Source organism: Phaeobacter sp. CAU 1743 (assembly GCF_039839315.1).
GTDB classification, from domain to species: domain Bacteria; phylum Pseudomonadota; class Alphaproteobacteria; order Rhodobacterales; family Rhodobacteraceae; genus Phycobacter; species Phycobacter gallaeciensis_A.
This window is the reverse complement of the sequence record NZ_JBDOQR010000024.1, coordinates 1-56234: the sequence shown is the minus strand read 5'-3', so window position 1 is coordinate 56234 and position 56234 is coordinate 1. Positions and strand designations below refer to the sequence as shown.

General features: G+C 62.3%; 53 protein-coding genes, 1 tRNA gene and 1 pseudogene (1 of these 55 running past the window's edge). 26 read left to right on the top strand and 29 right to left on the bottom strand.

The features are described from left to right. The 7 genes from AAFO90_RS11350 to AAFO90_RS11320 form a co-directional block, all read left to right on the top strand. On the top strand, positions 1-462 hold the 3' portion of the coding sequence (locus AAFO90_RS11350; protein WP_347509486.1) for a YeeE/YedE thiosulfate transporter family protein. The gene continues 96 nt to the left of window position 1, outside the view; 462 of the gene's 558 nt are visible here — the last part of the coding sequence; its start codon lies off the left edge, out of view; it ends in the stop codon at positions 460-462. A 3-nt stretch (positions 463-465) separates the two neighbouring features. Next, on the top strand, positions 466-1056 hold the full coding sequence (locus AAFO90_RS11345; protein ID WP_347509485.1) for a DUF6691 family protein: 591 nt from the start codon (positions 466-468) through the stop codon (positions 1054-1056). A 146-nt stretch (positions 1057-1202) separates the two neighbouring features. Then, positions 1203-2186: an XdhC family protein gene (locus AAFO90_RS11340; RefSeq protein ID WP_347509484.1), complete on the top strand. Its 984-nt coding sequence runs from the start codon at positions 1203-1205 to the stop codon at positions 2184-2186. Then, positions 2183-3199 carry a molybdopterin-binding protein gene (locus AAFO90_RS11335; protein WP_347509483.1) on the top strand — a complete coding sequence of 339 codons (1017 nt, stop codon included), beginning with the start codon at positions 2183-2185 and terminating at the stop codon, positions 3197-3199. Before AAFO90_RS11340 ends, AAFO90_RS11335 begins: the two co-directional genes overlap by 4 nt. Before the next feature lie 168 nt (positions 3200-3367). Further along, positions 3368-3853, top strand: coding sequence for a (2Fe-2S)-binding protein (locus AAFO90_RS11330; RefSeq protein ID WP_065273186.1), 486 nt, complete (start codon positions 3368-3370; stop codon positions 3851-3853). Positions 3854-3966: 113 nt separating this feature from the next. Beyond that, positions 3967-6330, top strand: a complete 2364-nt coding sequence (locus AAFO90_RS11325) for a xanthine dehydrogenase family protein molybdopterin-binding subunit (RefSeq protein WP_347509482.1) — start codon at positions 3967-3969, stop codon at positions 6328-6330. 108 nt (positions 6331-6438) lie between these two features. Then, positions 6439-7233, top strand: coding sequence for a xanthine dehydrogenase family protein subunit M (locus AAFO90_RS11320; protein ID WP_065273188.1), 795 nt, complete (start codon positions 6439-6441; stop codon positions 7231-7233). A gap of 69 nt (positions 7234-7302) precedes the next feature. On the opposite strand, the gene AAFO90_RS11315 is transcribed toward AAFO90_RS11320, so the two are convergent. Both AAFO90_RS11315 and infC read right to left on the bottom strand, forming a co-directional pair. Then, positions 7303-7902, bottom strand: a complete 600-nt coding sequence (locus tag AAFO90_RS11315; protein WP_347509481.1) for a class I SAM-dependent methyltransferase — start codon at positions 7900-7902, stop codon at positions 7303-7305. A 133-nt stretch (positions 7903-8035) separates the two neighbouring features. Continuing rightward, positions 8036-8584, bottom strand: coding sequence for a translation initiation factor IF-3 (infC, locus tag AAFO90_RS11310; protein WP_082996119.1), 549 nt, complete (start codon positions 8582-8584; stop codon positions 8036-8038). 442 nt (positions 8585-9026) lie between these two features. On the opposite strand from infC, the gene AAFO90_RS11305 reads away from it, so the two are divergent. After that, on the top strand, positions 9027-9677 hold the full coding sequence (locus AAFO90_RS11305; RefSeq protein WP_347509480.1) for a hypothetical protein: 651 nt from the start codon (positions 9027-9029) through the stop codon (positions 9675-9677). 123 nt (positions 9678-9800) lie between these two features. On the opposite strand, the gene AAFO90_RS11300 is transcribed toward AAFO90_RS11305, so the two are convergent. The 6 genes from AAFO90_RS11300 to cobA form a co-directional block, all read right to left on the bottom strand. Beyond that, positions 9801-10664: a ferredoxin--NADP reductase gene (locus AAFO90_RS11300; RefSeq protein ID WP_065273192.1), complete on the bottom strand. Its 864-nt coding sequence runs from the start codon at positions 10662-10664 to the stop codon at positions 9801-9803. Between the two features lie 121 nt (positions 10665-10785). Beyond that, positions 10786-11187: a DUF934 domain-containing protein gene (locus AAFO90_RS11295; protein WP_065273193.1), complete on the bottom strand. Its 402-nt coding sequence runs from the start codon at positions 11185-11187 to the stop codon at positions 10786-10788. Continuing rightward, positions 11184-11945, bottom strand: a complete 762-nt coding sequence (locus AAFO90_RS11290; protein ID WP_347509479.1) for a phosphoadenylyl-sulfate reductase — start codon at positions 11943-11945, stop codon at positions 11184-11186. Before AAFO90_RS11290 ends, AAFO90_RS11295 begins: the two co-directional genes overlap by 4 nt. 4 nt (positions 11946-11949) lie before the next feature. Continuing rightward, positions 11950-13614: a nitrite/sulfite reductase gene (locus tag AAFO90_RS11285; protein ID WP_347509478.1), complete on the bottom strand. Its 1665-nt coding sequence runs from the start codon at positions 13612-13614 to the stop codon at positions 11950-11952. Beyond that, on the bottom strand, positions 13607-13915 hold the full coding sequence (locus AAFO90_RS11280) for a DUF2849 domain-containing protein (RefSeq protein WP_274831886.1): 309 nt from the start codon (positions 13913-13915) through the stop codon (positions 13607-13609). Before AAFO90_RS11280 ends, AAFO90_RS11285 begins: the two co-directional genes overlap by 8 nt. Beyond that, on the bottom strand, positions 13915-14703 hold the full coding sequence (gene cobA, locus AAFO90_RS11275) for a uroporphyrinogen-III C-methyltransferase (protein ID WP_274868227.1): 789 nt from the start codon (positions 14701-14703) through the stop codon (positions 13915-13917). The genes AAFO90_RS11280 and cobA overlap by 1 nt, the downstream gene beginning before the upstream one ends. 200 nt (positions 14704-14903) lie before the next feature. Here cobA and AAFO90_RS11270 point away from each other — a divergent pair, with 200 nt between their 5' ends. Continuing rightward, complete coding sequence (locus AAFO90_RS11270; protein WP_065273197.1) at positions 14904-15377, top strand: Lrp/AsnC family transcriptional regulator; 474 nt, start codon at positions 14904-14906, stop codon at positions 15375-15377. A gap of 37 nt (positions 15378-15414) precedes the next feature. Here AAFO90_RS11270 and AAFO90_RS11265 read toward each other — a convergent pair whose 3' ends face one another. After that, on the bottom strand, positions 15415-16596 hold the full coding sequence (locus AAFO90_RS11265) for a cytochrome P450 (protein WP_347509477.1): 1182 nt from the start codon (positions 16594-16596) through the stop codon (positions 15415-15417). A 73-nt stretch (positions 16597-16669) separates the two neighbouring features. On the opposite strand from AAFO90_RS11265, the gene AAFO90_RS11260 reads away from it, so the two are divergent. The 5 genes from AAFO90_RS11260 (at position 16670) to AAFO90_RS11240 (ending at position 23163) form a co-directional block, all read left to right on the top strand. Next, positions 16670-18436, top strand: a complete 1767-nt coding sequence (locus tag AAFO90_RS11260; protein ID WP_347509476.1) for an ATP-binding protein — start codon at positions 16670-16672, stop codon at positions 18434-18436. Continuing rightward, positions 18433-19674, top strand: coding sequence for a sigma-54 dependent transcriptional regulator (locus AAFO90_RS11255; protein WP_065273200.1), 1242 nt, complete (start codon positions 18433-18435; stop codon positions 19672-19674). Before AAFO90_RS11260 ends, AAFO90_RS11255 begins: the two co-directional genes overlap by 4 nt. A gap of 265 nt (positions 19675-19939) precedes the next feature. Then, a complete protein-coding gene (locus AAFO90_RS11250; protein WP_065273201.1) occupies positions 19940-20941 on the top strand; it encodes a DctP family TRAP transporter solute-binding subunit in 1002 nt (333 codons plus the stop codon). Between the two features lie 111 nt (positions 20942-21052). Beyond that, entirely contained in the window at positions 21053-21745 is a 693-nt protein-coding gene (locus AAFO90_RS11245; protein WP_065273801.1) for a TRAP transporter small permease, read from the top strand. Next, positions 21745-23163, top strand: coding sequence for a TRAP transporter large permease (locus tag AAFO90_RS11240; RefSeq protein ID WP_274833635.1), 1419 nt, complete (start codon positions 21745-21747; stop codon positions 23161-23163). The genes AAFO90_RS11245 and AAFO90_RS11240 overlap by 1 nt, the downstream gene beginning before the upstream one ends. Before the next feature lie 163 nt (positions 23164-23326). Here AAFO90_RS11240 and tpiA read toward each other — a convergent pair whose 3' ends face one another. From tpiA to rimK, 7 genes are all read right to left on the bottom strand, one after another. After that, on the bottom strand, positions 23327-24079 hold the full coding sequence (gene tpiA / locus AAFO90_RS11235) for a triose-phosphate isomerase (RefSeq protein WP_347509475.1): 753 nt from the start codon (positions 24077-24079) through the stop codon (positions 23327-23329). 161 nt (positions 24080-24240) lie between these two features. Continuing rightward, entirely contained in the window at positions 24241-24600 is a 360-nt protein-coding gene (locus AAFO90_RS11230) for an iron-sulfur cluster assembly accessory protein (RefSeq protein WP_065273204.1), read from the bottom strand. Between the two features lie 112 nt (positions 24601-24712). Next, the gene (locus AAFO90_RS11225; protein ID WP_347509474.1) at positions 24713-25951 is read right to left on the bottom strand and encodes a glycerophosphodiester phosphodiesterase family protein; all 1239 of its coding nucleotides are present in this window, start codon (positions 25949-25951) and stop codon (positions 24713-24715) included. A 103-nt stretch (positions 25952-26054) separates the two neighbouring features. Then, on the bottom strand, positions 26055-26417 hold the full coding sequence (locus tag AAFO90_RS11220; RefSeq protein WP_065273205.1) for an SUF system Fe-S cluster assembly protein: 363 nt from the start codon (positions 26415-26417) through the stop codon (positions 26055-26057). A 113-nt stretch (positions 26418-26530) separates the two neighbouring features. Next, the gene (locus tag AAFO90_RS11215) at positions 26531-26812 is read right to left on the bottom strand and encodes a hypothetical protein (protein ID WP_347509473.1); all 282 of its coding nucleotides are present in this window, start codon (positions 26810-26812) and stop codon (positions 26531-26533) included. After that, complete coding sequence (locus tag AAFO90_RS11210) at positions 26812-27702, bottom strand: SPFH domain-containing protein (RefSeq protein ID WP_065273207.1); 891 nt, start codon at positions 27700-27702, stop codon at positions 26812-26814. Before AAFO90_RS11210 ends, AAFO90_RS11215 begins: the two co-directional genes overlap by 1 nt. A gap of 82 nt (positions 27703-27784) precedes the next feature. After that, on the bottom strand, positions 27785-29197 hold the full coding sequence (gene rimK / locus AAFO90_RS11205) for a 30S ribosomal protein S6--L-glutamate ligase (protein ID WP_347509472.1): 1413 nt from the start codon (positions 29195-29197) through the stop codon (positions 27785-27787). A 69-nt stretch (positions 29198-29266) separates the two neighbouring features. Between rimK and tgt the strand changes: the two genes are divergently transcribed. The 3 genes from tgt to lon all read left to right on the top strand — a co-directional run bounded on the left by tgt (position 29267) and on the right by lon (position 33849). Further along, entirely contained in the window at positions 29267-30397 is a 1131-nt protein-coding gene (gene tgt, locus AAFO90_RS11200; protein ID WP_274836779.1) for a tRNA guanosine(34) transglycosylase Tgt, read from the top strand. A 146-nt stretch (positions 30398-30543) separates the two neighbouring features. Next, entirely contained in the window at positions 30544-31203 is a 660-nt protein-coding gene (locus AAFO90_RS11195; protein ID WP_347509471.1) for a hypothetical protein, read from the top strand. A gap of 234 nt (positions 31204-31437) precedes the next feature. After that, positions 31438-33849, top strand: coding sequence for an endopeptidase La (gene lon, locus AAFO90_RS11190; RefSeq protein WP_274828687.1), 2412 nt, complete (start codon positions 31438-31440; stop codon positions 33847-33849). A gap of 67 nt (positions 33850-33916) precedes the next feature. On the opposite strand, the gene AAFO90_RS11185 is transcribed toward lon, so the two are convergent. The 3 genes from AAFO90_RS11185 to AAFO90_RS11175 all read right to left on the bottom strand — a co-directional run bounded on the left by AAFO90_RS11185 (position 33917) and on the right by AAFO90_RS11175 (position 36049). Beyond that, positions 33917-34456: an N-acetyltransferase gene (locus AAFO90_RS11185; protein ID WP_347509470.1), complete on the bottom strand. Its 540-nt coding sequence runs from the start codon at positions 34454-34456 to the stop codon at positions 33917-33919. Between the two features lie 25 nt (positions 34457-34481). Further along, positions 34482-34739 (bottom strand): YjhX family toxin, encoded by a 258-nt coding sequence (locus tag AAFO90_RS11180; RefSeq protein ID WP_274828683.1) that lies wholly within the window; start codon positions 34737-34739, stop codon positions 34482-34484. A 257-nt stretch (positions 34740-34996) separates the two neighbouring features. Continuing rightward, on the bottom strand, positions 34997-36049 hold the full coding sequence (locus AAFO90_RS11175; protein WP_347509469.1) for a Glu/Leu/Phe/Val dehydrogenase dimerization domain-containing protein: 1053 nt from the start codon (positions 36047-36049) through the stop codon (positions 34997-34999). A 132-nt stretch (positions 36050-36181) separates the two neighbouring features. Between AAFO90_RS11175 and AAFO90_RS11170 the strand changes: the two genes are divergently transcribed. Next, positions 36182-36634 (top strand): Lrp/AsnC family transcriptional regulator, encoded by a 453-nt coding sequence (locus tag AAFO90_RS11170; RefSeq protein WP_347509468.1) that lies wholly within the window; start codon positions 36182-36184, stop codon positions 36632-36634. Between the two features lie 116 nt (positions 36635-36750). Further along, a tRNA-Val gene (locus tag AAFO90_RS11165) sits at positions 36751-36825 on the top strand. A 336-nt stretch (positions 36826-37161) separates the two neighbouring features. Here the strand turns inward: AAFO90_RS11165 and AAFO90_RS11160 are convergent. Further along, positions 37162-38279 (bottom strand): annotated as a pseudogene (locus AAFO90_RS11160) (DDE-type integrase/transposase/recombinase). Between AAFO90_RS11160 and AAFO90_RS11155 the strand changes: the two are divergent. Then, entirely contained in the window at positions 38278-38538 is a 261-nt protein-coding gene (locus AAFO90_RS11155) for a hypothetical protein (RefSeq protein WP_347509494.1), read from the top strand. The pseudogene AAFO90_RS11160 and the gene AAFO90_RS11155 overlap by 2 nt on opposite strands. A gap of 301 nt (positions 38539-38839) precedes the next feature. Here AAFO90_RS11155 and AAFO90_RS11150 read toward each other — a convergent pair whose 3' ends face one another. After that, complete coding sequence (locus AAFO90_RS11150; protein WP_347509467.1) at positions 38840-39409, bottom strand: thermonuclease family protein; 570 nt, start codon at positions 39407-39409, stop codon at positions 38840-38842. A gap of 301 nt (positions 39410-39710) precedes the next feature. On the opposite strand from AAFO90_RS11150, the gene AAFO90_RS11145 reads away from it, so the two are divergent. Next, the gene (locus tag AAFO90_RS11145; protein ID WP_347509466.1) at positions 39711-42107 is read left to right on the top strand and encodes a Hint domain-containing protein; all 2397 of its coding nucleotides are present in this window, start codon (positions 39711-39713) and stop codon (positions 42105-42107) included. Between the two features lie 118 nt (positions 42108-42225). On the opposite strand, the gene AAFO90_RS11140 is transcribed toward AAFO90_RS11145, so the two are convergent. Next, positions 42226-42495 carry a DUF6455 family protein gene (locus AAFO90_RS11140; protein WP_082996122.1) on the bottom strand — a complete coding sequence of 90 codons (270 nt, stop codon included), beginning with the start codon at positions 42493-42495 and terminating at the stop codon, positions 42226-42228. 791 nt (positions 42496-43286) lie between these two features. On the opposite strand from AAFO90_RS11140, the gene AAFO90_RS11135 reads away from it, so the two are divergent. The 4 genes from AAFO90_RS11135 (at position 43287) to AAFO90_RS11120 (ending at position 48190) form a co-directional block, all read left to right on the top strand. Then, the gene (locus AAFO90_RS11135) at positions 43287-46085 is read left to right on the top strand and encodes a glutamine-synthetase adenylyltransferase (protein WP_347509465.1); all 2799 of its coding nucleotides are present in this window, start codon (positions 43287-43289) and stop codon (positions 46083-46085) included. After that, complete coding sequence (locus tag AAFO90_RS11130) at positions 46078-46347, top strand: hypothetical protein (RefSeq protein ID WP_065273808.1); 270 nt, start codon at positions 46078-46080, stop codon at positions 46345-46347. The genes AAFO90_RS11135 and AAFO90_RS11130 overlap by 8 nt, the downstream gene beginning before the upstream one ends. A gap of 79 nt (positions 46348-46426) precedes the next feature. Beyond that, positions 46427-47641 carry a class I SAM-dependent rRNA methyltransferase gene (locus AAFO90_RS11125; protein ID WP_347509464.1) on the top strand — a complete coding sequence of 405 codons (1215 nt, stop codon included), beginning with the start codon at positions 46427-46429 and terminating at the stop codon, positions 47639-47641. Positions 47642-47647: 6 nt separating this feature from the next. Continuing rightward, positions 47648-48190 (top strand): PIN domain-containing protein, encoded by a 543-nt coding sequence (locus tag AAFO90_RS11120; protein ID WP_347509463.1) that lies wholly within the window; start codon positions 47648-47650, stop codon positions 48188-48190. A 2-nt stretch (positions 48191-48192) separates the two neighbouring features. Here the strand turns inward: AAFO90_RS11120 and AAFO90_RS11115 are convergent, their stop codons facing one another. The 7 genes from AAFO90_RS11115 to AAFO90_RS11085 form a co-directional block, all read right to left on the bottom strand. Continuing rightward, positions 48193-49185 carry an LLM class flavin-dependent oxidoreductase gene (locus AAFO90_RS11115; RefSeq protein WP_347509462.1) on the bottom strand — a complete coding sequence of 331 codons (993 nt, stop codon included), beginning with the start codon at positions 49183-49185 and terminating at the stop codon, positions 48193-48195. A 105-nt stretch (positions 49186-49290) separates the two neighbouring features. Beyond that, positions 49291-49977: a M48 family metallopeptidase gene (locus AAFO90_RS11110; protein WP_065273224.1), complete on the bottom strand. Its 687-nt coding sequence runs from the start codon at positions 49975-49977 to the stop codon at positions 49291-49293. Between the two features lie 31 nt (positions 49978-50008). After that, on the bottom strand, positions 50009-51451 hold the full coding sequence (locus tag AAFO90_RS11105) for an HD domain-containing phosphohydrolase (protein ID WP_347509461.1): 1443 nt from the start codon (positions 51449-51451) through the stop codon (positions 50009-50011). Positions 51452-51599: 148 nt separating this feature from the next. Further along, entirely contained in the window at positions 51600-52784 is a 1185-nt protein-coding gene (locus AAFO90_RS11100; protein ID WP_065273226.1) for a VWA domain-containing protein, read from the bottom strand. Between the two features lie 19 nt (positions 52785-52803). Then, positions 52804-52971, bottom strand: coding sequence for a hypothetical protein (locus AAFO90_RS11095; protein ID WP_165832664.1), 168 nt, complete (start codon positions 52969-52971; stop codon positions 52804-52806). Positions 52972-53018: 47 nt separating this feature from the next. Beyond that, entirely contained in the window at positions 53019-54404 is a 1386-nt protein-coding gene (locus AAFO90_RS11090) for a DUF2927 domain-containing protein (RefSeq protein WP_347509460.1), read from the bottom strand. 180 nt (positions 54405-54584) lie between these two features. After that, positions 54585-55427: a MoxR family ATPase gene (locus AAFO90_RS11085; RefSeq protein WP_347509459.1), complete on the bottom strand. Its 843-nt coding sequence runs from the start codon at positions 55425-55427 to the stop codon at positions 54585-54587. 198 nt (positions 55428-55625) lie between these two features. On the opposite strand from AAFO90_RS11085, the gene dksA reads away from it, so the two are divergent. Further along, positions 55626-56048, top strand: a complete 423-nt coding sequence (dksA, locus tag AAFO90_RS11080) for an RNA polymerase-binding protein DksA (protein WP_065273809.1) — start codon at positions 55626-55628, stop codon at positions 56046-56048. Positions 56049-56234 lie beyond the last annotated feature (186 nt).

Below are 56234 nucleotides of genomic sequence, written 5' to 3'. Positions count from 1 at the left end.
GTGATCCTGGACGGGATCATCGGCGACGCGGTGAACAGCGAATTGGTGACCAAGACCGAGGAGGGATATACCTCGACCAATGCCTATCTGGCGAAATCGAATGGTAAATACGCCAAATCGGTGATGAACCCGCTGAACTACAGCTTTGTCTTTGTCTTTGTTCTTGCGATGGCGGTGGGCGGCTTTCTGTCGGTCATGGCGCGCGGCGGCCTGCCCGCGCGGGAGCGTAGCATCCCCGATCTGTGGCGCGCCAATATGGGGGACGGGGTTGCCCTGCGCTACGGCGCGACCTTTGTTGGCGGCTTTATCGTGCTTTACGGCGCGCGCCTTGCGGGCGGCTGCACCTCGGGGCACATGATGTCGGGCATGATGCAGACTGCGCTGTCGGGCTATCTCTTTGCCGCCGGGGCCTTTGCCGCAGCGATTCCCGTATCCCTGATCCTGTTCAAGAAGGAGGCCTGAGCCATGATGTCTATCGTTCTCGCAATTGTTATCGGCCTGGCCTTCGGCGCGGTGTTGGACCGTATTGGCGCCAGCAACCCGAACATGATCGGCAAGATGCTGAACCTCACCAACCTCAACCTGGCCAAGACCATTCTTCTGGCCATCGGCACCGGTTCGGTGCTGATGTTCGCGGGGCAGATGCTGGGCTTTGTCGACGTGGGCCATATGTCCGTGAAGGCCGCCTATATCGGCGTCTTCATTGGCGGCTTGATGCTGGGCGCTGGCTGGGCGCTGGCGGGCTATTGCCCCGGCACCGGCGTTGTCGCGGCGGCCTCGGGTCGCAAGGATGCGCTGTTCTTCATCGCCGGCGGTCTTCTGGGGGCGGCAGCCTATATGGTCACCTACCCGATGTGGAAATCGAGCGGCCTTCTGGACAGCATCGCGGGCGGCAAGGTCACCGTTGGCACCGTGCCGGGATCCAAGTTCGACGGGATGGCGGCGCTGCCGGGCGATGTCCTCGGCATCGTTCTGGGCCTTGGCTTTATCGCGCTGGCCTTTGCCCTGCCCGAGCGGCTGACGCCCTCCAAATCGAACCTGCAACCGGCTGAATAGGCACCCTCCCGCGCCTGTAAAATGCCCGAACGCCCGCCGGTCCCGGCGGGCGCTTTGCGTTGTGCGCTGCGTTTTCGGCTTGAAACCTCTGGCCTTCGCGTCAACCTTGGGGGCAACAAGGGCGGAAGACACGCCGGGAGGATTGCATGTCAGAGGAAACCCAGCGGTTCGAGAACGCGCCGGAGGTGGCGCTGGAGTGGCACAGGGATGGCACCGGGGCAGCCTTGGCGACGGTGGTGCAAACCTGGGGATCGGCGCCGCGCCGGGCCGGATCGCAGCTGGTGGTGGGCGGCGATGGCCGCATCGAAGGCTCGGTCTCGGGCGGCTGCGTCGAAAGCGCGGTGGTCTTTGAGGCGCTGGAAGCCATCGAGGATGGCAAGCACCGCCTGCTCGAGTTCGGGGTCAGCGACGATGATGCCTTTGCCGTGGGGCTGGCCTGCGGCGGCACCATCAAGGTTCTGGTGGAGCCCGTGGGCGGTGCTCTGCCGGAGGATCTGCTGGAGGAACTGGTCGCGGCCCGCAAGGAACGTATCGCGCTCGCCTATGAGGTGGATCTGGACAGCGGCGCGCGGCGTCTGGTGCGCGATGGCTATGCTGAGCGCCTGCGCATGGACCGCTCTGGTGTTGAGGAAGACGGAAAGACCTTCGTTGCCGTGCACAACCCGCCACTGCGGTTGATCGTGGTGGGGGCGGTGCATATCGCCCAGGCGCTGGTGCCCATGGCGCGGATTGCGGGTTATGATCCGGTGATTATCGACCCGCGCGAGGCCTTTGCCGCCGCCGCGCGGTTCCCGGGCGAGACATTGATGGACGATTGGCCGGACGAGGCGGTGGAAAAGCTTGGCCTTGATGCCCGCACCGCGCTGGTACTGCTGACCCATGATCCGAAACTCGACGATCCGGCGCTGGAGGCTGCGCTGGGCGCCGATTGTTTTTACATTGGCGCGCTTGGCTCCACCCGCACCCATGCCAAACGGGTAGACCGGATGGTGGCGGCTGGTTTCACCGCAGAACAGATCGAGCGCATCCATGGGCCCATCGGTCTGGATATCGGCGCGGCGGGCCCGTCTGAAATCGCGGTGTCGATCCTGGCCGAGATGACATCGGTTCTGCGCGGCAAATCCTCATGAAGTTCGGCCCGGTTCCGCTGGATCAGGCCGAGGGGGCGATCCTGGCGCATTCCCTGCATCTGGAGGCCCGCAAGATTGCCAAGGGCACGGCGCTGACTCCGGCCGATCTGAGTGATCTGGCCGCCTCCGGGTTTTCCGAAGTCACCGTCGCGCGTCTGGAAAGTGGCGATATGCACGAGGACGCGGCGGCGCAGGCTCTGGCCCGTGCCATCGTTCCGGACCCGGGCACCCAGGGCTTGCGCATTTCCGGCGCCGGGGCGGGGCGGGTGAACCTTTACGCCGAAACCTGCGGTGTGGTGGAGCTGGACCGGGCGCAGCTGGAGGCGGTGAATGCGGTCGATCCGATGATCACCATCGCTACCGTGCCCGCCTATCACCGGGTCGATGCAGGCGGCATGATCGCCACCATCAAGATCATCGCCTACGGGGTGCCTGAGGCGCACCTGATGCAAGCGGCAAGGAATGCAGGCGGGGCGTTGCGGGTGCGCGCCCCGGTTTACAAGACCGCAACCCTGATCGAAACGCGGGTTACGGGCGATACTCCATCCGAAAAGGGCCGTGCGGCCATGGCCGGACGGCTCGACCGGATGGGCATGGAGTTGACAGATCGCGTGGTTGTGCCCCACCGCGAGGCGGAGCTGTCAGCGGCAACTGCCGATGCGCCGGGAGAGGTCATCCTGATCCTGACCGGATCGGCGACCTCGGACCCACTGGATGTGGCGCCTCAGGCGCTGCGGCTGGCGGGGGGCACGGTGACGCGCTTTGGCATGCCGGTCGATCCGGGCAACCTTCTGTTTCTTGGTGCATTGGGCGAAAAGCCTGTGATCGGCCTGCCGGGCTGCGCCCGCTCGCCTGCGCTTAATGGCGCGGACTGGGTGTTGGAACGGGTGATCTGTGGCGTCGCGTTGCGCGGTGCGGATATCGCCGCCATGGGGGTTGGCGGGCTGCTGAAAGAGATTCCCACCCGGCCCATGCCGCGCCGCGCTGGACAGGATGACGCCGGGCGTGGCTGAACACTGCGCCAGAGAGCACAAAATGTCCGCATCTCCAACGTGTTACGCGCGGCTTCTTGCCGTTTGGCAAAAATGTTATGGCCAGAGGCATTTCTGGGGGTTCGCGCCAGCCGCATCCCGTGCTTAACTCCTATTCAGCCAAACAAAAGTAGCGAATGGGAGGAATTCATGGCGAAGGTCTCGATGACCGTGAACGGCAAGCCCGCCAGCGGTGATGTGGAGGGGCGCACGCTCCTGGCGTCATTTCTGCGCGATGAGCTGGGGCTCACGGGGACACATGTAGGCTGCGATACCAGCCAGTGCGGCGCCTGCGTGGTGCATGTGAACGGCAAGGCGGTCAAATCCTGCACCATGCTGGCGGCCGAAGCAGACGGCGCAGAGGTTGCCACCATCGAAGGACAGGCGGCTCCGGATGGCACGCTCAACGCGATCCAGCAGGCGTTTCAGGATCACCACGGGCTTCAGTGCGGTTTCTGCACGCCGGGCATGGTGATGTCGGCGGCGGCGTTGCTGAAGGAAAACCCCAAGCCGACCGAAGCCGAGGTGCGCGCCTATCTTGAAGGCAATATCTGCCGCTGCACCGGCTATCATAACATCGTCAAGGCGATCCTTGCCGCGTCCGGTCAGGACGTGACGGCCATTGCTGCCGAATAAAGCCATAAGCCCGCCGCGGGCAGCGCAGGGAGGCGCGGCCCGGGACAAAAGACAATTTTGCATGACCAAGAGGTGCGCCCCGGCGCGCACCATCCAGGGAGGAGATTTGGACAATGCCAAAGGATAGTGGCATCGGCGCCAGCCCGAAGCGGCGCGAAGACGTAAGGTTCCTGACCGGAACCGGCAATTACACCGACGACATCAACCTCAACAATCAGGCCTATGTGCATTTCCTGCGCTCGGATGTGGCCCACGGCAAGATCAACGGCATCGACACCACGGCTGCGGCCGCGATGCCCGGCGTCATCCGTATCTTCACCGGCGCTGATTTCGAAGGTGTGGGGTCGATTCCCTGCGGCTGGCAGGTGACCGACCGCCATGGAGAACCGATGCAGGAACCTGCGCACCCGGTTCTGGCCCAGGGCAAGGTCCGCTATGTGGGCGATGCCATCGCCGCCGTGGTCGCAGAAAGCCGCGAAGAGGCCCGCGACGCTGCGGAGGCGATTGAGCTCGATATCGAGGAGCTGCCCGCCGTCATCGACATGAAGGAGGCCGTCAAGGAAGGCGCCCCCAAGGTGCATGACGATCTCACCTCGAACCTCTGCTATGACTGGGGCTTCGTGGAAGAGAACAAACCGGCGGTGGAAGAAGCCTTTGCCAATGCGGCGCATGTGACCACGCTGGAGCTGGTCAACAACCGTCTGGTCGCGAACCCGATGGAGCCGCGCGTGGCGGTGGGCGATTTCAACCGGGCCACCGGGGAATCAACGCTCTACACCACCTCGCAGAACCCCCATGTGATCCGCCTTCTGATGGGCGCTTTCGTGCTGGGCATCCCCGAGCATAAGCTGCGCGTCATCGCGCCGGATGTGGGCGGCGGTTTCGGCACCAAGATCTTCCATTATGCCGAGGAAGCCTTCTGTACCTTCGCGGCCAAGGCGCTGAACCGGGCGGTCAAATGGACCTCTACCCGGTCCGAGGCCTTCATGTCGGATGCCCATGGACGCGATCACGTAACCAAGATCGAACTGGCGCTGGATGCGGAGAACAACTTTACCGCGCTGCGCACCGACACCTACGCCAATATGGGCGCATACCTGTCGACCTTTGCGCCTTCGGTGCCGACCTGGCTGCATGGCACGCTGATGGCGGGTAACTACAAGACGCCGCTGATCTATGTGAACGTGAAGGCCGTCTTTACCAACACGGTGCCGGTCGATGCCTATCGCGGCGCGGGCCGCCCTGAGGCTACATTCCAGCTGGAGCGCGTCATCGACAAGGCCGCGCGCGAGCTGGGCGTTGATCCCATCGCGCTGCGGCGTCAGAACTTCATCACCGAATTCCCCTATGCCACCCCGGTGGCGGTGGAATATGACACCGGTGATTACAACGCCACCATGGACAAGCTGGAAGAGGTTGCCGATTTCGCAGGCTTCAAGGCGCGCCGCGCCAAGAGCGAGGAAAACGGCAAGCTGCGCGGTCTGGGCGTCAACTGCTATATCGAGGCCTGCGGCATTGCGCCGTCGAACCTCGTCGGGCAGCTGGGCGCGCGGGCGGGTCTTTATGAATCCGCCACGGTTCGAGTGAATGCGACCGGGGGTCTGGTGGTTATGACCGGCAGCCACAGCCACGGGCAGGGGCATGAAACCTCCTTCCCACAGGTGATCGCGGATATGATCGGCATCGACGAAAGCATGGTCGAGATCGTGCATGGCGACACCGCCAACACGCCGATGGGCATGGGCACCTATGGCTCGCGCTCCTTGGCCGTTGGGGGCTCTGCCATGGTTCGGGCGACGGAAAAGATCATCGCCAAGGCGAAGAAGATCGCCGCCCACATCCTGGAAGCTTCCGATGCGGATATCGAACTGAAGGATGGCCAGTTCTCGGTTGCGGGCACGGATAAATCCCTGGCCTGGGGCGATGTCACGCTGGCGGCCTATGTGCCGCACAACTACCCGCTTGAGGATATGGAGCCGGGGCTGGAAGAGACCGCCTTTTACGATCCGGCGAACTTCACCTATCCTTCGGGCGCCTATGCCTGCGAAGTGGAGGTCGATCCTGAGACCGGCAAGGTCACCATCGAACGTTTCGCGGCGGCGGATGACTTTGGCAATATCGTCAACCCGATGATCGTCGATGGTCAGGTGCATGGCGGTATCGGTCAGGGCATCGGTCAGGCGTTGCTTGAGGGCTGCGTCTATGACGAGAACGGCCAGCTCCTGTCCGCCTCCTACATGGATTACGCCATGCCGCGCGCCGATGATCTGCCCTTCTATCAGGTGGACCATTCCTGCCAGACGCCCTGTACCCATAACCCCCTTGGGGTGAAGGGCTGCGGTGAGGCCGGTGCCATCGGATCGCCGCCGGCGGTTGTGAATGCGGTGGTGGACGCGCTGCAGGCTGCGGGTAAAGATGTGACGCATATCGACATGCCACTCAGCCCCGGCCGCGTCTGGGCTGCGATGAACCGTTAACACCGGGGCAGGGGCCGGGCAGATGTGCCGGGTCCCTGCACCCATGGGAGATTTGAACAAAAGAACAAGGGGGGTGATCCCCCGGCATTCTTTGGGAAGGAAAGCGGAATGTATAATTTCGAGTTTGAAAAACCTGCCTCCATTGCCGACGCGGTTGCCGCGCTGGCAGAGGAAGACGCGCAGGCGCTGGGCGGTGGCCAGACCCTGCTGCCGACCATGAAACAGCGGCTGGCGATGCCGTCGAAACTGGTCTCGCTTGCTGGGATTGGTGAAATGCAGGGCGTCTGCCGCGAAGATGATGGCAGTCTGGCAATCGGCGGCGCCACCACCCATGCCACCGTTGCCTCCGAGGCCGCAGCGCATTATCCCGCGCTGGCCGAGCTGGCCAGCCATATTGGCGATCCCGCCGTGCGCAACCGGGGCACCATCGGCGGCTCGCTTGCCAATAACGATCCGGCGGCCTGCTATCCGGCAGCGGTTCTGGGCAGCGGCGCAACCGTGATCACCAATGCCCGCGAAATCGCGGCGGATGATTATTTCGACGGTCTTTTCACCACCGCGTTGGAAGAGGGTGAGATCATCACCGGCGTGCGGTTCCCGGTGCCAGAGGCCGCGAACTATCAGAAGTTCGTGCAGCCTGCCTCGCGCTTTGCCCTGGTGGGGGTTTTTGTCGCCAAATACGCGGACGGGGTGCGGGTTGCCGTCACCGGCGCCTCAGAAGAGGGTGTGTTCCGCTGGAGCGAAGCTGAGCAGGCACTGGGCAAGGAATTCCGCCCCGACGCTCTGACGGATCTGCGCATCAACCCGGCCAACATGATGGGCGATATCCACGGCACCAAGGAATACCGTGCCCATCTTGTCGGTGTCCTGACCAAACGCGCCGTGGCCGCCGCCGCAGGCTGAGACACTGGTACAGAACAGCAATGGGGCCTCGCAGCACTGCGGGGCCCTTTTTCATGCGGGTACCTGTGGTCAGGCGGGTTTGCGCGCCACGAAATCGATGAGGGCGGACATGCCGCTATGGCCGCGTCCCTCCTGCACCTCCCGCTCATAGGCGCGGTTCTCCAGGATGTCCCAGCCTACGAAATCAGCGGCCAGCTGATCCTCGGTGTACATATTCTCGGCAAAGGGCGGCCCGCCGGTGCCGAACTCAAGCTGTTTCGGCGTATAGCCATGCAGCAGCAGCACACCGCCGGGTTTCAGGCTGCGTTTCATGCCTTCGAATTGCGCCTTGCGATCCTTGGGGCCGACGAACTGGATGAAGATGCCGACCACCAGATCATAGGCATCCTCAGGCCAGTCATGGGTGAGGATATCAACGTTTTGGAAATCCACCGTGACGCCACGCTCTGCCGCCAGAGCACGGGCGCGGGCAATGGCGGTGGGGGCGAACTCATAGGCGGTCGTCTCAAGCCCCCGCTGCGCCATGTAGACGGAATTGCGCCCCTCGCCATCGGCCACCGACAGGGCCGTCTGGCCCGGCGTCAGATAGGCGGCATATTCGGTCAGGAACCGGGCTGGTTCGGTCCCGAACACATAGTCATCGGAGTTTGCAAATCGTTCTTCCCACATGTCGGCTCGTCCTGATCGCATGGCTGTTTATCAGGGGCGACAATGACAACGCCCCCGGCGCAGTCAAGCACCGGGGGCGGAATAGAAAGGCGGAATTCAGCCAGTCAGAGGCCGGTCCGTCAGGGCCGCAAGATCATTTCTGCGGCAGCGGGCCGATCATCATGATCATCTGACGGCCTTCCATCTTCGGCATGTTTTCGATCTTGCCGATGTCCTTGACGTCTTCGGCCACACGCTCCAGCAGCTCACGGCCGAGGTTCTGGTGCGCCATTTCGCGGCCGCGGAAACGCAGGGTGATCTTCACCTTGTCACCGTTTTCAAGGAATTTGAAAACGTTGCGCATTTTCACGCTGTAGTCATTGGTGTCCGTGTTCGGGCGGAACTTGACCTCTTTGACCTCGATGATCTTCTGCTTTTTACGGGCTTCGCTTTCGCGTTTCTGTTGCTCGTATTTGAACTTGCCGAAGTCCATGATCTTGCAGACCGGCGGATTGGCGTTCGGCGAGATCTCCACAAGGTCCAGACCCGCTTCCGCTGCCATCTCCATTGCCTTGGCCGGATGGACAACGCCAACGTTCTCCCCTTCGGCGCCAATCAGGCGGATTTCGGGGGCGCGGATTTTTTCGTTCGTGCGCGGGCCGGTATCACGAGGCGGCGGCGCGTTATGAGGTCTGCGGGCTATGGGTTCAATCCTTTGATGGTTGCCGATTTTCGAGCATGAAATCTAAACCGGGGCGCGGCGTCTTTCAAGCGGGAACCGATGCGGGCGCCCGTGAAAAAAGGCGATTGTCATTGCAGAATGGGCGCAAGCCTCCCGCAGTCGGGCCTGCGGGCAGGTAGGCACCGGCGCCCGGCGGGCAGGGCGGCAGCCAGCCCGGCCTGGTCTGCATCGATTCGGAGGGAGCGGCCGTCAGGGGGAAAGCGCTCCCGGCCCGGGTGCCGGCAATGCCCCGCCAATCCGCCGGGATCCTGTCGGCGGCGGCTGGCCGATGACGCGTCCGGCGATTTTTGCCCCTTGTGGCGGGGGCTGCGGGACGTCAGCTAGCCGGTATCGAATGTCGCAAGAACACGCGCCGGAGCCTCTGCTGCGATGCAGGCCCTGGCCACAACAAAGGAGAGACATCATGAAACCGGTTATTGTTGCCGTAGCAGCCGGGGTGGTGGCGATTGGCGCTTACTATGCCTTTTCCGTCCAGACCGAAGACAGCGTGATCAGCAACGCGCCGACCAACACGGACGCCCCCGCAGCCGTGACAGAGCCTGCACCTGAGGCAGAACCTGCACCGGTGGTCGAGGAGACCAGCGAGAGCGAAGCGCCGAAAACCACGGCAGAGCAGATGGAAGAGGCCGCCGAAGCGGTCGAGCGCGCGGTCGAGGAGACCGTCGAAGGGGCCGCCGCCGAGGCAGAGGCTGCCTTGGAAAGCGCCAAAGAGACGGCAGAGACAGCAGCCGGAGCGGCAGCGGATGCGGCAGAGGGCGTCGCTCAGCAGGCAGATGAGGCTGTCCGTGAGGCTGTAGAAAGCGCAACGCAAGCTGTGACAGACACGGCGGGGAGTGCCGCTGATCCCGCAGCGGAACAGGCTGCCGATCAGGCAATGTCAGAGGCGCTGACGCTGGAAGGCTTTGATTACGAAACGGTCACCACGATGATCGCCGACTCGGATCTGTCACAGACCCAGAAAACCGTTCTGACCTCGGCGCTGGATGCGGCAAAGGACAGCCCGGCGATGCTGAAGGCGGCGCTGGATCAGGTAAAGGCCGCGCTGAACCTGTAACCTCTGCGCCCCGTCACAGGTGCGGGGTACCCGCTGTTTCAAAAGAAAAGCCGCGCCGCCCGTATCAGGGTGGCGCGGCCTTTCTGAATCTGGCCATTGGCGGCTTGCGTCAGGCGTGTTGGCTTAGTCGAGGAAAGCCTTTTCCACCACGTATTGCGCGGGCTTGGAATTGGCGCCTTCTTCAAGGCCCGCCGCTTCCAGCATGTCCTTCAGTTCCAGGTTGAAGGCCAGGTTGCCGCAGATCATCGCCCGGTCGCTCTCGGGGTTGAGCGGCTCAACGCCCAGATCCTTGTAGGCCTCGCCCGAGTTGATCAGGTCGGTGATCCGGCCCATCTTGGCGCTCTCTTCCCGGGTGGTGGTGGGGTAGTATTTGATCTTCTTCCAGAAGCCCTCACCAATCACCTCATTCAGCAGCTCGTCGTCCTTCAGGCTTTCGATCAGTTCCCGGCCATAGGTCAGCTCGCCTGCGGTGCGGCAGGTGTGGGTGATGATCACCTCGTCGTAATCCTCGTAGGTCTGCGGCTCGCGCAGCAGCGAGGCGAAGGGCGCAAAGCCGGTGCCGGTGGCGAAGAACCAGATGCGTTTGCCGGGCAGCAGGGCGTCATGCACCAGGGTGCCGACGGGCTTGGGCCGCAGGATGATCTGATCGCCTTCTTTGATGTGCTGTAGTTTCGAGGTCAGCGGACCGTCCTGCACCTTGATCGAGTAGAACTCCAGCTCTTCGTCCCATGAGGGCGAGGCGATGGAATAGGCACGCAGCAGTGGCTTTTGCTTGCCGGTCTTGGGATCGGGGTCGCCCATCAGGCCGATCATCACGAACTCGCCCGAGCGGAAGCGCAGCGACGCAGGCCGCGATACCCGGAAGGAAAACAGGCGGTCTGTCCAGTGCTTGACCGCGGTCACGGTCTGGGCGTCCGGCAGGGTCGGGGTCGCCTTGGCGGGCTTAGCTTCGGAGGCAGTGTCGGTCACGGCGGTCATCTCGTTCATCGGTTTCACTGCCGGTCTGGTAGACCGGCACCTCTGATTAATCGTTGATTCAGGTCAGGAAAAGCTTTGTTTTTCCCGAATTGCGGTTTGTGGGGGTGTCTGACGCGAGATCAGGCCCGTCTCAGCGGGCGGCCCGGCCGCGTCCCAGACGTGCCTGATAGTCGTGCGCCTGCCAGTTTGCCCGGGCCAGCCACTGGTCCTCGGGCTGACGGGCGGCCAGATCGTCGTCGATCTCGACCTCGTCAAAGCCGCTGCGCCGCGCCATGGCATATTGATCCGCCAGCACGTGACCATAGGCCCGGAGCCGCCCGGTATAACCCATCTGCCGCAATTGCCGCGCCAGGGTGAAACCGCGACCATCGGCAAAGCTGGGGAAATGAATACGGATCATCTCGCAGCCGGGGATGCGGTTCGACAAGGGAGCCAGATCCGCATCGGGCTGCAGGTCCAGCGCGTTTTCACCCTCGTAGCCGGCCTGCCAGCTGTCGGGGCCAAATCCGGTGTCGGTCACAATTACAGTCATTTGGGGTCAGCTCCTCTGCGGGTGAGTTTGCCATCCACGATGTGGATGCCGCATTCTTCCTTGTTCTGATCGCGCCAGCGTCCGGCGCGGGGGTCTTCGCCTTCAGCCACCTTCGAGGTGCAGGGGGCGCAACCGATCGACGGGTAGCCCTGCGCCACCAGCGGATGGCGCGGCAGGCGGTTTTCTTCCATGTAGGCGCGCACGTCCTCGGGCGCCCAATGGGCCAGCGGGTTCACCTTGATGCGTCCGGTGCCGTCCTCGACCTCGAAAAAGTCGAGCGCGGCGCGGCTGCCGGACTGGAACCGTTTGCGTCCGGTGATCCAGCCATCATAGCCCGACAGTGCGTTTTGCAGCGGCACGGTCTTGCGCAGGTGGCAGCAGGCGTCGGTGTCCGAGAACCGCAAGGCGCCATAGGGGTCCTTTTCGGCGATATCCTCGGCGCGGATGACCTGCACGTTGCGCAGGCCGAGGCGCTCGCTCACCTCCTGCTGATAGACCAGCGTTTCGGTGAACAGCAGCTCGGTATCCACGAACAGTACCGGCACGGCGGGGTCGATCACTGCCGCCATATGCAGCAGCACAACCGATTCAGCGCCAAAGCTGGAAACCAGGGCGATCTGCCCGGCATCCTGCAGGGCGCCCTGCATCACGGCGGTGGCTGAATGATGCCGGTAGCGGGCATTCAGCATCTCCACCTTTTCCGCCAGGGCGGTGTCCGGTGCAGCCCCATTGGGGCTGCTCTCTGCGAGCTTCAGCATCGCTCTAGGCCACCTTTTTGCGGGCTTCGGGATAAAGCACGGCTTTGAACGGTTCCATGCCGGCGCGGCGGTAGGTCTCGATGAAGGTCTCACCTTCATCGGTCCGCAGTTCCAGATAGGCGCCGATCAGACGCTCGACCGCCGGAACGATCTCGTCATAGGCGAAACCGGGGCCGGTGCGGGTTCCGATGGCCGCCGTTTCGGTGGCATCGCCGCCAAGGGTGATCTGGTAGTTCTCTACCCCGGCCCGATCCAGACCCAGAATGCCGATGTGGCCCACGTGGTGGTGGCCGCAGGCATTGATGCAGCCCGAGATCTTGATCTGCAGGTGGCCCACGTCGTGCTCCAGCTTCAGCTCTTCGAACCGGGTTGCGATATCCTGCGCAACCGGGATCGAGCGGGCGGTGGCCAAGGCGCAATAGTCCATGCCGGGGCAGGCGATGATATCCGAGATCAGGCCAATGTTGGCGGTCGCAAGGCCGACCTCTTTCAGGCGGGCGTGGATCGCGGGCAGGTCCGATTTCAGAACATGCGGCAGGATCACGTTCTGCTGGTGGCTGATGCGCAGCTCGTCATAGCCGAATTCCTGCGCCAGATCCGCCATCACGCGCATCTGCTCGGCAGTGGCATCGCCGGGGGTGGCGCCATGCGCCTTGACCGAGATGGTGACGATGGCGTGGTCTTCGTTGCGGTGCGCCGACAGGTTGGTGTCGGCCCAGGCGCGGAACACCGGATCACTGTCATAGGCCGCATCATAGGCCGCAGTGTCGCCGCTGCGCAGGGCGGGGGGCGTGAAATGCGCCTTGATCTCTTCCAGCAGCTCCTGATCGGCGCCGTTGAACTGGGCGCGGCGCTCGATAAAGCGTTCTTCGACCAGGGCACGGATCTTGTCGATGCCGTTTTCCTGCACGGTGATCTTGATCCGGGCCTTGTACTTGTTGTCGCGCCGACCCAGCAGGTTGTAGACGCTCAGCACCGCCTCAAGATAGGGCAGCAGGTCCGCCTTGGGCAGGAACTCCCGCAGCACCTTGCCGATCATTGGCGTACGGCCAAGGCCACCACCCACGATCACCTCGAATCCGGTCTCGCCTTCGCGGGAGACCATGCGCAGCCCGATGTCATGGGCGCGGGTCACGGCGCGGTCCTCTTCGGCGCCAGTCACCGCGATCTTGAACTTGCGGCCCAGGAACTGGAATTCCGGGTGGTCGGTGGACCATTGCCGGATCAATTCGGCATAGGGGCGCGGATCTTCCAGCTCCCCCTTGGCGGCGGCGGCAAAGTGATCCGAGGTCACGTTGCGTACGGTGTTGCCCGAGGTCTGGATCGCGTGCAGGCCCACTTCGGCCAGCGCGTCCAGCATGTCCGGCACGTCCTTCAGGGTCGGCCAGTTGTACTGGATGTTCTGACGGGTGGTGAAATGGCCATAGCCCTTGTCCCACTTTTCGGCCAATAGCGCGAGCTGGCGCATCTGGGCGCTGCTGAGCGTGCCATAGGGGATTGCAACCCGCAGCATATAGGCGTGCAGCTGCAGATACAGCCCGTTCATCAGGCGCAGGGGTTTGAACTCGTCCTCGGTCAGGCTGCCGTCGATGCGGCGCTCTACCTGGGCACGGAACTGGGCGTTGCGTTCAGCCAGAAAAGCGGCGTCAAAGTCGTTATACTTATACATTGGAGAGAGCCTCCTGTTTGCCATGGGCGTAGTTCGAGGGACCGGTGCGGCGGAATTCTTCGCGGAAGTGGACGGGTTCAGGGCCATCCGCGCCGGGTTTGGCATCGGTCAGGTAGATGCCGACAACGTTGAGGGCATCGCGTTCGGCGGCCAGCAAGCGCAGCTGCGCCTCGGCCTCGTCGGTGATCAGCTCGGCCTCGCTCAGCGAGCGGCTCCAGCTGTCCTTGGCGGTGTAATAGATCACGTCGCCCTCAAGGAGGTCATTCGCGGTGATCACTTTGGGCGTAAAGGGACGGGGCATCAGGCGAGCTCCATATTCAGATCGGAGGTAAGGTCAGAGGCGAGGTCGGGCAGGGCGGCGATGCTTTGACGCGGCGCCAGCCCGAGGAAGGTGAGGGCCGGGCCGGACAGACCTGCCGCAGCCAGATCGGCAGGCAGCCGGTCCAGCGTTGTTTCCAGAACGCGCTGGTTGGCGCGGGAGGCATGTTCGACGATGGTCACCGGCGTGGCCCGGTCCGCGCCGTGCATGATCAAACGGCCCTGCACGAAACGCGCGGACTTCTTGCCCATATAGATCGCGGCCACCTCACCGGGGCGCGCCAGGGCGGTCCAGTCGTGATCGGCAAAACCGCGCATGTCGTGCCCGGTGAGGAACCGGACCGAGGAATTGCGCCCGCGTTGCGTCAGGCTCTGACCGATGGCGGCGACAGCAGCAGAGGCGGCGGTGATGCCGGGCAGGATCTGATAGCCGATCCCGGCAGCGTCGCAGGCGGACAGCTCTTCGTCGAGGCGGCCAAAGACGGTGGGATCGCCGGATTTGAGCCGCAGCACCTTGCGGCCCGCACGGGCATGGGCCACCAGACGGTCACAGATCTCCTCTTGCGACATGGAGGGGCCAAAGCCCTCCTTGCCGACATCCTCCAGCGCGATACCGGGGGCGGCAAGGGCCATGATCTCGGGGCTGACCAGACGGTCGAACAGGATCACATCCGCGGCCTGCATCGCTTTCAGCACCTTCAGAGTCAGCAGATCGGGATCGCCCGGACCAGAGCCGGCAAAGGCAACCTGACCCGGCGCGGGGCAGCACATGCCATCTGCGCGCTGAGAGCTGGCAGAGGGAATGATCGGGGCAAAACTGGACATGTGGCGCCTCATTTCTGGTGTTTGACTTGACCCTCAATATAGGAAATATTCCCATTTGAGCGCCATACGTCCGCCCAAATAAGGACATCTGTTCCACGTGGTTCGGGGCTTGGTGACCAAGGTTTCGATGCAGAGGGAAAATTAGAATGACAGTGCGGATTGATGCCACGGATCGGAAAATCCTGGCGGAGCTGCAACGCGACGCCAGCCAGTCGCTGGACGAAATCGCCAAGCAGGTGGGCAGCTCAAAGACCCCGGTCTGGAATCGCATCCGCAAACTGCGCGAGGCCGGGGTGATTGGCCGCCAGACCGTGATCCTGGACGCCGAGGCGCTGGGGTTTGAGGCTTGTTTCTTTGTGCTGATCCGCACTTCGGAGCACGAGGCGGAATGGCAGGCATCCTTCCTGCAGGCGCTGCGCGACCGCCCCGAGGTACAGGAGGCGCACCGGCTGGCAGGCGATATCGATTACATCCTGAAGGTGCGCGTGAAGAACGCGCGGGCCTATGACAAATTCTATCAGGCGCTGATTTCAGAGGTGCGGGTGCACAATGTGACCGCGCTTCTGTCGATGGAGGAAATCAAATCGACCACGCTGCTGCCGCTGGAGCCAGCGGAGTAGGGGAAAGTGGGGGGGCGGCGCCGGGTGGCGCCGACCATCAGCGGCTCACCATCAAACGGGTGAGGCCATGGAAGTGGTAGCTGTCTGAATACTTGGGCTTTTCTGCCAGACGCAGATCGGGGCAGCGCTGGAACAGGATGGGCAGCGCGATGCGCATTTCCAGCCGTGCCAGCGGCGCGCCGACGCAGAAATGCAGTCCGCCCCCAAAGGACGTGTTGGTCTTGGCCGGGCGGCTGGGGTTAAAGACCTCTGGATCATCAAGCACTGCCGGGTCGCGGTTGGCCGCGCCCAGAAGCAGCGCCACCTGATCGCCGCGCTGGAAGGTATGGCCGAAGACCTCGGCCTCTTCATAGGCATAGCGGGTGAACATATGCAGTGGCGGATCATAGCGCAGGATTTCCTCGACCAGTTGGTCGATCCCGTCCTCGGCCAGCCAGGCCGGATCCCAGCCCTGTTCCAGCATCGTCTTCACCCCGTTGCCAAGGGCGTGCACTGTTGCTTCGTGCCCCGCGTTCAGCAGCAGGATGCAGGTGCCGATCAGCTCATCCGTGGTCAGGCTGTCCCCGGCCTCCTTGGCGGCAATCAGGCGGGTGATCAGATCATCCTGCGGATCGCTGCGGCGTTGATCGATATAGCTGCGCAGATAATCGGAAAAGGCGGCAGATGCCCCGGCTGCGGAATGCTCCGTCTCCTCCGTGCGCCCGGCCTGATACATGGCCACCATCCGGTGCGACCAATCCAGAAGCTGCGGCGCCATCCCTTCGGGCACACCGAGCAGGCGGCAGATGGTCACGATCGGAACCCGCGTGCAATAAGCCTGCAACAGATCAAAGGGCTGATCCGGAAAGGCATCGATCAGATCGTTGCACAGCTGCGCGATATCCGCCTCCAGCGCGGTAATCGCGCGCGAGGTAAAGGCCCGCATCACCAGTTTGCGCAGACGCGTGTGGCGTGGCGGTTCGGCCTCCAGCAGCGAATGCGCCTCGACGGCCAGGAACGGCGCCAGGTGGGCAGGGCCGGGCGTGGCCATTTCGGCGGGGATTTCCCTTCCGAAGCGGCGGTCCCGCAGCAGCATGTGAACGGCCGATTTACGAAAGGCTGCCACCATGCCGTAGTCCTGCCAATAGTGCAGGGCGCCCGCGTCGCGGGCCTTGGCGTAAAACGGATAGGGATCTTGCACAAAGGCCGGATCGGTCGGGGATTGCTGCAGTGTTTTCATGCGGCGACTTTTGCCATGGCGGCTGGTCAATGCAAGGTGAGTTTCATAGTCTGATAGCCATGAGGCAGTATCAATGATCAAACAAACCATGTGGCAGCGCTGGGGACTTTTGCTGGGATTTGCATGTGCAGTCGCAGGGCTTGCGGCTGCGGTCTGGATCTATGGCTACCGGCAGGCGCTGGACTCGCTGGCAGAGCGCAGCGCGGCGGATTTGGCACTCGCGTCAGACCGCGTCAGCACGCAGTTGCAGATCTATCAGGAACTGGCGGTTCTGACGGCGGATCATCCGGTACTGGACGGGCTGGATACGGCGGCGGGGCAGCAGGAGGCTGCCCGGCGCCTGCGCGAAGTCGCAGACAAGACCGCGGCACTGGATGTTTTCTACGCGGACCGTTCGGGGCGGGTTCTGGCCTTTGCCGAAGGGGTCGCCGGAGGCTCGGTGGCCGATCAACCCTACTTCAAACGTGCCATGCAGGGCGCGCTTGGCACCGGTCACGCGGTGCTGCTGCCCGAGGGGCGGCGGGCCTATTTCTATGCCGCACCCAGTTTCGCACCCGGCGGCGGTGTGTTGGGGGCGCTTGTGGTCGTGGCCGATGTGCAGGATGTGGAGCAGACCTGGCGCGGCTCCTTGCCTGCGGTCTTCTTCACCAACCGCAACGAAGAGGTGTTTATCGCAAACCGGCCGGAATTGCTGTTCTGGCGCCGGACCGAACGGCTGCCGGGCAGCGCGGCCGAGGGAGGCGATCCGGTTTCCTTCGCGGTCGAAAACCACGGCGGGCATGAGGTTTGGGAGCTGTCCGGCAGTTCCTACCTGCCGCAGCAGGCGCTGCACCTGACGGTGGACCTGCCGGTCATCGGTATGCGTGGAGAGATTCTGGTGGATGTCGCCCCGGCGCGGCGCATCGCGGCCTTGCAGGCGGCGGCGCTGACGGCGGTGTGTCTTGCATTCGGCACGCTACTGTTCCTCGCGACCGAGCGGCGCCGAACCCTGGCCCGGGCCAATGTCATTCTGGAAACCCGGGTCGAGGCCCGCACCCAGGCCCTACAGGTGATCAACACCCAGCTGCGCCGCGAGGTGCACGAACGACAAGAGGCCGAAGCGGCGCTGAAACAGGCGCAGGAAGATCTGGTTCAGGCTGGGAAACTCTCGGCGCTGGGGCAGATGTCTGCGGGCATCAGTCACGAGCTGAACCAGCCGCTGATGGCCATTCAGCAATATGCCGAAAACGGCGCCGCCTTCCTGGAGCGGGAAAAGCCCGAGCGGGCGGCGGAAAATCTGACCCGGATTTCCAGTATGGCCGAGCGCATGGCGCGGATCATCAAGAACCTGCGGGCCTTTGCCCGCAACGAAAGCGAACCGATGGCGCGGGTTGATCTGGTGCAGGTGATCAATGCGGCGGTGGAACTGACTACGGCGCGGCTGGAAACGGACCATGTGGCGCTCCATTGGGCAGCGCCATCCGGTCCGGTCTACGCCTGGGGCGGCGAGGTGCGGCTGACGCAGGTTTTTGTAAACCTGATCAATAACGCCGCCGACGCCATGATGGAGCAGGACCAGCGGGCGATCCGCATCGCGCTGGAATGGCCGTCACAGCAAACTGGCGCGCGGTTGCGCGTTCATGTCCGTGACATCGGCCCGGGCATCAAGGAGCCGGAAAAGATGTTTGAACCCTTCTATTCTACCAAGGCGGTGGGCAGCGCCGAGGGGCTTGGCCTTGGGCTGTCGATCTCTTACGGGTTGGTGCAAAGTTTCGGCGGCCACATCCGCGGATGCAACAGCAGCGATGGTGCGGTCTTTACCGTCGAACTTGACCCCTGGAGCGAGGAAGAAGCTGCATGACCCGGCGGGTACTGCTCGTGGATGATGACGCGGCGGTGCGCGAGGCGCTGTCGCAGACGCTTGAGCTGAACGACCTGGAGGCGGTGACAGCTGGCTCTTTCGTGGCGGCCAAGGATCTGATCACTCCCGAATTCGATGGCGTGATCCTGTCGGACATTCGCATGCCGGGGCGGGACGGGTTTCATCTTTTGACCTATGCGCATGAGATCGACGCCGAACTGCCGGTTATCCTGCTGACCGGCGAAGGCGACATTCCGATGGCCGTGCGAGCGATGTCCGAGGGCGCCTTTGATTTTCTGGAGAAACCCTGCGCTCCGGGGGATCTTCTTTCGGTGCTGGAGCGGGCGCGCAAGACCCGGGCACTGGTGCTGGAAAACAGACGCCTGAAGCGCCAGCTGGAGGCGGGCGATCCGGCGGCGCGGATGCTTTTCGGCACCTCCCCGCAGGCAGAGCAGCTCAGGACGCGGGTGCGCGCAGTGGCGCCCACCGGAGCCGAGGTTCTGGTGACAGGTCCGGCGGGCAGTGGCGTTTCCAAGGTCGCCGAAGTCATCCACCTGATGTCGCCGCGGGCGCAGGGCGCCTTCGTCAAACGGCCCGCCGCCGGGATGACCATCGAAGCCTTTGATGCGCTGTGCCAGGATGCGGCGGGCGGGTCGTTGTTTCTGGATGAAATCCCGGCCATGGCCGACGCGGTGCAATACGCGGTTCTGGAACGGCTGGAGCAGGGCGTCGCCGCCCGGGTGATCGCAGGGACCACCAGCGATCTGGCGCAGCTTGCCACCAGCGGTGCCTTCAATGCTGACCTGTTTTATCGCCTGGATGGCATGCGGGTGCGCATTCCATCGCTGGCTGAACGGCCCGAGGATATCCCGGTTCTGTTTCGTCATTACGTGGCCCAGGCGGCAGAGCAGGCGGGCATCGCAGCGCCCGAGATCAGCCAGGAGCATCTGGCCATGCTTATGGCGCAGGACTGGCCTGGCAATGCCCGCTCGCTGATGTCGGCGGCCATGCGGTTTGTGCTTGGCATGCCCGAGGAAGTCTCGGTCGGCTCTGGTCTGGGGCTGGCGGAACAGATGGCGCAAGTTGAGCGGTCCTTGCTGATCGCGGCGCTGGGGCGCCAGAACGGGCGCGCTTCTGCGGCGGCGGCGGCGCTGAAGCTGCCGCGCAAGACCTTTTACGACAAACTGGCCCGATATGGCATCCGCCCCGAGGACTATCGCCGCGCCTCAGATGCGTGATTCCAGCGGTTGAAAAGACGGCGTTACGGCTGTGCGAAAATCCGCACACCTCGCGCTGATCCCTGTGCGGGTTTTCGCACAGCCTATAATTGAGGCACCTGTGCCTGGGAACTGGGCGCCACGCATCTGTCTGAAAAGTTTATAAAAAAATCAAAATCACCCGAATCGCGACTCAATTCTTGAGCGGGGCAGTGCGATTCGCGATCCTTTCCGCGGGGCTTGTGCACCGCGCACAGGCTATGGAGAGAAATCTGGGAGGACTATTATGAAGTTCCTGACTGCTACCGCCGCCGCTCTGGCGATGACCGTATCCGCTGGCGCCGTTCAGGCGGCCTGTGACGAAGGCGAGATCGTCGTCAAGTTCAGCCACGTCACCAACACCGACAAGCACCCCAAGGGGATTGCCGCGACGCTGCTGGAAAAGCGTGTCAACGAAGAGATGAACGGCACCATGTGCCTTGAGGTCTATCCGAACTCGACCCTCTACAATGACAACAAGGTGCTTGAAGCGATGTTGCAGGGCGACGTGCAGCTGGCCGCGCCGTCGCTGTCCAAGTTCGAGAAATTCACCAAACAGTTCCGCCTGTTCGACCTGCCGTTCATGTTCAAGAACATCGATGCGGTTGACGCCTTCCAGGCGTCCGACAACGGTCAGGCGATGCTGGATTCGATGCAGCGCCGCGGCCTGCAGGGCCTGGCTTACTGGCACAATGGCATGAAGCAGATGTCGGCCAACAAACCGCTGGTCGAACCGACCGACGCCAATGGTCTGAAGTTCCGCGTGCAGTCCTCGGACGTGCTGGTGGCGCAGATGGAAGCGATCGGTGGCAGCCCGCAGAAAATGGCCTTCTCCGAAGTCTACGGCGCTCTGCAGCAGGGTGTTGTCGATGGTCAGGAAAACACCTGGTCCAACATCTACGGCAAGAAGTTCTTCGAAGTGCAGGACGGGATCACCGAAACCAACCACGGCATCATCGACTATCTGGTGGTGACCTCGGTGGACTGGCTGGACAGCCTGGAGCCGGAAGTACGCGACCAGTTCCTGACCATCCTGTCGGAAGTGACCGAAGCGCGGAACTCTGAATCGGCCAAGGTCAACGCAGCAGCCAAGCAGGCGATCATTGATGCCGGTGGCACCGTGCGTCAGCTTTCGGCCGAGCAGCGCCAGTCCTGGGTCGACACCATGAAACCCGTCTGGGCGCAGTTCGCCGGTGACGTGGGTCAGGACAAGATCGACGCCGCACAGGCGATCAACGCAGGCTTCTGATAGCCGCAACCCGGGGCGCGCCATCCAAGGATGTGTGCTGCGCCCTGCTTCGCAGGCGGCGTGGGGATCCGCCGCCTGCACCATTTTATCAACATAGCAGGGGAGACTGGCATGTCGGGGGCAAGAACCGGCCCGGCCGGGGTCATCAATACGCTGGAAGAAACGTTGATCGCGCTGCTGTTGGGGCTGATGACAGTGATCACCTTTGCCAATGTGGTGGCGCGTTTCGTGTTCAACTCCAATATCCTCTGGGCGCTGGAGCTGACGGTGTTCCTTTTTGCCTGGCTGGTGCTGCTGGGGGCGTCTTACGCGGTCAAGACGCATGCGCACCTGGGGGTGGATGCCATCGTCAACACGCTTGCGCCGCCTGCACGCCGCGTTGTGGGGCTGATCGCGGTTGGCGCCTGCCTGCTGTTTTCTCTGCTGTTGCTGAAAGGTGCCTATGATTACTGGGCGGTGTTTGCGGATCTGCCGCCGACCTCGGGGCGCTGGTTCCCGACGGGGCTGGATATGAAGGCCCGCAGTCAAAGCTTTTACGAGGTGCAGGACGTGCCGATGGTGGGGATCTTCCGGTTTCTGGAGGATCTGATCAACTACGGCGATTCCTACGAAAAACTGCCCAAAGTGGTGCCTTATCTGATCCTGCCGCTGTCGATGCTGTTGCTTGTGATCCGCTTTGTGCAGGCTGCCCTGCGCATCTGGCGCGGTGAGGCCGACCGGCTGGTGGCCAGCCACGAGGTTGAGGACGAGTTGGACGAGGCCCGCGCCCGCGCCACCGGAGAAAAGACGGGGGGAGAAAACTGATGGACGTCGTTCTGCTTTTTGCCATGGTGGTTGGCCTGATGCTGATCGGCGTGCCGATCTCCGTCTCTCTGGGCCTTAGCTCCACCCTGTTTCTGCTGGTTTATTCGGACAGTTCGCTGGCCTCGGTCGCCGGCACATTGTTCGAAGCCTTCGAAGGCCATTTCACCCTCTTGGCCATTCCGTTCTTCATTCTCGCCTCGACCTTCATGTCGACCGGCGGTGTGGCGCAGCGGATCATCCGGTTCTCGATTGCCTGCGTCGGCCATTTTCAGGGCGGTCTGGCCATCGCTGGCGTCTTTGCCTGCATGATGTTCGCGGCGCTGTCCGGGTCTTCTCCGGCGACCGTGGTGGCCATCGGCTCCATCGTGATCGCAGCAATGCGCCAAGCGGGCTATTCAAAGGAGTTCGCCGCCGGTGTAATCTGCAACGCCGGCACGCTTGGCATCCTGATCCCGCCCTCCATCGTGATGGTGGTCTATGCGGCATCGGTCGACGTTTCGGTCGGACGGATGTTCCTTGCCGGTATCATTCCGGGCCTTTTGGCCGGGGTGATGCTGATGGTGACGATCTACGTCATCGCCCGGATCAAGAACATGCCCAAGGGCGACTGGGCAGGCTGGGCCGAAGTCGGCGCCTCCTTCCGCGAGGCGTTCTGGGGCCTGTTCCTGATCGTGATCATCATGGTCGGTATCTATGGCTACCCGTGGTATTCGCCTGAACTGGGGCTTTACAAGGAAGGGGCGATCTTCACGCCGACCGAAGCCGCCGCCGTGGCATCCGTCTATGCTTTCCTGGTGGCAACCTTTGTCTACCGCGACATGGGACCGCTGGCGGGAACCGAGGTGCGCCCGCGCCGCACCGTCCTGCAGGCGCCGCTTGCGCTGCTGTCGGTCTGGTTCCACAAGGACACCAAACGGGCACTGTTCGATGCGGGCAAGCTGACCGTGACGCTGATGTTCGTGATCGCCAACGCGCTGATCTTGAAACACGTACTAACCGACGAGCAGGTGCCGCAGCATATCGCCAATGCCATGCTGTCGGCGGGCTTTGGTCCGGTGATGTTCCTGATTGTTGTGAACGTGATCCTGCTGATCGGCGGCCAGTTCATGGAGCCGTCGGGCCTGTTGGTGATCGTTGCGCCGCTGGTGTTCCCGATCGCAATCGAGCTGGGCATCGACCCGATCCATCTGGGCATCATCATGGTGGTCAACATGGAGATCGGCATGATCACCCCGCCGGTTGGCCTGAACCTCTTTGTCACTTCCGGGGTTGCGGGCATGCCGATGATGGCGGTGGTCCGGGCGGCGCTGCCGTTCCTGGCGGTGCTCTTCGTCTTCCTGATCATGGTAACCTATATCCCATGGCTCAGCACGATGATCCCGAATGCGCTGATGGGGCCGGAGATCATAACGAACTAGAGATTCACGAGTACCGAGTTGTGTAAGAGTTGGTACGAGTGAGGGCGCCCCGGGAGATCGGGGCGCCATTTTCGTCTGCGAGTCTAGAAGCAAAGGCCGTAAAAAAGCCCAGCTCTGCGTCAGAGCCGGGCTTGTCATTGATGTGTGAGGCCGCGCCTCTTGGTCAGGCGTTTTCCAGAGCCGAGATGATCGGAGAGAAATCCGCGGCGGTCAGGCTGGCGCCGCCGACAAGGGCGCCGTCCACGTTCGACACGGCAAAGATTTCGGCCGCATTTCCGGGTTTCACCGATCCCCCATAGAGCAGGCGAATGCCTTCGGCGGTCTCGGCGCCAAAGCGGTTGGTCAGCTCGGCGCGCAGGAAATCGTGCACTTCGCCGATCTGCTCCAGAGTCGGGACCTTGCCGGTGCCGATGGCCCAGACCGGTTCATAAGCGACGACCAGTGTGGCGCCACTGGCGCCCTCGGGCACCGAACCGGCAAGCTGCGTGCCGACGACCGACAGGGTCTCTCCGGCTTCGCGCTCTTCAAGCGTCTCGCCAAGGCAGACCACGGCCAGCAGACCGGCGGCAATGGCGGCTTCGGCCTTGGCAAGGACGATGGCGTCGGTTTCACCGTGATCGGCGCGGCGTTCAGAGTGGCCCAGGATCACCGCGCTCGCGCCTGCATCCAGCAGCATCGCCGCGCTCAGATCGCCGGTATGCGCGCCCGAGGTCGCGGCGTGACAGTCCTGACCACCGATTTGTACCGGTCCGCCGCGGGTGGTGTCCGCCGCGCGCGACAGCAGCGTTGCGGGCGGGCAGATCAGGATGTCGGTGCCATCCGGCGCCGGATGGCCTTCAGCCAGCGCAGCAAGCTCGACCAGCTCTGCCCCGGTGCCGTTCATTTTCCAGTTTCCCGCCGCCAGTTTCCGCCGCATGTGTCGCTTCCCTTGTTGTTCTGTGGCGTGGTGGTAGCACCCCGCGCCAGAGGGAGCAATTGTGCAAGACGCCGCTGGCGTGGCCATTGGAAACACAAAAGGGCGACCGAAGCCGCCCCATGCAATGAATGCCGTAATCTAGGGTGATCAGTCGTCTGAGTTCAGGCGCCGGGCATATCCTTGAAGCTGATCGACTCGCCGCAGCCGCAGGCCTCAGCGACGTTGGGGTTGTTGAACTTGAACCCGCTTTCCAGCAGCGTGGTTTCATAGTCAATCTCGGTGCCAAACAGGAACATCTGTGCCATCGGCGCGATCATCACCCTGGCGCCATCTTGTTCCACGACCTCGTCATTGGGATCGGCGTCATCGACGTATTCCATGGTGTATTCCATGCCGGCGCAGCCGCCTTTTTTCACGCCGATGCGCAGGCCCGCGTGGCCCGCATTCTGCATCAGCTTTGAAATCTGCGCCGCAGCCTTCGGGGTGATGGTTACAGCCTGTTTGCCGGGGATACCGAACATGAAAGTCTCCAGTTTCGCGCGTTACCCTCAATCTAGGGTCCTGCGGCGGCAGGCTCAAGGGGGCGGCGGCAGATGCGATGCACAGGTGCCTGTGCGGTGGCGGTTTTTTTGTCTACAGTCCCATGCAGTTGGCGTAATAGGTCACCGTTGCAGGCCAGTCGGAAAAGACACCGGAGACGCCCACATCCTGCGCCAGAACGTCCAGCACCTGATAATAGGCCGAGGCATCCGAGATCGCGGGTTTCACTGACCGGTAATACCAACCGCCGCCATTTGTCAGCGGCCCAGAGCGCTCCATCGACCAGGCGATGATCTTGAGCCCTGCCTCGCGCGCCTTGATGGCATAGGGAGAGGGCACGATCTTCCCGTCCTCCAGCGCCAGCAGCATCCAGATCGGCGGTGCGATATAGTTAACCCCCATATCCGCCAGATCCTGCATGCTCGGCTTGAAACTCGCGGGGTTGGAGGGATCGACCTTGCCTTCATCGGCATCGGATTTGGAATAGCGGTCATCGAGGTACACCGCCTGCGCGCCGAACTCCGGCTCGTTCTCGATCCAATATAGAACATCGCTGAGATCGAAACTTTGCAGCCAGACATCCGATGCTGGCACGCTCGCGGATTTGTACTCTTCCACCAGCTTCTGCGCGTAGTCTTCCTGCGTGAAACCTTTGAAGGGCATCTTCACCGCGGGGGCCTTCAGCTCGGGCGTGAACTTGGCGCCAAGGCTGCGGAACAGAGCGATGGACTCAGCGTGGGTCATGCTGCGCGCGCCATCCACATAGAGCGTGCTGCGCCATGGGGCGACGCCGCCCTGATAGGCCTCAGCAGTCGTGGCCGTCTTGTCGCGGCTGTCCATCTTGGGAGTCAGGCTGCGGAACTCTTCCAGCGTGATCTCCGAGGTGCGGCACTCGGCCTTGGCGTCCGCGCCGCCGCCTGCGGGGGTGAAGGGGGTGATGCAGGTGTCGGCCAGATCGCTGGTCAGGATATCGGTGGTGGTGTGAAGATCGTTCTGGGCGTGGCGGCAGACCAGCTGCAAATCCTTGGTAAAGGTCACGTCGCACTCAAGGATCCCGGCGCCCATCTGCGCGGCGGCCATATTGCTTTCGACGGTGTGTTCAGGAAAGAGCAGCGGTGCGCCGCGATGGCCGATGGAGAATTCCGTGCGCTGCGGCACCTGCGCGGCGCAGGACTGCAGCCGGTCCTTCAGCGCGCCCGCGGGCAGTTTGTCGACCAGATAGGCCGGGCGAGGGCCATAGGTCAGGGCGGTTTCGGCGACAGCAGAAGTGGCGGCAAGCGACAGGAGTAGGCCGGGCAGGGTAAGGGCCGACAGGGCAAGGGAAAGGCGCAAAGGGGTTCTCCGGAAAAATCAGGTTTGAAACAAAAATCGCGGCGCCGGGTAACACCCGCGCCGCGATCCCATGAAACTATTGTGATGATGAACGGGGCAGCGGTTACATGAACCCAAGTTCCAGACGCGCCTCGTCCGACATCATCTCCATGCCCCAGGGCGGCTCCCAGGTCAGTTCGACATCGACGGATTTAACGCCGGGTACGGGCGAGATCGCATCGACGATCCATCCCGGCATCTCACCAGCGACGGGGCAGCCCGGCGCGGTCAGGGTCATGATGATCTTCACGTCGTTTTCTTCGTTGATGTCGATGGTGTAGATCAGGCCCAGCTCGTAGATATTGACCGGGATTTCAGGGTCATAGACGCTACGGCATGCGTCTGCCACCGCATCGTAAAGCGGGTGGGAAACGGAAGACGGCGCGATCAGCGGCGCCCCTTCAAGAGGTTCGGAAGCGTTGGTCATATCGGTCCCTGACTGGTTATCCGACCGTTTATATAGGGAACAGGGCAGGCGGCGTCCAGTCTTGGACCGCAGGGAAGTTGCGCGCTGGTGCAGAGGACAGGGGCGATTTGTGACTAGTCGTTGATATCCGTATCAAAGGTCTTCACCTGGCCGCGCGGCAGGGCAAAGGCGCGGCGCAGGACAAGCCAGGCGATCAGCGACAGGGCCGCGAAGATGAAGACCAGAACGGGCAGGCCAAAGGTGCCGCTGCCCGTGGCCAGCAGCAGCACCCCGACGCCAAGGGCGCCGATGGCAAAGCCGAGGAAGACAAAGCCCGGCGCCAGCACCTCCAGAATGCCAAGTACCAGCGCCGCAGCGCACCAGACCCACCAGAGTGCCCAGAAGGGAGCGGCCATCACTTGTTTCCTTTCAGCATCTTGAAGGCATCGCCAAAGGCTTCGAGCGCCTGCGCCGGGACCACGATGGTCTGGCTGCCGGTGCCTGCGCCAAGAGTATTGAGCGCCTCCACCTGTTTCAGCGCCACCTGATACTGCGCCGCCTCCAGACCGTTTTCGGCAATCGCCTTGGCCACCACTCCGGTCGCATAGGCTTCGGCATCAGCCTGAATGCGGCGGGCCTTGGCGGTTTGTTCGGCGGAATACAGTTCCGCATCGGCGGCGAGTTCCACCGCGCGTTTCTTGCCTTCCGCCTCGGTCACCTGCGCCCGGCGCGCGCGTTCGGCATTGAGCTGCTGCAGCATCGCATCGCGGGTGGCCTGATCGAGGTTCACGTCAAGGATCTCGGCGCGCGTCACTTCAATCCCCCAGTCATCCACGGCGCTTTCGACGCTGCGCTTGATCTCGCCAATCAGCTGTGAGCGGTTGGATTGCACCTCATCCAGATCCATCTTGCCGATTTCAGCGCGAACAATCCCGGCGACGGTGGTGGCGATGGCACCATCTACATCCCGGATGCGGTAGACTGTCTTTTCCGGCTCCAGGATGCGGTAGAATACCGAAGTATCGATCTCTACCAGCACGTTGTCGCGAGTGATCGCATCCTGGCTGGCGTTCGGCAGTTGCCGTTCAAGAATCGACACCTTGTGACGGACCGCATCCAGAAAGGGCACGATGAAATTGATGCCCGGGCCAAGCACCGACTTCAGCCGGCCAAAACGTTCGACGACAAATTTTTCCGACTGCGGAACGATCCGAACGCCTTTGAGAATGACGACGATCAGGAAGATCGCCCCGAGAATGTAAAGCAGGCTGCCGGACAAGAGGGCGGTAATCTGATCTTCGCTCATAACTGGAAATCCTGTCTGAAAGGTATGGAACCAAGATCGGGTGGCGGCGGCGCGCGGTCAAGCCCTGCCGCCGCCAGTAGGATCACTTGCGCGCCGTCGCCTGTTTGCGCACCCGCAGGGGGGCGGGGCGCACGTGGTCTTCGATCTCGTCATAGATCAGCCCGGCAATGTTTTTCTTCGAGGTCCGCTCGATACCTTCCAGCCCGGGCGAGGAATTGACCTCCAGCACCTTTGGCCCGTTTTCCGAGCGCAGAAGGTCGACACCCGCGACATTGAGGCCAAAGGCCTTGGCTGCCTTGACGGCTGTGGCGCGTTCTTCCTTGCTGATCCGGACCGACACGGCGCTGCCGCCAAGGTGCAGATTGGAGCGGAAGTCACCCTCGGCGCCCGAGCGTTTCATCGCCGCAACCACTTTGGAACCGACCACCAGACAGCGGATATCCTCGCCATTGGCCTCTTTCACGAATTGCTGCACCAGGAAGTTTGCCTTGAGCCCGCGAAAGGCGGTGATCACGGATTCGGCGGCCTTCTTGGTTTCGGCCAGCACCACGCCTTTACCCTGGGTGCTTTCCAGCAGTTTCACGATCAGGGGGGCACCTCCGACGATGTCGATCAGGTTCTTTGTATCCTTGGGCGAGGCGGCAAAGGCGGTTTCGGGCATGCCGATCTTCTGACGTGCCAGTACCTGATGGGCGTGCAGCTTGTCGCGACTGGCGGTGATGCCAGCGCTGCCATTGACGCAAAAGGTGCCAAGGGTCTCGAACTGGCGCAGCACGGCGGTACCATATTGGGTGATCGAGGCGCCGATGCGCGGGATCACCGCGTCATAGCGCGGCAGACGCTTGCCGTCGTAGTGCACTTCGGGCGCCAGCGCGTTGATGTCCATGTAGCAGCGTGTGGTGTCGATGACCTCGACGGTGTGGCCTCGTTTTTCGCCTTCTTCCACCAGTCGGCGGGTGGAGAAATTATCCTCGCGGCTGAGCACAGCAATGCGCAGCACCCGGTTCGGCGCGGCCTTGCGGATGTGTTTCGAGGCATAGACGGCATAGTCCAGTTCCGGTTGGCAGAACCGTTCCGAAGGTGCCACCGCGACGTTCTCTCCCAGCGCCTGGCGACCCAGAAGCATATGCAGTGTCATACCGCTGCGGTCGGTGAGGGTGACTTCGATGGGCCAGCTGTGGCCATCCACCACCAGATCGGTCGAGATGACATAGCGCATTTCGCTTTCGCCATTGGAGGAGGTCACCTCACGCCGGTCGATAATATCAGCAGAGCAGGGGATCCGCAGCCCTTCCTGCCCCGGCACGGGGTGGACGGTAAAGCGTACCTTGGGGGCGGCAGCCGGTCCGAAGGTTTCGATTTCAGTGGCATGCAGGGCAGAGGTGCGGGCGCCGGTGTCGACCTTGGCCTTCATTGCAGGCAGGCCAAGCCCCGGCAGGCTTACCCATTCCTCCCAACCGAGGGTCAGTTTTGCGGCGTGCTCGTCTGTGGACATGCGCTTGGCTCCTTGGCATTAGGGGAATCTTATAGTCGTCAGATGACAGAACTAACGCAGGAAGTCGAAATGTCAGAGCTTTTCAAGTTTGAAATGAAAGCGCAGGACGGAAAAGCACGCACCGGTGTGATCCAGACGCCGCGCGGTGACATTCGCACGCCTGCCTTCATGCCCGTTGGCACCGCTGCGACGGTCAAGGCGATGATGCCGGAAAGCGTGCGCGCCACCGGCGCTGACATCCTGCTGGGCAATACCTACCACCTGATGCTGCGTCCAACGGCTGAGCGGATCGACCGGCTGGGTGGCCTTCATAAGTTCATGAACTGGCAGCGTCCGATCCTGACCGACTCGGGCGGGTTTCAGGTGATGTCGCTGGCGGGCCTTCGCAAGCTGACCGAGAAGGGCGTGACCTTCAAAAGCCATATCGACGGCTCCCGGCACGAGCTGACGCCAGAACGCTCGATGGAGATCCAGCGGCTCTTGGGCAGCGATATCGTGATGTGTTTCGACGAATGCCCGGCGTTGCCTGCGGACCGCGACCGCATTGCCGAGTCGATGCGCCTGTCGATGCGCTGGGCCGAGCGGTCCAAGGACGCGTTTGGCGACCGGCCCGGTCATGCCCTGTTCGGGATCATGCAGGGCGGGCTGGAACAGGACCTTCGCGAGGAAAGCGCCAAGGCGCTGACCGACATCGGTTTTGATGGCTACGCGGTGGGCGGTCTTGCCGTGGGCGAGGGGCAGGAGGCGATGTTCGGCTGCCTTGACTACGCGCCGGACATGCTGCCGCAGGACAAGCCGCGCTATCTGATGGGGGTGGGCAAGCCCGACGATATCGTCGGCGCCGTGGCGCGCGGCATCGATATGATGGATTGCGTGTTGCCGTCGCGCTCTGGCCGGACCGGGCAGGTCTTTACCCGCCGCGGCGTGGTCAACATCAAGAACGCGCGCCACGCGGATGATCCGCGTCCGCTGGATGAAGAGTGCAGCTGCCCGGCCTGCTCGAACTACTGCCGCGCCTACCTGCACCATGTGTTCCGCGCCAACGAGATGATTTCGGGCATGCTGCTGACCTGGCACAACCTGCATTACTTTCAGGAGATCATGCAGGGCATGCGCGATGCGATTGCGGCGGGGACGTTCGAGGCTTGGCAGAAGGACTTCCACGACACCCGCGCTGAAGGTGATATCGAGCCGGTGTAATCGGGGGGGTATTAAACCGCTGACCACCCTTTTCCGGGTAAGAGGCGGGGGCTGATTGCCCTTTACCTGCGCGGCGACCGTTTATGCCTTGTTCACCAGTTGTGAAGACCTTTTTGCTAGTTTCCCGCCAAAAGGGGAGAATGGTGATGAGGTGGTATCTGGCGCTGGCTTTTGCGGCCTTGATGGGTGGCTCGATCGCAGCTCAGGCGCAGGCGACACAGGATAACACCACGCCAGGATCGCTGGCAGAGGCATCAAGTTTCTTCAAGGCACCGCGCCTTAACGGTTGCAGCATTCCGCTAGAGGATCTGGTCAAAGGTGGCTCTGCCGGGCTGCGCGGCCAGTGGATCGTTCAAAAAGGCCCGGGAGAGATGTCGACGGCTGTCGGCGGGCGCATCGAGATGGTGCCGCTGCCGCAACGCAGCGGCGACACCCTGTCGCTGCGGTTTCGCAATGGCAGGCTGGTGGCGGATTCGCCGGTGCTGGGGCTTATTGGGATCTCTGTACAGGACCGGGGCCCACTAAAGCCCGGCACGGGGCTGCGCGCCGAAAGCGTCGGCCGCGGCGATCTGCCGGATGATGCCGAGGTGTTCCTGGATGAGGTGTCTCTGGGGCCGCTGCCCTGCGGCGCCGATCAACTGATCAGGCTGGCCCTGCTGGCCGAGCGTCCAACCGGCACCGGAGAGGTCTTGCGGCAGGAGGTGCGCTTGTTCCTGATCGATGAAACACGGATGAGCGGAACCTATATTGAAACCGGGCCGGGCGGGCGGATGGAGCGGGGATTCATCACCCTGATGCGACGCTGAATTGACCCGCATGGCCCAAACCGGAGGCAGCTCGCAGCCCCCTTCACCATTTGCTCACCCTTCCTGCATTTGCGCCCTTGTGGTCGCCGCCCTGCAGGGGCAATGTGAGCGCAAAGATTGAGGCGCTGCGGTTGAAATACATGCTGAACCGCACCAGATAACAGATCAAAGAGGAGACGACTGCGGCTGCCGCTACCTGGGGCCTGGACGTCTTGCCAAAGAAAAGGACCGAGTATGCAAGAGCCACTCAATTCTTCCTATCCCGTGCTGCCGCTGCGTGACATCGTGGTGTTCCCGCACATGATCGTGCCGCTGTTTGTCGGCCGGGAGAAATCGGTACGCGCCCTGGAAGAGGTGATGGCCGATGACAAACAGATCCTGCTGTCCAGCCAGATCGACCCCTCTGAGGACGATCCGGAAAGCGATGGCATCTACCGCGTCGGCGTGCTGGCCAATGTGCTGCAGCTGCTGAAGCTGCCCGATGGCACCGTCAAGGTGCTGGTCGAGGGCCAGACCCGCGTCAAGATCACCGATTTCCTGGAAAACGACAGCTATTTCGAAGCCCGCGCCGAACTGCTGAACCAGATGCCTGGCGATGTTACCACCACCGAGGCGCTGGTGCGCACCGTTGGTGATGAATTCGAACGCTACGCAAAAGTGCGCAAGAACATCCCCGAAGAAGCGCTGAGCGCAGTTGGCGAGACCACCGAGCCCGCCAAGCTGGCGGATCTTGTTGCAGGTCACCTCGGCATCGAAGTCGACCGTAAGCAGGAGCTTCTGGAAACCCTCTCGGTCAGTGAGCGTCTGGAAAAGGTCTATGGCCTGATGCAGGGCGAAATGTCCGTTCTGCAGGTCGAGAAGAAGATCAAGACCCGCGTCAAATCCCAGATGGAGAAGACCCAGCGCGAGTACTATCTGAATGAGCAGATGAAGGCCATTCAGAAGGAGCTGGGCGATGGCGAAGAAGGTTCGGGCGAAGTAGCCGAACTGGAAGAGAAAATCGCCGAGACCAAGCTGTCCAAGGAAGCCCGCGAAAAGGCCGACGCCGAGCTGAAGAAGCTCAAGAACATGTCGCCCATGTCGGCGGAAGCCACGGTCGTGCGCAACTATCTGGACTGGATGCTGTCGATCCCGTGGGGCACCAAGTCCCGCGTGAAGAAAGACCTGAACCGCGCGCAGGATATCCTCGACAAGGATCACTACGGCCTTGAGAAGGTCAAGGAACGCATCGTCGAATACCTTGCCGTGCAGCAGCGCTCGGCCAAGCTGAAGGGGCCGATCCTCTGCCTCGTCGGCCCTCCGGGTGTGGGTAAGACCTCGCTGGGTAAATCCGTGGCCAAGGCGACTGGTCGTGAATTTATCCGCATTTCGCTCGGTGGCGTACGCGACGAGTCCGAGATCCGCGGCCACCGCCGGACCTATATCGGCTCGATGCCCGGCAAGATCATCCAGGCGCTGAAAAAGGCGAAAACCACCAATCCGCTGATCCTGCTCGACGAGATCGACAAGATGGGCCAGGATTTCCGTGGCGACCCGGCCTCGGCGATGCTGGAAGTGCTTGATCCGGAACAGAATTCCACCTTCGTGGACCACTATCTGGAGGTCGAATATGACCTCTCGAACGTGATGTTCCTGACCACCTCCAACAGCTACAACATGCCGGGGCCGCTTCTGGACCGGATGGAGATCATTCCGCTGTCGGGCTACACCGAGGACGAAAAGCGCGAAATCGCCAAGCAGCACCTCGTGTCCAAGCAGGTGAAGAACCACGGCCTCAAGGCCAAGGAGTTCGAACTGACGGATGAGGCGCTGACCGACATCATCCGCACCTACACCCGCGAGGCGGGCGTGCGGAACCTGGAGCGTGAAATCGCCAAGGTGGCGCGGAAATCGCTGACCAAGATCGTCAAGAAGGAAGCCGAGAGCGTCAAGGTCACCCATGACAACCTCGACGAATTCCTGGGCGTGCCGAAATACCGCTTTGGTCTTGCTGAAAAGGAAGATCAGGTCGGTGTCGTAACCGGTCTGGCCTATACCTCGGTCGGCGGGGAGCTCCTCAGCATCGAGGCGCTGCGTCTGCCGGGTAAGGGCCGGATGAAAACCACCGGTAAGCTGGGCGACGTGATGAAGGAAAGCATCGAGGCTGCCTCCAGCTATGTGCGCTCTGTCGCGCCACAGCTGGGGATCAAGCCGCCCAAGTTCGACAAGTGGGACATCCACGTGCACGTGCCCGAAGGTGCCACGCCCAAGGACGGCCCCTCGGCGGGTCTGGCCATGGTGACCTCCATCGTGTCGGTGCTGACCGGGATCCCGGTGCGCAAGGACATCGCCATGACCGGCGAAGTCACCCTGCGTGGCAATGCGCTGGCCATCGGCGGGCTCAAGGAAAAACTGCTGGCAGCTCTGCGCGGTGGCATCAAGACGGTGCTGATCCCCGAGGAAAATGCCAAGGATCTGCCGGACATTCCCGACAACGTGAAGGAAGGTCTGGAGATCATCACGGTGAGCCACGTGTCCGAAGTGCTGAAACACGCACTGGTGGGCAGCCCTGAGCCGATCGAATGGGACGAGGAGGCCGAAGAGGCCGCCGCTGCCCAGGCCGCGCTGGAGGCGAAATCCGCATCGGCAGCCCCCACCGCGCATTAAGCGCCGGTAGCAGAAAGATAGTAAAGGCGGCCCGCTTGGGCCGCCTTTTTCTTTTTTTGCTCGATACCTACCAATACTCCTGATTTCGGAAGGGCGCGGCGCAGGAGGCAGGACCGACCAGCGGCGCGAAGGCTCCGCCAGTCAGCGATTGGCCCAGCCAGCCATGCGGGTAGGACAAAGGCATGGGCGCAGCGGCCTCCTGTTCGGTGATCTGCCTGAACCCGACCTTGGCGTAGAAATTGACATCGCCATAGGTCAGGATGATATCAACGCCATGCCTTTTCAGCAGGCTGAGGCCATGGCGCAGAAGCGCCTGACCAGTGCCCTTGCCCTGCTGATCCGGCGCAACCGCTACCGGCGACAACAGAAAGACCACCCGGTCGTCCTGATCATAGCGCATCCGCGTGAACAGGATGCTGGCAACCACCGCGCCGCCCTCTAGCACGGAGAAGACAAACAAATCCTCCTCTTCCACCGTGGTGAGGAGGGCGCGCACCAGCGCAGCGATGGTTTGCCCTTCGTCGGCGCCTTCCGACGCGGTGAAGGAGGCGGCGAACAGGTCGGTGATCTCGGCTGTTCGCCCCTTGTGGCCTGACACAAATTCCATGGTCTGCTCCTTTGATGTCATGATGTTATCGTTGGTTCAGCTGCGCGCGTACGGCTTTGATCCCCAGTCGCGAGGCGCGATAGGGTTTGCCGTCGCGCGATTGGATGAAACGGCGTTTGTGCAGGCGCTGAAAGACGCCAAGGGTGCAGTCCGACAGAACGTTGCCCTCGCGGGTGTAGCAGGTGATGCTGCGGATCTTGCCGTTTTCACTGCGTTCATGATGGATGCTGCCGCCAAGGGCGAGCTCGTGCAACACGCGTTGCTCGTGTTTTGAGATATTCAACGGAAGTCTCGATTTTATAAGAGTGCAAGAAAAAAGGTCACTCAGCCGAAGTCGCGAGTGTCCTTGTTGCGTCCTGCGTTCCCGATGTGCTGTGCCGGGAACGGGCTTATGCCCGGGTCTCTTCCATAAAATCTCCAAATGCATGAGGCGTCAGCCCCATGTCTTCTGCCCTAGATAGGGAGGCAAACCCGTGCTGACAAGCGGCAGCGCCAAATGGCAGCTGCCGCTGTTGCATCTCTGTAATCGTTGGGGTGGGCTTAAGCCGCTGCGGCCTGCGCCATCTTCGCCCGCACGGTTGCAATGGCCACAGCATCCGGGCTGATTTCCTGCTGACGCGCCTGGTTGAGCACCTCGGCCATGGTCGCATCCAGCGCAGCAAGTTTCTTGGCCACATAGGCCTCGCGATCCGCGATTTTCAGGATCTCGGTCGCTACGTTGATGATGCCGCCGCCATTGGCGATGAAATCGGGCGCATAAAGGATGCCGCGTTCATGCAGGGCCTGACCGTCCTCGGGGTTGGCGAGTTGATTGTTGGCACCGCCTGCGACGATCCCGACCTGCAACAGGGGTATGGTCTCGGCATTGAGGATGCCGCCAATGGCACAGGGGGCAAAGATATCCGCCTGCACGGTGCAGATCTTGTTGATGGCAACCGGGCGGGCGCCAAATTCCGCGACCGCGCGTTCGATGCGCTGTGGGTCCACATCGGTGACGATCAGACCGGCGCCCGCGTCATTCAGGAACTGGCACAGATACCAGCCCACATGGCCCAGCCCCTGCACTGCCACCGTGACGCCCTGCAGATCGGCGCTGCCGACCCTGTGCGCCCGGGCGGTGCGGATGGCGTTGAAGATGCCGCGCGCGGTGATGGGGGAGGGATCGCCGCTGGCAAACTCCCCATTGGCAAGCCCGGCGACATAGGGCGTTTCATCGGCCAGCAGCGCCATGTCGGCAGGGCTCATGCCCATATCCTCGGCGGTGATGTAGCGGCCGTTCAGGCTGTTGATGGCGCGACCAAAGGCGCGCAGCATCTCTGGCGTCTTGTCCGTGGCGGGATCACCGATGATCACCGCCTTGCCGCCGCCCAGCGGCAGGCCCGCCGCGGCGTTCTTGTAGGTCATGCCCTCGCTCAGCCGCCGAACATCCTCCAGCGCCTCATCCGCAGTGGCATAGGGGCGCATCCGCAGCCCGCCAGCGGCCGGTCCGGCCTCGGTTGAATGGATGGCGATGAAGCCGGTCAGACCGACGGCGGGATCGTCGACACGGTAGATTTCTTCGTGACCGGGAGAGGCGATTTTGGTGAGGGTCATACTGACAGGCTCCTGAACTAACGGCACCAAGATACCGGGTATGGGCTTCGGGAATTTTCCAAAAATGCCCTCAGGAGTGGTTGGTTTTGGAGTAATTTGCTAACATGGCGCTAATTAATGGAGGAAATCACTATGGACGCCATTGATCGCAGGATTGTCACCGCGCTGCAGCGGGACGGTCGCATGAAACTGGCTCAGCTCTCAGAAGAGGTCGGCCTGTCGCCCACCCCCTGCGCCCGGCGGGTGTCGATGCTGGAAGAAGCCGGGATCATCACCGGCTATTCCGCGCGGGTTGATCAGGCCAAGGTCGGGCTGGCCGTCACAATCTTTGTCGCTGTTGAGCTGGAGCGCCAGTCCAAGGACGCGCTGCAGGCCTTTGAAAATGCCGTGCGCCAGTTCGATCAAGTGATGGAGTGCTACCTGATGACTGGCAGTCGCGATATCCTGTTGCGGGTGGTGGCGCAGGATCTGACGGATTTCGACCGCTTTCTGGAAGAGCAGTTGATGCGGGTGCCGGGGATCCGCAATACGCGCTCCAGCTTCACCCTGCGCACCATGATCCGCCGCGATGTGCTGCCCGGCTGAGGCGGCCAGGGCAGGAGGGATGTGAAAAGAGGAAGCCGAAAAAGAAGGAGACTGGTGAAAATCTTCATATCCCCCTCTTGCAGAGCGGTGATCCTGACGGTAATACCCGATCCCACGGGTGATTAGCTCAGTGGTAGAGCGCTTCGTTCACATCGAAGATGTCAGGAGTTCAAATCTCTTATCACCCACCATTCCCTCTTTTTTGTAGGTGCTTGTAAATTAACGAAAAACCATTTTTCGTATTTCGAAAAGAGTAGCAGACGGGGCCGCAGGGGCGTGGACCATCAAAGCCAGATTCTACCCCATTAGGTGCCTACTCTTCGTCCTGCAACCCTTCGGTTTCTGAAGCAGGCGGGGTGCTGTGACCTCCCGGCGCGGATGCGAAACCACTCATGTGCGAATCTGCGTGGCGGTACATTTCCCGTTTGACCTGAGCCCGAAGTTTCCTCCACCTTCCGTAGAGTCCTTGGGGTTTGTGCTCTGAGCCCCAACCTTGGACCGCCGGAAGCTGGATTTTTCCGGCTCTGTCACGATGATGGGCTGGTGACGCCATCGGGATAATGCATGGCAATCGGGACGTTGTATCCGATTGCGCTATGGGGTCTATTCTCATTGTAGTGCCGACGCCAATCCTCCAGCTTTTCGCGGGCATCTGCAAGGCTCATGAACCAGTGTGCGTTCAGGCCGTGAGAAGTCGAGGGTAACGTCGTTGGCGTAGGCCCAGAGATCGAGGTCCCGCGAGATGAACGCGCTGTCGTCATCGACTCTGATCGTCTTGGGGGAGCCGATCTGCCCGCAGACCCGTTCGAGCGTCTGCACAACATCTTCGCCCCGATAGGTGAAGCGCGGATCGGCTGCAGGGCAGAGCCGGGAATACGTGTCGACGATGGTCAGGATACGCAACCTCCTGCCCAGGGCGAGCTGGTCGTGAACGAAGTCCCTTCCGGCAGATTGCGTTTGCGCAATCGCCTTTCGGGCAAGGCACCGCCCAGACATCGTTCGGCCCGACGGCTTCCTGACGGTCTTCTCTGAGCTTTGCCTTCACCCGGCGCTTTGGGTGCTTGTTCCTGAGCTGCAGGCCCAACGCGTTGTAAATCCTGCGTGTCTTCTTCATGTTGATCACCCAGCCCTCCCGTCTCAGAAGCACGTGAACGGGCCTGTAGCCATAGCGCACACGGATCTCTGCGATCTCTTTGATCCGCCGTTCGACGGCAGCCTGATCCGTCCGCCGGGACTTGTAGTGGTAGCTGGATGTGTCGAAGCAGATGGCCCCACAGGGCCTCCGGATCGACACGCCCCAATCGACGCAAATCCCGGTGACGATTTCGCGCAAACGGCCAGGCTTCAGAGCTTTCGCCGAATGACATCCTGAAGCATTTCCCGATCCAGCGTCAGATCGGCCACGGTTCTACGGGCTTACGCGGCCCCACTGGGGCCACGGTCCCTTCGAACTCTTCAGCCGGGTGTTCTCATCCTCCAGCGCTTTCAGCCGACGCATCTCATCCGGCAGAAGGCCCCCGTATTTTTTCTTCCAGTTGAATGGCTGATCCCCGCCCTAGCGGCAGATCTCCGCAACCGGCGTGCCTTGTTCGCCCTGCTTCAGGATGAAGGCCTTCTGCGCCTCCGTGAACTTAGATGCTTTCATGCGATTCCGCTCCTCTCCCAGCCAGGGAAAATTAGCGGAAAACTCCAGCTTCATACGGTCCAGTTTTCAGGGGGCAGAGCACGCCAAGCAAATGATCCTGAACGGCAATGGTATCGGACTTTATACCAAAACCGGATTTCTCGATGAAGTGCGGGCTGGATCACTGAAATTCATCCCATTGATGGACAAACTGCTGAGCGATGTGCGTGTTGTCTTCTCATTCCGGCGGGCTCGGGCATTGATCCGGCAAAACGCCTGATCTGCAATATCGTCGAACGGGCCTTGAAACCGATTTAACTGGTGTCCTGAACGACCGGTTGTCCTGTTGGGGGATGATATTCTGAAACCGCCTGTCTGCTCGGCATGGGGATCATTTCGGTCCCCAGCCGGGAGTTCCATTTCTTTGTGCGGCTCCCGGCCGCTGTCGCAAGGCGGTTTTGGGGGAGGCATCGGCTCAGGGGCAATCCGAGGCGTGGCCTTCGGGCGCTTGCCAGCTGCAGGGACTACGCCCAAACGCGTGGTCCCTGGCGCGGCAGGCTTCCATTTGGGATGCGGGGAGCTCAGTCCTGTGCAGCGTTCCAGTTCCAGGGGGGCGCGGTTTCGGCCTGCCATATGCCGCGGGCATTGGCCTGCGCAACCGAGGCCTGCGGCACGTAGCGACCGTTGTTCTCATGCGCCCAGGCCAATCCCTCTTCGACCAGCAGCGCGCCGACATCGACGCCATCTGCATCGCAGGTGGCCAGATGGCGCCCATAGTGATCCTGATCGGTGCTGAAGCACTCCACCCGCTCGGCCTCATTCACGATGGAGCGAACACGTTGACGTGCCTGGGCGGCGCAATCCCAATAGGATCCGTCCGGCGTATTGCAGCGCTGCGCGGCCAGCGGTGCATCGATGTCAACCAGGCGGATGTTCAGATCGCCCATCGCCAGCGAATCTCCATCGATGACCCGGAAGGCCCGGCCTGGCGCTGACACCAGCGGCACGACCTCTCCGGCCAGCTTTTCGATGCTGTGCAGTTGCAGGAAGATCTTGGCGGAGATGGGATCGCCTGGCTGCAAATCGGCGGACATGGCAGCGCTGGCGGCAAAGGTCAGGGCGATTCGGGCGGCAAGATGTTTGATTTTCATCGGCGTGGCTTCTCTGATGATATTTTCAGGTGGTGCTGATGGTTAAAAAACTTGAATGAGCAGGATTATGCCTGCCAATAGGCCAAAATTCGGTTAACGCCGGAGAAAACGGCTTCACGAGAGCCCTTCCGAGCTCAGCTGGTACGCTGCCGGAGCGCCGCATTCTTGCCTTGAAATCAGCCAGCTACGGCCCGCTCCCGGTCCTGAGGGAGCCATTTTCCTGGTTCAGGACGAAATATGGTGGTCTCGGCCTGAGTGTCCGCCGGACCCGTTATGAAATATAGGCAAAAGGTGCACACCCATGGCCACTTTGGACAACGCGATCTGGCTGACCGCTGCCGATGGCAGCGCAAAGGATGCCAGCACGCTGGTGTCCGAGGGCGCCAACAGCACTACCGTCAGTGGCCAGTTCACGCCGGGCAGCTGGGATGCATCGCAATCCGGGCAGGCGGTGTCGGGTTTTGGCGCCTTTGCGACTGATCAGCCAATTGAGGCGCGTTTCGGCTTTTCCACGCCGGTGCTGGATCTGTCCTTTGATCTGCAACACCTCAATACCGAGGACAGCAGTCATGACGACCGGTTCACGCTGAGGGCCTGGGATGCGGCGGGTGTTTTGATCCCGGCTGCGAACATTATTGCAGGCCTTTCCGGGGTGACCGACCAACTGGTCACCGCCAATGCCGATGGGTCCGTCTCAATCGAGGCCGAAGGCGCGACAGCGTCGGACATCGGTGTTTTGCTGCCGGGGCCGGTATCCGCCCTGTCGGTGGTCTTTGAAAATGGCGATGATGCGGGCCTGTCAGGTGGGGCGGGAATTTCCGATCTGTCCTTTTCGATCCCGTCGCCGGATTACATCGTCGAGGGTACGGCGGCCTCCGATCTGATTGATGCGGCCTATGCCGGTGACCCTGAAGGCGACCGTGTGGATGGCGGTGATGCTGTGGACGGTTCGGATGACGATGTGATCCGGGCTGGAGAAGGCGAAGATACGGTGATCGCGGGTGCTGGAGACGACAGCGTGGATGGCGCTGCCGGTGATGATTCACTTGTTGGCGGAGAGGGCGACGATACGCTGCTTGGCGGGCTGGGGCGCGACAGTCTGGATGGTGGTAGCGGCTCGGACCTGCTGAAGGGCGGGGCAGACAACGACACGCTGCTGGGGGCCGGGGGAGACGATATCCTGCGGGGCGGCGATGGCGATGACGTCCTTTACAGCGGCAGCGATACGGTTCGCGATTCAGATGCGCCTATAGACGGCAACAATCTGCTGGAGGGCGGCGCGGGCAATGACACTCTGCGGGGCGGCGACGGCGCGGATACTCTTTATGGTGGTGATGGCGATGATGATCTGGAAGGGCTGTATGGCAACGACCTGATCTATGCCGGGGCAGGTAACGACCATGTCTTTGGCCGCGATCAGGATGATCTGATTTATGGCGAGGAAGGCAATGACGAGCTGATCGGCAGCCTGGGCACGGATACGATCTATGGTGGCGATGGCAACGATATTCTGGCGGGCAGCCAGGGAAATGATGAAATCCACGGGGGCGCGGGCAATGATATCGCCTTTGTCGGCGACTACAACGACCCCAGCGTCGAGGACTCTGACACCATCTACCTGGACGAAGGCGATGATTTCCTGGATGCGGGCACGGCTGCGGATGCGGTTTATGGCGACGGCGGCAGCGGCCATGACAGGCTGGTCAGCAACGGCGGTGATGACACGCTGTTTGGTGGCAGCGGCAAGGACACGCTGGAAAGCAAGGCTGGAGACGACTTTCTGGATGGCGGCGATGATGTCGATGTCATCCTGGCAGGGGCCGGCAATGACACGCTGATCGGCGGAACCGGGGCTGACAGCCTGAGCGGCGGCGATGACCGGGACGTCTTTTACGGCAATATCGGCGATGTGATCGACGGCGGTGAAGGCGGTGATGATTTCGATCAGCTGAATCTCAGCAAACTGGGCGGGTCCTCACGCACCCGCGTGACCTATGATACGCCTGGCGGCGAATCCGGAACCGTCGAGGTGCTGGATAGCAATGGCGTCACCCTTGGCAGTTTTACCTTTTCAAATATCGAGCAAGTCGTGCCCTGCTTCACACCCGGAACCCTGATCCTCACCTCGGAGGGAGAGCGGCGGGTCGAGGAGATCGAAGCCGGTGACCGGGTGCTGACGCGGGACAATGGGTTTCAGCCGGTACTGTGGGCTGGGCACCGCTGCCTGAGTGCTGCGGATCTGGCCCTGCGCCCAGAGCTGGCGCCGGTGCGGATCGAGGCTGGCGCGCTTGGTTCTGGCATCCCCAGCTCTGCAATCGAAGTGTCACCGCAGCACAGGATGCTGATCACAGGCGAACAGTCGGATGTTCTGTTTGGGGAGCACGAGGTGCTGATCGCGGCGCAACATCTGCTGAACGGAACATCAATCCAGCGCGCAGTGCGGCGCAGGGTGACCTATATTCACCTGATGTTCGCCCGGCATGAAATTCTTTGTGCAAATGGTGCCTGGAGCGAAAGCTTCCAGCCTGGGTCGCAATCGGTGTCCGGCATGGATGATGCGCAGCGCGCTGAGTTGTTTGAGATTTTTCCGCTGCTGGAGTTTGGCGATAATACGTACCCGGCGGCCCGTCGGTCGCTCCGATCCTATGAGGCGCGGTTGCTGATGGCCGCTGGAGCAGGGGCGGGCGGAACGCACTGAAAACAGCCCGGCAGATGTTTGGGGGCCGATGCCGGGACAGACGCAGGTGGTGACCGGAGGCAGGCGCCAGGACGCACGCCTCCCCGATTTTGTTTCGCGGTCAGGCCGCGGTTTGAAATTAGGGTTTCAGCCGCTCAAGGATTTCCAGGTTGGCGCAGAAGGAGGGCGCAGCGGTCGCATCGGGTTCTGCGTTGCGCCAGTGTTCGCATTTCCGCGCGCAGTTGGAGGAATTGCAGCGATGCACCATGGTGGCATAATCCACTGCGGTGATGTCACCTTTCTTCATGGCGGCGCCAAGATCGACACCGGCAGCTCTGGCGGCGGTGGACATCAGGCCGATGGATTTGCTGAGGTACCCCGGCCTTGTCAGTTTTTCTGCTGTACTCATCAAAAAAGTGTCTCCGACCCACGCCAAAGGCGCGGCTGCTGTTGGTTCGTCGCGTGTTCAAGGCGACCATTCATGTCGAGATCGGCGGAGGTGCCGACCGCGTCATCAGTTGCGTTTCCAATCTGACCGACAGCGACAGTTAAGGTGAAGAACGCGGCACGAATGGGGCACCAAAGCGCCAATCGGTAAGTTTCCGTAAAGACTAGTTACGATTTTATTCGAGCTGTCCTTATGGCGGTCACGCGACACGGCCTGAGAGAGAACCGGAGGATGGTGCTCTCGCGTTCTCGGCCCGGTCTGTCCGAGTTCGGAGCTGGGGGTGTTTCTTGGACTTTTACGCCACGATGGGGGGGACCAGCCTGGTCAATGGGCGTTGCAAAAGAGATAGGCTTTTCTTGCGCGCTGCCCGCCCATTCCACCGGCGCGGCCATGCTCATCGATGGTCCGGTTTGAACGACGGCCACTCGGTACGATACTCGCTACATCCGAAAGCCAAACCCTTTGGAAAGGCCCCAAAGGTGGGCATTTGGCTCTGGTTCCTGACAACGGGATACTGATTACTGGCACATTCGGGCAAGGGAGAGGAGCACAGCCACACCTCACTATAACGTGATACAACCCTGGGTGGTTATGGGGGTATTCCAGACCTCTGCGTGGTTTGCTGCTCCGCCTGGTCGTTGGCACCAGATTACCGCGCCCTTTTGACCTGGTTCAGCGGGCCGGGGAGAGGGTGGGCAGGCGCCGCCAAAAGGCGCATTGACGCCGGTTTCACGGCAGCACAGAGTCCCGATATGAATGCTGCCTTTGACATCACCCGCCTGCCGCGCCCCTTTGATTCCGAACTGGGTGCAGAAACCCGTGTTCTGGTGCCTTCGGCTTCGGCCGAAGTGGCTGAGCTTCTGGCCGGGACCGGCGGCTCCAGCCCCTATCTGAAAGGCCTGATCACGCGGGAGGCAGCCTGGCTGCCCGAAGCCCTGGCAGATCCCGAGACGGCGCTGGAGGCCGTGTTTGCCGACTGCCGCGCCATGGCGCCCGATCAGCTGAAACCTGGGCTGCGTCAGGCCAAGCGGCGTGTGGCCCTGCTGACGGCGCTTTGCGATCTGGGCGGTGTTTGGCCGCTGGAACGGGTGACTGGCGCGCTGACCGATTTCGGTGCGCTTTGCGCTGATGTGGCGATCAAGTCGGAAATTGCGGCGCTGATCCGGCGCAAGAAACTGCCGGGAATGACTGAGGCAGATGTGGAAACCGCAGGCGGGTTGACCATCCTCGCGATGGGCAAGATGGGCGCGCATGAGCTGAACTACAGTTCCGACATCGATATGATCTGCCTCTTTGATGAAACCCGGTTCGACCCGGATGATTTCTATGAGGCGCGTCAGGGCATGGTGCGGGCCACTCGCAATATGTGCGCGCTGCTCAGTGACAAGACCGGGGATGGTTATGTCTTCCGTACGGATCTGCGCCTGCGCCCGGATCCCTCAGTGACGCCGGTCGCCATGGCGATGGAGGCGGCGGAGCGCTATTATGAGAGCCTCGGGCGTACCTGGGAACGTGCCGCCTATATCAAGGCGCGCGCCTGCGCCGGGGACATTGCCGCAGGTGAGCGGTTCCTTGCGGCATTGCGGCCCTTTATCTGGCGCCGCCATTTGGATTTCGCGGCCATCCAGGACGCCCACGACATGCGGCTCAGGATCCGGGAAAACAAGGGCACCGGCGGTGTGATCACCGTGCCGGGCCATGACATGAAACTGGGGCGTGGCGGTATCCGCGAGATCGAGTTCTTCACCCAGACCCGGCAACTGATCGCGGGCGGACGCGATGAAAGCCTGCGCCTGCGTGGCACGGTCGAAGGGCTGGCGGCGCTGGCGGCGCGGGACTGGATCCCCGCCGATGTCGCTGCAACTCTTACCGATCACTACCGGTTCCACCGCGAGGTGGAGCACCGCATCCAGATGGTGCATGACGCCCAGACCCACCGGATGCCGCAATCCGAGGATGGCATCGCCCGCGTCGCCTGCCTGATGGGGCGCGATCCGGCTGAGCTTCAGTCGGAAATCCGCGACCGGCTGACCGAGGTGCATACCTTGACCGAAGGCTTTTTCGCCCCGGATGCAAAACCGGCGGCGGCGCCTGCGCTGCCCGAAGGGCTGGATGAGGCAGTGATTGCCCGCTGGCCCACCTATCCGGCGCTGCGCTCGGCCCGGGGCGCGCAGATCTTTGATCGGTTGAAACCGGATCTTCTGGCGCGTCTGGCGCGTACCGCAAAACCGGCTGAGGCGCTTTTGGCGCTGGATGGATTCCTTGCTGGTCTGCCCGCCGGGGTGCAGCTGTTTTCCCTGTTCGAGGCCAATCCGCAGCTGTTGGATCTGCTGGTCGATATCGTCGGCACCTCTGGCGAGCTGGCGGCCTTCCTGTCGCGCAACGCGGGCGTGTTCGACGCGGTGATCGGCGGCTCCTTCTTCGATCCCTGGCCGGGCGGCGCCAAGCTGCAGCAGGATCTGGAGGCGCTTCTGGCCGCCGAAGGCGACTACGAAACCCAGCTCGACACCACCCGGCGCTGGTGCAAGGAATGGCATTTCCGCATCGGGGTGCATCACCTGCGCGGTCTGATCGATGCCGAGGCCGCGGGCGTGCAATACGCCGAATTGGCCGAGGCGGTGATCGCCGCATTGGTGCCCTGTGTCGAGGCGCAGTTTGCCGAAAAACACGGCGCCGCGCCCGGGCGCGGCGCAGCGGTGGTGGCGATGGGCTCGCTTGGGGCCGGGCGTATCAATGCGCAGTCCGACCTTGATGTGATCGTGATCTACGATCCGCAATCGGATGAAGGATCCGAAGGCAAGCGACCGCTGGCGACGCGCCCCTATTTTGCCCGGCTGACGCAGGCACTGATCACCGCGCTGACTGCGCCGATGGCGCAGGGGCGTCTTTATGAGGTCGACATGCGCCTGCGCCCCTCGGGCAATCAGGGGCCGGTGGCGACCAGTCTCGCCAGTTTCACCAACTATCAGCAGAACGAAGCCTGGGTCTGGGAGCATTTGGCGCTGACGCGGGCGCGCAGCATTGCCGGGCCTGCGGATTTGATCGCCGATATCGAAGACCTGCGTAGCGCGGTGCTGAGCGGCCCGCGCGAGCGGCTGCAGATCCTCACCGAGGTGGCCAACATGCGCGCCCGTATCGCGGCGGCCAAGGCCCCGGCGGGGGTCTGGGATGCCAAGACCGGGCCGGGCAGGATGATGGATATCGAACTGGTCGCGCAGGCTGGCGCGCTGCTCTCTGGTTCTGGGGCGCGGGATGTGGCGACTGGTCTGGACGGCGCCGTCGCATGTGGCTGGCTGGATGCCGCAGAAGGTACCAGACTGGCGCAGGCCTATCGCCTATTCTGGTCAGTGCAGACGGCGGCGCGGCTGCTGTCGGCCAAGGCGCTGGATACCGCAGCAATCGGTGAGGGCGGCGCGCAGTTCCTGTGCCGCAGCACCGGATTTGAAACGCTGCAGGGTTTGGAGCGGGACTTGGAAGACAGCTATGCGGCCTGTCGTGCGATGATCGACGGGGCGCTTGATCGGGAAGGTGCAAATGGCGCAGATGAGTGAGCAGGACCAGATGGACCCCAAGGGGCTGATCCGGGAATCCTTCCGGATCGACGGGATCGACATGTCGCAGTGCCGCAGTATCTTTCTGGACTGGGCGCTGAGCCTGCCCGGAGGGATTGATAACCGCGATGCGATGCAGCGCCTGCTTGCCAAATATGAGGACGGACAGCCGGACCACCCGATGGTCATCGTTCTGCGTGAGGGGCTCGCCGAGGTCGTGAAGCCGCGTCGGCGCGGCGGCTGGCGCAGTCGGGATCGCTAGGCGTTCGGTACCGCGCGCTATTACCGACTGGCGCGCTGCGGCCTCTTCCCCTCTATCTGCCTTGCAGCTATGAGGGGGCATGACAGACACAGCCTCCGCGCCGCAGCGCCCCCGCGTAAAACTGAAGCCCAAGGCCAATGCCCGTGCGATCCGGCATGGGTTTCCCTGGGTTTATGCCAATGAACTGGTCACCGACCGGCGCACCCGGAAACTGGCGCCGGGCACATTGGCAGTGCTTGAGGATGAGGCGATGCGGCCGCTGGGGCTGGTCTCGGTCAATCCTGACAGCAAGATCATCGGCCGGATGCTGGACCGCAACCCTGAGGCACAGATTGATCAGGCCTGGTTCGAGGCGCGCCTGTCGCGGGCGCAGGAAATGCGGACACAGCTATACGATGCGCCCTTCTATCGACTGGTCCACGCCGAGGCAGACGGGTTGCCGGGCATCGTTATCGATCGGTTTGGCGACACTTGCGTGGTGCAGCCCAATGCGGCCTGGGCCGAAGCGCATCTTGAGGCGCTGACCGCCGCACTGGCCACTGTCACCGGTACGAAGGTGATCCTGAAAAATGCCTCCGGGCGCACCCGGGGGCTGGAGGGGCTGGACGATGTCAATGCCACCCTGCAGGGCGAGACGCCGGACGCTCCGGTGCCGGTTCAGATGAATGGTGCCACCTATGTGGCGGATCTGACTGGCGGGCAGAAAACCGGCCTGTTCTTCGATCAGCGCGAAAACCACGCCTTTGCTGCCCGGCTGGTGGCACCGGGGGCAAAGGTGCTGGATGTGTTTTCCCATGTCGGCGGTTTTGGCCTTGCCATGCTGGCGGCTGGCGCAGCCGAGGCAACCTGCGTTGATGGGTCTGCCGCGGCACTTGATCTGGCGGGGCAGGGCGCGGCTGCGTCGGGCTGGCAGGATCGGTTCACCGCCCGGCAGGGCGATGCCTTTGACGTGCTGGCGGCGCTGGGCGGCGAAGGCGCGCAGTTTGACGTGGTGATCTGCGATCCGCCCGCATTTGCACCCTCCAAGAACGCGTTGGAGGCGGGCCTGCGCGCCTATGAACGGGTGGCCAAACTGGCCGCGCCGCTGGTGGCGCCAGGCGGGTATCTGGGGCTTTGTTCCTGTTCCCATGCGGCGGATCTGACTCGCTTCCGCAACGCCTCGGCGCGCGGGATAGGTAAGGCCGGGCGGCGGGGACAGCTCATCCACACCGGATACGCCGGGCCGGACCATCCGCAGATGCCACAGCTGGCCGAAAGCGGTTACCTCAAGGCCGTGTTCTTCCGGCTGGACTGATCGCGCGTGAAACTGCTCCTTGATACTTGCGTTCTTTATCCCACGGTGATGCGGGAGATGCTGCTGGGCGCGGCCCGGCTGGGGCTTTATGCGCCGCTCTGGTCCGAGCGTATCCTGGAGGAATGGCGCCGCGCGGCGCTGAAACTCGGCCCCGAAGGGGCGGCGCAGGCCGCGTCCGAAGTTGCGTTGTTACAGGCGAACTGGCCCGGTGCACTTGTGGCGCCCGCACCGGGAGTGGAGGCGCGGCTGTGGCTGCCGGATGCGGCGGATGTGCACGTGCTGGCCGCCGCCATTGCAGGGCATGCCGATGGCATCGTCACCATGAACGCCAAGGATTTTCCGCGCCACACCCTGTCGGAAGAAGGGTTGAAACGCATCGGCCCGGATGAGCTGCTTTATGATCTGTGGCTCAAGGAACAGGCCGGGATGCAAACGGTCGGCGAGGCTGTTCTGGATGAGGCCAACCGCCTGTCCGGCGGTGGCTGGCAGATGCGCCCCCTGCTGAAAAAGGCACGCCTGCCACGGCTGGCCAAGGCGTTGGCGGGCTGAAGCTAGATCTCGTTCAGGATTTCTGCCGCGATCTCGAACGAGTGCATCCGGGCCTGATGGTCGTGGATCTGCCCGGTCAGGATCACCTCATCGGGCTGATACCGTCCAATGATCTCCGATAGCTGGCTGCGCACACTCTCTGGGCTGCCCACGGCGGTGATGCGCAGTGCCTCGTTCACACCTGCCAGCACATGCGGCTCCAGATGCGCGTTGATGTCATCCACCGGGGCGGGCAGCTTGCCCGGACGACCCAGCCGCAGCCGTGCAAAGGCCTGCTGCATGGTGGTGCGCAGCCGGATGCCTTCGGCGTCACTGTCGGCGGCAAAGACGTTGATCGCCATCATCGCGTGCGGCTTGTCCAGGAAGGCCGAAGGCTGGAAAGAGCGCCGGTAGACCTCCAGCGCCTCCTCCAGCGCCTGCGGCGCGAAATGGGAGGCAAAGGCATAGGGCAGGCCCAGATGCGCGGCCAGCTGCGCACCATAAAGGCTGGAGCCGAGGATCCAGACCGGCACATTGGTACCCTGGCCCGGGAAGGCGCGCACCGGCGCCTGCGGGTCCTCCGGCGCCATGAAGCCGATCAGATCGATCACATCCTGCGGAAAACTGTCGCCACTGGCAGCAGCCCCCATGCCGCGGCGCAGGGCACGGGCGGTCTGCATGTCGGTGCCAGGCGCCCGGCCCAGCCCCAGGTCAATCCGGTCACCATAGAGGGAGGCCAGAGTACCGAAGGCCTCCGCCACCATATAGGGCGCATGGTTCGGCAGCATGATGCCGCCCGCGCCGATACGCATGGTGCTGGTCTGGCTGGCGATATGGCCGATCAGAACGGCAGTCGCGGCGCTGGCAATCCCCGGCATGTTATGATGCTCGGCCAGCCAGTAGCGGTGATAGCCAAGGCTTTCGGCCTTTTGCGCCAGTTCGGTGCTGTTTTTCAGCGCCTGCGGGATGGCAGAGCCTTCCGGAACCGGGGCAAGATCGAGCAGGGAATAGAGCATGAACGCGGCCTTTTGATCGAGTGTTTTCCAAGATGTGGCGCCTCTTCCCGCGGGGCGCAAGGCGTGTGGCAGAGCAGGGAGGCGCAAAGGCGGTATGACCTTCCGTCAGGCCTTGGCCCAGTCCGCCTCCAGCCGTTCGATGGCGGCGATGCGCTGTTCGGTCTTGGGGTGGCTCATCAGCCAGGCTGGTGCCATGCCCGCGCGCGACTGGGTCAGTTCCTCAAGCTTGCGGAATAGACTTTTTTGCGGTTCCACCCCGATGCCTGCCTTCATCAGCAGGGCGGCTGCATATTCATCCGCCTCGTATTCATCCCCACGCGACAGCCGCGCAGCCAGAAGATTTGCCAGAAGTCCGGCAATCCAGGGGCCGACAAAAGGGATATAGCGCCCGAGGATCATCATCAGCGCGGTCCTGAGGGCGTTCTGGCCGGAAAAGTCGATGATGCGTTTCTTTGAATGCCCCAGCGCCACATGCCCCAGTTCATGCGCGATGACCGAGGCGAGCTCCGCATCGCTGACATCGCCCGCCTGATACTTGGCGTAGAACCCGCGGGTGATGAAGATACGTCCATCGGGGGCTGCAAGACCGTTCACCGGGTCGACCTCGTAGATGAAGACGGGGATATCCGCGACCTCCAGCGCCGCCGCCATCTGGTCGGTCAGCCGTTTCAGTTTCGGGTCTGCCAGACGGGTTGAACGGGCATCAAGTTCGCGGTGGGTCCGCCAGACCGAAATCCGGTAGGAGACGAGGCCATAGAGCACGGCCAGCAGAATGGGAGTGAGACGCAGCATGAGGTAGATATGGGGCGGGCAAGTCCCGCGCTCAAGCGGATTGTTGGCCGCTTTTCGTGGAAACCTGCGCGAGGCTATCCCATTCGCAGTCGCCCTGCAGGGACGTCGCAGGCCAGCCGCTGGCCGTGATCGCATCCTGTAGCGCGGCATAGCAATCCGGATCGATGCCGGTGCCGGACATCTTGTCCATGATCTTGTAGGCTTCCTCCAGCGGCATCGCATCGCGATAGGGGCGGTCGGCGGTCAGCGCGTCAAAGACGTCGGCAACGGCCATGATCCGCATGTCCCGCGTCAGCGCCTCTCCCTGAAGCCCATAGGGATAGCCCTTGCCATCGGGGCGTTCGTGGTGGGCCACGATCACTTCGGCCATCCGCCGGAAGGCGCCAACCCGGCTCAGCACGTCATAGCCCCAGACCGGATGCTTGCGGACGATATCCATCTCGTCCATCGTCAGCTTGCCCGGCTTGTCCAGAATGGTGTTCGAAATGCCCAGCTTGCCAATATCATGCAGCAGCGCGGCGCGGGTCATCCACCGGGTGTGGCAGGTCGCCAGCCCCAGCTGTTCACAGATCATGCGGGTATAGCGGGCGACACGTTGGGAATGGCCGTGGGTAAAGGGACTTTTAGCGTCGATCACCAGCGAAAAGGCATGGCTGATCTCATCAAGGTAGTCCTCGTTCACCTCTGCCGTGTGCAGGGCATGGGCGCAGGAGAACACCTGTTGCTCCAGTTCCGGTGACAGCAGGTCATGGGCGAAACCGGGGTCACGGATCATGCTGGTGAAGACGCGGACCAGATCGGGGGCGAACCAGACGCCCGCGCGGTTTTCCATCTCCCGCGCGGCAGCTTCGGCGCCGAAATCCAGGGTAAAAACATCCGTCACCTGTGCCATCAGGGCGATGCGCGACAGGAGCGGGATCTGATCGCCCTGCAGGCCCAGAGGCCGCCCACCGCCGTCCCAATGTTCATCAAGTGAGGCGATCGCCTCGGCCACCTCTTCGGAAAACCGCATGCGGCGGGCGATTTCCGCCCCGCGACCGCAGCGATTGCGGACCAGCTCCTGCCCGATTTCGTCCCGGTGTCCGATTACATGGCGCAATGTCTTCAGCCGCGTCAGGGGCGACGCCCCCCGGGCTGTGCTGCGCAGCACGAAGGGCATGCCTTCGCGGCAGCCTTTGACGCGTTTGAAGGTCCGTTTGAAGGCCAGATCATCCATCATGTAGAGTTCGTTGATCCGAGCCGCGTTAGAACTGCAACCGGTGTCTTTCATCAGCAGTGTGAAATACAGATCGGTGCGCATTTGCGGCGGCAGGTCCAGCGCCTCGGCCACCTGCATGCCGATCCAGGCGCAGCGGATGCAATGGCCCTTGGGCTGGCCTTCGGTCATATCCAGCGCGTGGCTGAGCGCGCCAAGGACTTCTCCAAGACGAAGCTCCGGCCCGGCGGTGCCGTCAAAGTTTGTGCCAGTGGTCATTAAATGGCTGTACTCGATAGGGATGCAGAACTGGGCATCGACGCTAATCGCGCGTGTTTCACGATTGATTAACGGTTTCCCGCGTCCGAAATCAAAATACGCAGGAATTTATTTAAGTTGGTATGAAGTGCAGCCTGCAAGCCGGAGCTTACCGGGTCAGCTCGCGCATGCCTTTTTCCAGCCCGTGCAGCGTCATCGGCACCATGCTGTCCTCGAAAATCTCGCGGATCATGCCGATGGAATGGGTATGGTCCCAGTATTTCTCTGGCACCGGGTTGATCCAGAGATTGGATTTCCAGTGTTCGCGCGCGCGTTGCAACCACACCTGTCCAGCCTCCTGGTTCCAATGCTCATTGGCGCCGCCCGGATAGGCGATTTCATAGGGCGACATCGAGGCATCGCCGACGAAGATGCATTTGTAGTCCGGCCCATAGGTGCGCAGCACCTCGTGCGTCGGCGTCTGTGCATCCCAGCGGCGGCGGTTGTCGCGCCAGACGCCTTCGTAAAGACAGTTGTGAAAGTAGAAGTATTCCAAGTGCTTGAACTCAGACCGCGCGGCCGAGAACAGTTCTTCCACCACCTTGATATGCGGATCCATCGAACCGCCCACGTCAAGGAACAGCAGCACCTTCACGGCGTTGTGCCGCTCGGGCCGGGTTTTCACGTCCAGATAGCCATGTTCGGCGGTGGCGCGGATGGTATTGTCGAGATCAAGCTCTTCCTGCGCGCCTTCGCGGACCCAGCGGCGCAGGCGCTTCAGGGCGACCTTGATGTTGCGGGTGCCAAGCTCCACGTCGCCATCGAGGTTCTTGAACTCGCGCTTGTCCCAGACCTTCACCGCGCGGCGATGGCGGCTTTCCTTCTGGCCGATGCGCACCCCTTCGGGATTATAGCCATAGGCGCCAAAGGGCGAGGTGCCGGCAGTGCCGACCCATTTGTTGCCGCCCTGATGGCGCCCTTCCTGCTCCTTCAGGCGCTCTTTCAGGGTTTCCATCAGCTTGTCAAAACCGCCAAGCGCCTCGATCTCAGCCTGTTCTTCTGGCGAAAGATGCTTTTCCGCCATCTTGCGCAGCCAGTCTTCGGGAATGTCCACGGCGTCCAGCACGGCTGAGGCAGGCAGTGCCTCCAGCCCTTCGAATGTGGCGGCAAAGGCGCGGTCGAACTTGTCGATATTGCGCTCGTCCTTCACCATGGCGGCGCGCGCCAGGTAGTAAAAGGCGTCAAGATCGTAGGTCACCAGCCCTTTTTTCATGCCTTCCAGAAAGGTCAGGTACTCCCGCAGCGAAACGGGGACTGAGGCCTGGCGCAGGTTTTCGAAAAAGGGTTGAAACATCTGGGACCTTTCTGGGCAGTTACACCGCCATCCGGTGAATGATCAAGGTGGCGAGCATCCCGACAATACCAAAGGCAATGGCATAGACAGCGCCATATTGCAGCATGTCGGCGAGATTGCCGTTACGTTTCCGGGCCGTCAGCGCGCCTGTCAGCGCCCCCAGCAGCAATGCAGCGATTACGATCATCTTGTCAGTCCGCCTGTGTCATATGTTCCATGGATCCCCGGCCGGTCTTAGTGCGGGCGCAGATTTGCGACCTCCCGCAGCTTGGCCCGGACGGCCCAATCCGGGCCGAACCCGTAGCGTGCCCATCCAAGGCTGTCCAGCCTGACCGCGGAGGCGGCGTCGAATTGCCCCGCAAGGTCTAGGGCTTCGGCCCGCATCATCAAGGCCGTGGACAGCAGCGCGGCGTTTTCATAGCGGGCTGCGATCTCGGGAACCGGTTCCAGCAGCGTCAGGGCCGCATCGGGCTGGCCTCGGGCGATGGCGTAGGCCGCCATGCGTGGGCGGATGCGGGCCTGGTGCAGCTCCGTGCCGGGCTGACCGCGCAGGATTTCCATTGCGGAAGCAAACAGGGCCTGGGCGCTGTCCGGGGCATCGGCCTGTATCAGGCGGCCCAGAACATAAAGCCCCTGCGCCTGCCTATGGTCCCGCCAGCCACTGGCGCGGCCGATTTCCACGGCGGTGCGGGCCGCCAGCCTGCGCTCTGACAGACGGGTGTCGGGGCCAAGCGCGGTTTCGATGGCGGCGATCCAGCGGCGCGGCGTTGCGGGCAGCGGGCGGGGCGGGATGCCCTGGCCGCGAGGGTTCAACCGCGCCAGGATGCCGGGCAGGCGGGCGGCGACCTCGGCACGGGTCATGCCGGTGCGCAGCTCCGGCGCATAGGTGGCGCGCAGGATCAGCATGTCAAAGCCGGTCAGAACGGTGTGCACATTGTCATCGTTAAAGACGGAATCCGACAGCCGGTACAGATCGTTCAGCGGGCCAAGCGCCTGCGCCAGCTCTTCGTGCAGGCAGTCGCGCAGCTCTTGTGGGCTGACGTCGCTGGGCAGGAACAGCGCCAGATTGTCCCGCTGGCGCATCCGGGTCCAGTCGGTGTCCGGGCTGCGCCGCTTGCGGCGGAAATCCCTCAGCGATGTGACGTTAGGCACCACGAAACAGGCCGCCTTGGGCAGAGCTTTGCGGATCGCCTTGCGCGAGACGGTTTCGATTGTGATCCGGGCGCTGTCACCATTCGCCCGGGTGATGTCGATCCCGGCCTCATTGCTCAATCGTGCCAGAAGGCGGGTCAGCTCGTGCTCGAAACCGGGGGGCGGGGCGCCTGTTACCCGCAGCGTGATGGGGCCGTCAAACCGGGTAAAGACGGGCAGGGTGCCGCCGCCTTCGAGATTGAAATGCAGATCCAGGAAATCCCGCGCGATATCGCGGTTTGCCCGTTGTGGTGGCTGCGGGTGCGCGGCGGCGAATGCCTTGGCCGGGGGCAATGTGCTGTCGGCGATGGCGGCGCGGCCGGGCTGGCTGCCGTCAAAGGTGCCGGTGCAGCCCACAAGCGCAGCGCAGGCGAGGGCAAGCAGGACCCGGGGCGCCCGGGCAGTGTCACGATGCGTTCTTCTGAACAAAAACGGCGGTCTCCGGAAAAACGGGCTGGCGGGATGCTGCGGTGCCATCAGGCGGCGACGCCCCGGCAAGGATAAGCTATCGCGAAAATAAGTAAACGCAGCATCAAAGCGCAGGAACGACCGCCGCTACCGCCGAAATGGGCGGCAGTGGTGAGGTCAAGAGTGGTGCCCTGGTAAGCGTCAGCCTCGGCGCCCGCGTGCCATGAAGGCCAGCCGTTCGAACAGATGCACGTCCTGTTCATTCTTCAAGAGCGCCCCATGCAGCTTCGGCAGCGCATCGGCGCCGTCGCGCGCGAGATCCTCGGGGGTCAGATCCTCGCCCAGCAGGAGCTTCAGCCAGTCGATGACTTCGGAGGTCGAAGGCTTCTTCTTCAGACCCGCGGTGTCGCGGATTTCGTAGAACTGGGTCAGCGCCGTGGTCAGCAGGCTTTCCTTGATGCCAGGGTGGTGCACTTCGACGATCTTTTTCATCGTCTCGGCATCGGGGAAGCGGATGTAATGGAAAAAACAACGGCGCAGGAAGGCGTCCGGCAGTTCTTTTTCATTGTTCGAGGTGATGATCATGATCGGGCGCTGCTTGGCGCGGATCGTCTCGCCGGTCTCGTAGACGTGGAACTCCATCTTATCGAGTTCCTGCAAGAGATCGTTGGGGAATTCGATGTCGGCCTTGTCGATCTCGTCGATCAGAAGGACGACCTTCTCGTCGGCCTCGAAGGCCTCCCAAAGCTTGCCCTTCTTGATGTAGTTCTTGACGTCATGCACGCGTTCATCGCCCAACTGGCTGTCGCGAAGGCGGCTGACGGCATCGTATTCATAAAGACCTTGTTGCGCGCGGGTGGTGGATTTCACGTTCCACTCGATCATCCGCAGACCCAGAGCGTCCGCCACCTGTTTGGCCAGCTCGGTCTTGCCGGTGCCCGGCTCCCCCTTGACCAGCAGCGGCCGCTCCAGCGTGACGGCGGCGTTGACCGCCACTTTCAGGTCATCTGTTGCAACGTAATCCTTGGTGCCCTGAAATTGCATGTCTGTCCTGCGTCCTCTGGTTACTCTGTGCCCGTTTCCGGGCTGCAATGATGCGGTTTGGTCGCTTTTAACCCGGCTGGTTTACTATTGTGTAGTGACAATCTGCGCGGCAGGGGATAAACGCTGCGGCATGGGGAGCCGCAATGTTTGGAACGATTTGAAGAGACCAGCATTATGGGCCAGACCGAAGGAGCCGAGATGAAGCAAGAAATGTTTCTGCCGGAAGACTATCGTCCGGCCGAAGACGAGCCTTTCATGAACGAAAGGCAATCTGAATATTTTCGTCGTAAGCTGCTGAACTGGAAGCACGAGCTGCTTGCAGAGAGCCGCGACACTATCGAAGGATTGCAGGACAACACCCGAAACATTCCCGACGTTGCAGACCGCGCAAGCGAAGAGACGGACCGTGCTCTTGAACTGCGCACCCGCGACCGCCAGCGCAAACTGGTCGCAAAGATCGACGCGGCCATCCGGCGCATTGATGAAGGCGAATACGGTTATTGCGAAGTAACCGGCGAACCGATCTCGCTGAAACGCCTGGACGCCCGCCCCATCGCCACCATGAGCCTGGAAGCGCAGGAACGCCACGAGCGCCGCGAAAAAGTTCACCGCGACGACTGATCGTCTCTCGGCGAAGGCAGAAACATTGACGTCGGGGCCTGTGGCTCCGGCGTTTTTCGTTTATACCCGGAGTCACTGAAGACCCGAGATCTGAAGGGTTGACGTGCAAGAAGGTCGCGATTCAAGTAACGGCATGATCCGTCCCGGTTTTCTTACCTCTTCAGAGCGGCGTGAGCTTGTCGCTTG

Excerpts from the sequence above, each read along its gene's own strand:
- AAFO90_RS11125 (WP_347509464.1), top strand. The coding sequence starts at position 46,427 with ATGACAGACACAGCCTCCGCGCCGCAGCGCCCCCGCGTAAAACTGAAG.
- AAFO90_RS11250 (WP_065273201.1), top strand. The coding sequence starts at position 19,940 with ATGAAGTTCCTGACTGCTACCGCCGCCGCTCTGGCGATGACCGTATCC.
- AAFO90_RS11245 (WP_065273801.1), top strand. The coding sequence starts at position 21,053 with ATGTCGGGGGCAAGAACCGGCCCGGCCGGGGTCATCAATACGCTGGAA.
- AAFO90_RS11140 (WP_082996122.1), bottom strand. The coding sequence starts at position 42,495 with ATGAGTACAGCAGAAAAACTGACAAGGCCGGGGTACCTCAGCAAATCC.
- rimK (WP_347509472.1), bottom strand. The coding sequence starts at position 29,197 with ATGTCCACAGACGAGCACGCCGCAAAACTGACCCTCGGTTGGGAGGAA.
- AAFO90_RS11115 (WP_347509462.1), bottom strand. The coding sequence starts at position 49,185 with ATGCTCTATTCCCTGCTCGATCTTGCCCCGGTTCCGGAAGGCTCTGCC.
- AAFO90_RS11215 (WP_347509473.1), bottom strand. The coding sequence starts at position 26,812 with ATGGCCGCTCCCTTCTGGGCACTCTGGTGGGTCTGGTGCGCTGCGGCG.
- tgt (WP_274836779.1), top strand. The coding sequence starts at position 29,267 with ATGTCAGAGCTTTTCAAGTTTGAAATGAAAGCGCAGGACGGAAAAGCA.
- AAFO90_RS11300 (WP_065273192.1), bottom strand. The coding sequence starts at position 10,664 with ATGAACGAGATGACCGCCGTGACCGACACTGCCTCCGAAGCTAAGCCC.
- dksA (WP_065273809.1), top strand. The coding sequence starts at position 55,626 with ATGAAGCAAGAAATGTTTCTGCCGGAAGACTATCGTCCGGCCGAAGAC.
- AAFO90_RS11155 (WP_347509494.1), top strand. The coding sequence starts at position 38,278 with ATGCGATTCCGCTCCTCTCCCAGCCAGGGAAAATTAGCGGAAAACTCC.
- AAFO90_RS11210 (WP_065273207.1), bottom strand. The coding sequence starts at position 27,702 with ATGAGCGAAGATCAGATTACCGCCCTCTTGTCCGGCAGCCTGCTTTAC.
- AAFO90_RS11260 (WP_347509476.1), top strand. The coding sequence starts at position 16,670 with ATGATCAAACAAACCATGTGGCAGCGCTGGGGACTTTTGCTGGGATTT.
- AAFO90_RS11290 (WP_347509479.1), bottom strand. The coding sequence starts at position 11,945 with ATGCTGAAGCTCGCAGAGAGCAGCCCCAATGGGGCTGCACCGGACACC.
- AAFO90_RS11145 (WP_347509466.1), top strand. The coding sequence starts at position 39,711 with ATGGCCACTTTGGACAACGCGATCTGGCTGACCGCTGCCGATGGCAGC.
- AAFO90_RS11325 (WP_347509482.1), top strand. The coding sequence starts at position 3,967 with ATGCCAAAGGATAGTGGCATCGGCGCCAGCCCGAAGCGGCGCGAAGAC.
- cobA (WP_274868227.1), bottom strand. The coding sequence starts at position 14,703 with ATGTGCTGCCCCGCGCCGGGTCAGGTTGCCTTTGCCGGCTCTGGTCCG.
- AAFO90_RS11150 (WP_347509467.1), bottom strand. The coding sequence starts at position 39,409 with ATGAAAATCAAACATCTTGCCGCCCGAATCGCCCTGACCTTTGCCGCC.
- AAFO90_RS11185 (WP_347509470.1), bottom strand. The coding sequence starts at position 34,456 with ATGGAATTTGTGTCAGGCCACAAGGGGCGAACAGCCGAGATCACCGAC.
- AAFO90_RS11220 (WP_065273205.1), bottom strand. The coding sequence starts at position 26,417 with ATGACCAACGCTTCCGAACCTCTTGAAGGGGCGCCGCTGATCGCGCCG.
- lon (WP_274828687.1), top strand. The coding sequence starts at position 31,438 with ATGCAAGAGCCACTCAATTCTTCCTATCCCGTGCTGCCGCTGCGTGAC.
- AAFO90_RS11285 (WP_347509478.1), bottom strand. The coding sequence starts at position 13,614 with ATGTATAAGTATAACGACTTTGACGCCGCTTTTCTGGCTGAACGCAAC.
- tpiA (WP_347509475.1), bottom strand. The coding sequence starts at position 24,079 with ATGCGGCGGAAACTGGCGGCGGGAAACTGGAAAATGAACGGCACCGGG.
- AAFO90_RS11095 (WP_165832664.1), bottom strand. The coding sequence starts at position 52,971 with ATGATCGTAATCGCTGCATTGCTGCTGGGGGCGCTGACAGGCGCGCTG.
- AAFO90_RS11335 (WP_347509483.1), top strand. The coding sequence starts at position 2,183 with ATGAAGTTCGGCCCGGTTCCGCTGGATCAGGCCGAGGGGGCGATCCTG.
- AAFO90_RS11100 (WP_065273226.1), bottom strand. The coding sequence starts at position 52,784 with ATGTTTCAACCCTTTTTCGAAAACCTGCGCCAGGCCTCAGTCCCCGTT.
- AAFO90_RS11240 (WP_274833635.1), top strand. The coding sequence starts at position 21,745 with ATGGACGTCGTTCTGCTTTTTGCCATGGTGGTTGGCCTGATGCTGATC.
- AAFO90_RS11305 (WP_347509480.1), top strand. The coding sequence starts at position 9,027 with ATGAAACCGGTTATTGTTGCCGTAGCAGCCGGGGTGGTGGCGATTGGC.
- AAFO90_RS11320 (WP_065273188.1), top strand. The coding sequence starts at position 6,439 with ATGTATAATTTCGAGTTTGAAAAACCTGCCTCCATTGCCGACGCGGTT.
- AAFO90_RS11315 (WP_347509481.1), bottom strand. The coding sequence starts at position 7,902 with ATGTGGGAAGAACGATTTGCAAACTCCGATGACTATGTGTTCGGGACC.
- AAFO90_RS11085 (WP_347509459.1), bottom strand. The coding sequence starts at position 55,427 with ATGCAATTTCAGGGCACCAAGGATTACGTTGCAACAGATGACCTGAAA.
- AAFO90_RS11280 (WP_274831886.1), bottom strand. The coding sequence starts at position 13,915 with ATGCCCCGTCCCTTTACGCCCAAAGTGATCACCGCGAATGACCTCCTT.
- AAFO90_RS11170 (WP_347509468.1), top strand. The coding sequence starts at position 36,182 with ATGGACGCCATTGATCGCAGGATTGTCACCGCGCTGCAGCGGGACGGT.
- AAFO90_RS11295 (WP_065273193.1), bottom strand. The coding sequence starts at position 11,187 with ATGACTGTAATTGTGACCGACACCGGATTTGGCCCCGACAGCTGGCAG.
- AAFO90_RS11195 (WP_347509471.1), top strand. The coding sequence starts at position 30,544 with ATGAGGTGGTATCTGGCGCTGGCTTTTGCGGCCTTGATGGGTGGCTCG.
- AAFO90_RS11230 (WP_065273204.1), bottom strand. The coding sequence starts at position 24,600 with ATGTTCGGTATCCCCGGCAAACAGGCTGTAACCATCACCCCGAAGGCT.
- AAFO90_RS11255 (WP_065273200.1), top strand. The coding sequence starts at position 18,433 with ATGACCCGGCGGGTACTGCTCGTGGATGATGACGCGGCGGTGCGCGAG.
- AAFO90_RS11340 (WP_347509484.1), top strand. The coding sequence starts at position 1,203 with ATGTCAGAGGAAACCCAGCGGTTCGAGAACGCGCCGGAGGTGGCGCTG.
- AAFO90_RS11345 (WP_347509485.1), top strand. The coding sequence starts at position 466 with ATGATGTCTATCGTTCTCGCAATTGTTATCGGCCTGGCCTTCGGCGCG.
- AAFO90_RS11110 (WP_065273224.1), bottom strand. The coding sequence starts at position 49,977 with ATGCTGCGTCTCACTCCCATTCTGCTGGCCGTGCTCTATGGCCTCGTC.
- AAFO90_RS11105 (WP_347509461.1), bottom strand. The coding sequence starts at position 51,451 with ATGACCACTGGCACAAACTTTGACGGCACCGCCGGGCCGGAGCTTCGT.
- AAFO90_RS11135 (WP_347509465.1), top strand. The coding sequence starts at position 43,287 with ATGAATGCTGCCTTTGACATCACCCGCCTGCCGCGCCCCTTTGATTCC.
- AAFO90_RS11130 (WP_065273808.1), top strand. The coding sequence starts at position 46,078 with ATGAGTGAGCAGGACCAGATGGACCCCAAGGGGCTGATCCGGGAATCC.
- AAFO90_RS11330 (WP_065273186.1), top strand. The coding sequence starts at position 3,368 with ATGGCGAAGGTCTCGATGACCGTGAACGGCAAGCCCGCCAGCGGTGAT.
- AAFO90_RS11270 (WP_065273197.1), top strand. The coding sequence starts at position 14,904 with ATGACAGTGCGGATTGATGCCACGGATCGGAAAATCCTGGCGGAGCTG.
- AAFO90_RS11175 (WP_347509469.1), bottom strand. The coding sequence starts at position 36,049 with ATGACCCTCACCAAAATCGCCTCTCCCGGTCACGAAGAAATCTACCGT.
- AAFO90_RS11265 (WP_347509477.1), bottom strand. The coding sequence starts at position 16,596 with ATGAAAACACTGCAGCAATCCCCGACCGATCCGGCCTTTGTGCAAGAT.